Origin of the sequence: Polyangium sorediatum (genome assembly GCF_029946465.1) — a bacterium.
Taxonomy (GTDB): domain Bacteria; phylum Myxococcota_A; class Polyangia; order Polyangiales; family Polyangiaceae; genus Polyangium; species Polyangium fumosum.
Map to the genome: position 1 here is coordinate 229,729 of NZ_JARZHI010000005.1, position 57,237 is coordinate 286,965.

The following is a 57,237-nucleotide window of genomic DNA, read 5'->3' on the forward strand; positions in this document are numbered from 1 at the left end:
ACAGATCCTTGTTCTTGAACTGTTTGACGGAGCGCTCGAACAGGTCCACGAGTGTCTCGAATTTCGCCGACGACATGTCCACTCCTTAGCTCGGTCCCTTGAACCCGTCTTGTCGTGCACGTCCGCCGTGCCTGCAAGGGGCCACGCGCGGTCGGACGTCGGAAGAGCGCCTTTTCCCCGCGCTGGCCGCCATCATCGCGGCTCCTTTCGCCCACTGCAACAGCCTCGGCGTGAAGAAGCGCGTCCGCGCGCTGGCCGCCCCTCCGCCGTTTTGTTACATGAGCGGCGCCCATGCCTCGTTACGCCATCACGACGTTCGGATGCCAGATGAACGTCCACGACTCCGAGCGGATGCACGAGGTCCTCCGTCGCGCCGGTTATACGGAATCGGAAGACCCGAAGGCCGCGGACGTGGTCGTGCTGAACACCTGCAGCGTCCGGGAAAAGGCCGAGCAGAAGCTCCTCAGCGAGGTCGGCCGTCTCGCGAAGTGGAAGCAGACGCACCCCGAGATGGTCCTCGTGGTGGCCGGGTGCGTGGCCCAGCAGGAGGGCGAGCGGCTGCTCACGCGCAGCCAAGGCATCGATCTCGTCCTCGGCCCCGACAACATCCCCGAGCTGCCGCGCCTGCTCGACGACATCGGCCTCGGCGCGCCTCCGCTCGTGCGGACGGTCTTCGACCTCGAAGCCCCGCGTTTCCTGACCGCGCTCTCCGACGAGGGGGACGCCGCTCGAAACCCCACGGTCGACGCGCGTGCGCCCACGGCGTTCGTGACCACGATGAAGGGCTGCAACGAGCGTTGCTCCTTCTGCATCGTCCCGTACACGCGGGGGCCGGAGCGGTACCGGCCGAGCGCGGAGATCATCGCGGAAATCGCGGGGCTCGTCGCGGCGGGCGTCCGCGAGGTGACGTTGCTCGGGCAAACGGTGAACAGCTACCGGGACCCGAGCAGCGAGCTTTCGCGCGCGCCCGGCGCCTCGCCCGATGATCCGGACGAGAGCGAGTTCGCCGCGCTCCTGCGGCGAATCGCGGCCGACCTCCCCGGGCTCGCGCGGCTCCGGTACACGAGCCCGCACCCGCGGCACCTCACGCCCTCGCTGATCGAGGCACACGCGGATCTCCCGGTCCTCGCCCGCCACGTGCACATGCCCGTGCAGTCGGGCGCCGATCGCATCCTGAAGCGCATGATCCGGCGCTACACGCGGGCCGAGTACGTCGCGCGGGTGGGCTCGCTCGTGGCGCGGCTGCCCGATCTCTCGCTCTCGACCGACATCATCGTCGGGTTCCCGGGCGAGACCGAGGAGGATTTCGCCGCCACGCTCTCCCTCGTGCGGGAGGTGGGCTTCCGGGGACTGTTTGGGTTCAAATATTCGCAGCGCCCGTACACGCCGGCTCGCAAGCTCGCGGACGACGTGCCCGAGGCCGAGAAGAGCGAGCGGCTCGCGCGGCTCTTCGAGGTGAGCGAGGAGCTGCTCGGCGCGCATTTGCAGAGGCTCGTCGGCAGCCGCCAGCGCGTGCTCGTGGAGGGCGCGGGCAAGGAAGGCACGAACGCCTGGACGGGTCGCACGGAGCGCAACGAGATCGTGCACGTCGCCGGGGCCGAGCGGCTCGATCTGCGCGGATCGATCGTCGAGGTCGTGATCACGCGCGCCAACAAGCACTCGCTCCAGGCCGAGCTCTCGGACGAGGCGCGCGCAGCGGCCAAGCCGCTCCCCGCGGCGCCGGTGGAGGCGCCGAAGCCACGCGCGGCCGGCGAGCGGCGCTCGCTCCCGATCGTGGCCGCCGGGGGAGGGTAGGCGCTTGGCGCTCGTCCTTCCTTACGGAGACCATGCCCCGCGGCTCGGCCGGGACGTCTTCCTCGCGCCGAACGCGACGCTCGTCGGCGACGTCGAGCTCGGCGACGAGGCGAGCGTGTGGTTCGGCGCCGTCTTGCGCGGCGACATCGGCCCGATCCGCATCGGCCCTCGCACGAACGTGCAGGATCTCGCCTGCCTGCACCTCACGGACGGCATCTCGAAGACGACGATCGGCGCGGACGTCACGATCGGCCACGGGGCGATCCTGCACGGCTGCACGGTCGAGGACGGGTGCCTCATCGGCATGGGCAGCATCGTGCTCGACAACGCGGTGATCGGCGCGGGCTCGGTCATCGCGGCCGGCGCGCTCGTGCCGCCGCGGATGGTGATCCCGCCTCGATCCATGGTGAAAGGCAGCCCCGCGAAGGTCGTCCGCGAGGTGACCGACGAGGAGGCGCAGCTCGGCCTCGCCGGCGCGGTTCATTACGTGGTGAACGCGCAGAGGTACCGCGGGATCTGCGGGGATGGGGCAGGTTGAGCGGCGCTCGATGAGTACGCCGAAGCGGAGGAGCCGTGCGCATCCGGAAGATTTGGGTCGACAATTTCCGCCGGCTTGAGAACTTCGAGCTGAATCTGTGTGACGCGACAGGGAGGCCTCGTCCGCTCACGGTCGTCGTGGGCGCGAACATGAGCGGCAAGACGACGATCTTGGACGCGCTCCACCTCGTCTACGCCTGCATCGAGAACGCCAGGGAGCCTCGGCTGCGACCGGATTTCGATCCCGCGGACCCTGCCATTCGTCGCGATCCCAACCTCCCCATCGCGGTCGATGTCGAGTTTGAACTTCATCCCGGCGAGTGGGCGGCGATCGATCACGTCGAAAGGCTTCTAGGAACGAGCGGACTCGGCGTGCCCGAGAGCGCGCGTTACGTCGTGAGATTTCGCTGGCCTGCACCCGAGGGCAGCTTCTTCGGCGTCAAGGAAACGGAGCCGTACAAGGCGAACCTTGCTTTTCGGGGGCGCGCGACGGCAAAGGTGGCGCAGAGCCGTCGGCTCCTCAAGGAGGACGTGTTCGAGCAAATCGGCGGCATGATCTATCTCGATCAGCACAGGACGGTGGACCTTCGAGGTCCTACGTCGAGGGTAGGGCCCGAGCCTGAGCTGCGGGAGGAGGCAAGCAGCCGCGATGTGCTTCCATGGCTCGCGTTCATTTCCATTCTCGACCAGAAATGGGACCCTGCGAAGCAGGGAGAGAGCGCGTGGCGGCGAGTGAAGCGGCTCTACGGCGAGCTCGCGTTGCCCTCGACGATCGACGACATCGAAGCGTCCGACGAAGGGTTCGACCTCCGTTTGAGGCGTGGGGATGACGTGTATTACTCGGCAGGGATGAGCAGCGGCGAGCGGCAGCTCCTCAGGTTGGCAGCAAACTTTACATCTGCGCGCGCAAGTCGCTCTGTCATCCTCATCGACGAGATCGAGCTACACATGCACCCGGCCTGGCAGCGAAACCTGCTGCATTTCTGTCGTAGCGGTGGGGATTACGACAACCAGTTCATCGTCACGACGCACTCCGAGTCCCTGCTGCGATATGTGAGTCCAGCAGACGTTTTCTACGTCGGTGGCCTGGACACATGACGATCCACAACGAGATCGATCTGCTGTGCGAGGGGGTGCCTGAAGGTCTGGATGTCAGGTTCCTCGAAATGGCGCGATTCGCTGTCCAGAAGACGCTCCCGTTCGCCGCCCGCGTTGGGATTTTCGATGCGGGGTCCAAGCTCGACCTGGTTCCATCGGTCCGCGCACGCCGAACGCTGTTCAAGAAGGGTTACGTCTTCGCCGTGAGCGATCGGGACTTCTTGATCCGCCCGCTGCTCGAGGACAGGCGAGCCAAGGCCCTCGACCTGGCGATCGAGGGAGAGGGCCTGAAGAGGCTCACCGCCTACCCGCTTCGGCGTCACTGCATCGAGAGCTACTTGATCGAGCCTGCGTTCATCGAGCATGCGCTTGGGATCTCCGGTGTCAGCGACGTGCTCGCCCAGATGGCGGAGCGGCGCCGTTGGATCGACATCGTGAGAGCCGTCCTGGAGGACGTTGCCTACAAGGCGCGTCAGGCGCGACCCAGGCTCGGGGACGCTCTCCCTACCTGCGAAGGTGAGGCCGTGCGCATCGTCGCAGAGAAGATTCACGCATACCGCGACGCGATCCAGAGGCAGACGCAGCAGGAAGAGCCTTCGTCACTGGTGCGCATGTTCGCGGATGACTTCGACGACGACGGTTCGCTCTACACGCGCGTGGATGGCAAGGAGCTCCTGGGTGAGCTGAGGACCTGGCTCGATCAGCAGGGGTTGCTGCCTGGCGGTGATCTTCACACGGCGTTGCGTCATCACGCGGACCGACACGGTCCGCCGCTCCCGTTGATCGAGGAGGTCGCGGTGCTGGTAGAGAAGATCGCCGCCCTCCACGCTTAGGACGCGAAAGGCGGGCCCGCGAACACGGGCCCGGTCACGTCGCAGGGCAGCCCGTAGCTCGACGAAGTGAAGCGAACCCGAGGCGCGGGCGTTCTTGGTCACGCCATGCGTGATCTTCCTCCATCGCCGATCGAGAAACTTCCAAAGACGGAAAGGTCTCCGCTACGATCGCAGCGGTCTTCCGTGCAAAAGTCCACTCTCCTCCTCGTCCTGGGCATCGGCACCTCGGTCGCCGCAGGGCTCGGGCTCGGCGCCTATCGGTACGGGCCACGTTCGCCGGTCGTCGAAGGCTTGTTCCTCGGCGAGCAACGCGTGCCCGACGAGGGCTCGCCCGCCTCGTGGCTTGCCCGCCGTCAGCTCGACGCGCTCGGCTGGGAGGCGCGGTTCCATCACGACGGCGAGATCGTGGAGACCACGCTCGGCGCGGTCGGCGTCGAGATCGACGTGCAAGCCTCGCTCGATCGTGCCGGCGAGGTGGGGCATGTGGGCTCGCTCCTGCGTCGCATGCGGGAGGCGCGCCTCGCGCGGAGCAGCCAGGTCTTCGTGCCGCTCGCCTTCTGGATCGACGAGGCGAAGGCGCGTCGTTTCCTCGAGTCGATCGCGCCGCGCTTCTCCGTCGCGCCCGTCGACGCGGTGCTCGACCTCGAGAACAAGCGCAAGATCGAGGACGTCCCTGGCCGCGAGCTCGACATCGACGCCTCGCTCGCGGAGATGCGCGCGACGAGCTTCGAGGACGGCGCCGTGATCCGCCTCGTCACGAAGCGCGTGCCGGCGAACGTGACCGCGCTCGATCTCGCGCAGGTCGACGTGACGAAGGTCGTCGCCGCGTTCGAGACCTCGTTCTCGCTCTTCGGCTCGGGCGCGGGGCGCGCGGTCAACATCCGCAACGCCGCGCGCAAGATCGACGGCGTCGTCTTGCCGCCGGGCGCCGGGTTTTCCTTCAACGACCGCGTCGGGGCGCGCACGCGGGAGAACGGTTTTACCCTCGCGCCCGAGATCCAGGGCGACGAGCTCACGGACGGCATCGGCGGCGGCACCTGCCAGCTCTCCTCGACGTTGCACGGCGCGGCCGTCTACGGCGCGCTCGAGGTGCTGCATCGGCAGGGGCATTCGCGCGCGTCGAGCTACACGAAGCTCGGCCTCGACGCGACCGTGAGTTTTCCCATCGTCGACCTCAAGCTCAAGAACCCTCATCCGTTCCCGGTCATGATCCACGCCCATTTCCCGCAGCCGAACAAGGTGCGCGTGGAGATCCTCGGCGGCGAGCCGATCGCGAAGGTCGAGTACGGCTACGGGGTCGGGCAGTCGTATGATTTCGTCCGTCGGATCACGGTGAAATCGCACCTGCCGCCCGGGAAGCGCATTCATCGGCAGAAGGGCGTGCGCGGGTACGACGTCACCTCGACGCTCCGCATTTCGTATGTCGACGGCCGCGTCGAGGAGCGGCGCTGGTTCAGCGGCTATCGCCCTTCGCCCGAGGTCTACTGGGTCTCGCCCGGGTACGACGAGGCGAACCTGCCGCCGCTGCCCGAGCATGCGAAGGGCATCGAGGGCCGGCTCGCGGACGCCTCTACGGCGACGGCGTCGTTTCCGGTGTCGACGCCGGCGCAGGCTCCGGCGCCGTGACGGGCTCCTCGGGGTCCTTGCAGCAGCGGAAGCCAATCTCGTAATAACGAAACATCGGCCCGTGCGAGTCGTTCGTCCCGCGGCAATGGGCCCAGGGTTTGGCCCAAAATCCCCCCTTGAGCGACGAGCGGTAGCGCCACTCCTTGCGTGACGTCCGCACCCACTCCTCCACGTTGCCCACGAGGTCCTTCACGCCGAAGCTCGACGCGCAGCGCGGCCGGGATCCGCTCGCCTCGCCCTGGTAGAGGCGCCACGTCTCGATCTCGCGCACGCGCCGCTCGTCGGCGTTCAGCTTCCCCTCGTCGTACGGGATGAAATCCTTCGAGGCGTTGCAGGCGTTCGGGTCGAAGGTGTGGCCGTAGGGCCAGGGCGTCGTCTCGGGGCCCTCACACGCGAGCTCCCACTCGAATTCGGTGCAGAGGCGCTTGCCCACCGAGGCGCATTTCTTCTCCGCCTCGACGAACCGCATCATCACCTCGGGCCGCTTGCCCTCGCGGTTCGGCCACTCGTGCTCGTCCATGCACACGTGCACCGGCGTGGCCACGGGCTCCTGGGCCAGCATGCCCGGGAGGAACGAATAACAGTGCCCGAGGCGCCACGTCGTGCAGAGCCGCTGCACGTGCTCGTAATGCGTGCCCGAGACGAGCCGCGTGCCCGAAGGACAGACGTCGGCCGGAGGCATGACCTGGGTCGCGGCAGGCGTGGCCTGCGGCGCGGCGAAGAGCTGGGCGAGGAGCGTCGGAAGGAGCACCGAGGCGGGGCATCCTAGCGCAGAAAACGCGCCCTCGGGCGGCGCAACGCTGCGACGCGACGAACCCCCCCCGACGAGAGCGTGCCCGCCCTCCACGCTCTCGCCCGCCCCATCCGTCCGGGCTACGATGCGGTCATGCAGCGGACGATGCTTGGCTTCCTGGGGATCATGACGCTCGCGGTTGCGGGGGTCGGTGCTTGCGGCGGCAAGGTGGTGATCGACGCGGACGGCACGGGCGGCGCGGGCGGCGTCGGCGCCGCCGGAAGCGGGAGCGCCGGGACGAACACGACGACGAGCTCGAGCGGGACGGGGGGCGGCGGCCTGCAGAGCCTCTGCGAGGCGGCGTGCGCGAGCATGAGCAAGATCCCGGGGTGCGCGGAAGAGGACTGCGTCGACGATTGCGTGCAGGAGTTCGAGGACGAGGCCGGCCCGTGCTTGAACGAGGTCACCGCCTTGCTCGAGTGCGTCATCGAGAACGCGGGCTTGAACGGCGAGTGCTTCAGCTCGACCTGCTTTCCGTTCGTCGAGGCGCTCGATGCGTGCAAAGCCCCGAGCACCGGCTGCTCCAGCGTGCTTTGCTCCCAGGGCTCGGACGGGTCGTGCGACTGCTCGGGCCAGTGCAACGGGGCCTCGGTGACCACGCAGTGTTTCTCCCAGCCGGGCAGCACGCAGGTCTGCGTTTGCTCCATCAACGGGCAGGACGTCGGCAAGTGCGAGGCCAGCCTCGGCATCTTCGCCTGCAGCGTCGACCAGGGCTGCTGCGCGCAGTTCTTCCTCCCGTAATTAGAAGTCGAGGCTGTCGATCCCGGCCGCGAGGATCGAGGGGTCGTCGAGCAGATCCCGGCCCATGCGCAGCTCGTAGTGGCGCGCGCCGTTCGTGAGGCGGGTCAGCAGGGCGAGGTGCTCGGCCTTTCCGGGCACGTCGTCGATCACGAGGCCGCCGCTCGACGCGATCAGGTGGCCGAGGCCCTCGGCCTTCGCGATGGGGGCGAGCTGGGTCGGCTGATCCGGCTCGACGTGCGGGTAAAGCACGAGGGTCGGCGCGAGGCAGGTGGACCGGGCTTGGCCCGGGAAGGCGCGCTTCGGGTCGACGTCGCGTCTGTCGCCGTGGCTCTTCGTGGGGCCTGCAAAGGGCGCGAGGCGCGGGAAGGCCGAGAGCGTGGCCGGGCCGACGTGAAAGGGGCGCGGGAAGGCGCAGAGGCGCGGCCGCCCGACGGGGGCCTCTTCGAGGAGGAGCGCGTCGTCGCCGAGGAGGTCGTAGCCGGCGGACGCGAGCGTGATCGTGGTGGTCGTCTTGCCCGCGCCCGCGCCGCCGACGACGAGGATGGCCTCGCCGTGCGTGCGATGGACCAAGGCCGCGGCATGGAGGTGATAGAGGCCATGCGCGCGGAGGGCGAGCGAGAGCGCGATCTCGAGCGCGCCGCGGGCCGAGCCGGGGACGACCTCTTCGCCGGCGAGGAAGGCCTCGATGTGCGAGGTTCCCTCGGGGACGAGGATGCGGCTCTTCCGATCCCAGAGCAGGAAGGCCCGAGGCAAGCCCACGGGCTCGCGGTAGGCCTGCACGATGCCGTGGAAAAACGACGGACGATACCCCTCGACGAACGGATCCGTGTCGAGCGGAGCGACGCCGTGGCGGAGGGCGATCTCGATGCGGCCGCGGCTGCCGTCCGTCTGGCCGATGCCTTCGTCGAGGCCGAGCTCGCGCACGAGATCGGGCGCGCCGTCCTCGGTCGTCCAGGCGAGCGTCACGCCGTGCAGCGCCGCGGTTTGCATCACGCCTCAGGGCGGTAGCACGAGGCCGTCTTCGAGCATCTCGCGCAGCACGCTGTCGACGTCGCGCGCGGCGGTCTCGCGGTCGACGCGGAAGAGCGCGGTGATCCGCTCGGCGATCGCGCCTGGATCGGCGATCGACTCGGCGAGGGATTTCCACACGATCACGGCGGCCGCGTTCAGCGTGAAATAGAACTTCGTGTCGAGGTGGAGCAGGACGCCCGTGCCGTCGTCGAGCTCGGTGAAGAGCACCTGGGGGTTTGGCCTGGGAAGGTGCGGCTCGGTCACGCGGCGGGCTCCTTGAGGGATGAGGCGTAACAAGGGTAGGCGTACGTCACGACGAGGTCGGGGTCGAGCTCTTCGCCGTACGGCGCGCCGTCGAGCTCCACCCACGCGTGCCCCTCGATCTCGCCAGGACGCGAGAGGCCCATGACGAAACGCGCGGCGTGCCCGGCGCGGCGGAGCAGCGAGAAACGCGCGAGCGAGCGGTAGAGGCAGGTGTCGGGGACGAACGGCAGGTGATGGGTGATCACGTCCGCGCGCGCGAGCGCCTCGTCGATCACGTCGAGCGGCGCGGGCTCGATCGTGCCCCGCGCGAGCGCGTCGAGCAGCGCGGGCAGGCTCGACTGCGCGACCCGCAAGGGCAGCGAGAGGCGCAGGCCGACAGCGGTCGCGGAGAGCCGGAGGTGCTTGGGCCAGGCTGAAGGCATCCCGCGTTCCCCCGCGCCGCCTAGCGCACGACGGGCAGGGTGACCTTCTTCGCCCACGCGCCGCGCCACCGCTCCCGCTGCGCCGACGGGCCGCCTGCGCCTTCGTCGGTCCAGTGGGGCTTGTCGAAGTGCTTCATGCACCAGTTGCAGGGGAAGTGGTCCCACGTGCCGAGCGAGCCCCGGGCCATGGCGGCGAGCCGCGCGGCCTGGGTCTCGTGGATGATGCCGAGCAAGCGGCCGTGGGCTTCGCGCAGGCTCGTCGTGGCGAGGTCGGCGGCGACGTCGCGCGGCGGGCCCTCGCTCGGGACGCCCGCGTGCTGGCAGCAGAGGTTCAGCCGGCCCTCGACGTCGACGTGGAGCGACTCGCTCTTCATGGCCTCGCAGACGTGGAAGGTCTGCTCGCGGTAGAACCCCTCGGGCATCGTCACGGGCATGGTGAGCGCGGCGGAGAGGCGCTCGATGCGGTGCTGCGCGTCCTGCCAGGCGCGGGGCGGCAGGTACAGCGCCTCGTCGTGGTGCGTGCCGGTCGCCTGGAGCATGGAGAGCGACGCGCGCGCCGCGCCGAGCTGCGCGGCCATGAGGCCAAACGCCTCGATCTGATGCACGTTGCGCGCGTGGAGGACCATCTGGAGCGCGAACGGGAGGCCGTGCGCGGTGCAGAGGGTCACCGCCTTCATGACATCACGAAAGCTCCCCTTGCCGCGGATGCCGTCGTGCGTGATCTCGTCAGCGCCGTCGAGGCTCAGGTTGACGGCGGTGAGGCGCTCGCGCCGCGCGGGGCCGTCGCGCAGGAGCCCGAGGAGCTGCTCGAAGCGCCTGCCGTTCGTGACGATGTGCCACGTGAGATCGTGCTCCACGATCGCGTCGAGCACGCCTTCGAGCTCGGGGTGGAGCGTGGGTTCGCCGCCGGTGAGCGCGACTTGGCGGGTGCGGTAGAGCCGCTTGGCCTCGGCGAGGACCTTGCGGATCGTGGCGAGCGAGAGATCCTTCGGTTTCTGGCCGGGATCACGCAGGCAATGCTGGCAGTCGAGCTGGCAGCGATCCGTGAGGTGGAAGGCGATCCAGGTGACGGCCATGGCGGGTGGGGGCTCCGGGGCGGGCGCGCGGGGAGGGTGGCCGCTCAGCCCATGACGGTCATGCCCGTGGCGGGACCCATCGGCGTGAAGAGCGTCGCGCGGGCCACGGAGCGCTTCTTCGTGAGGCGCGGCGGCTCGTAGGGCTTGCGCGGATCCTCGACCGGCTCCCTCGCGTCGCCCTCCGAGCCTTCGAGCGTTGCGTTCCGGTCGTCGATGTCGGCCATGCGCGTCGTTCTCCTTCTGCCGCGCCGCGAAGGCGAGCGCCTCGAGGACACTCCGCGCAGCGTATCACCGGGGCGCAGAGGTCACAACGAGGGGCAGCCGTGGGTTCGTTGCGCACGCGCGGCGTGGCATTCATGCCTCACTCAGGCAGGCCGCGCGCGGGAAGGGGACGAGGAGCGCGTGCGGATAGGGGCCCTCCTCGAAGAGCGCGACCTCGTAGCCGGCCTCGAAGGCGACGCGCGGGATCTCGTCGGGCGAGAGGTACGAGAAGAATCCACCATCCGCGTAGAACTGATCGCCAGGCTCACTGCGGCCCGGCGCGCCCATCGCGGTGAAGGCGCGGCGAAGCGCGTCGCGCAGGCGTCCCTTGGTCTCGGTCTTCGCCTCGCTGTCATGGCGGAGCTGGAAGCTCGTGAGCACGACGGCGCGCGGCGCGAGCGTGCGGACGGCGCGAAGAAGGCCGAGCCGCGCGGCGCCGGGCAAGACGTGCGAGAGGCTGCCCCAGCCGAGGATCACGGCGTCGAAGGAGAGAGGATCGCCGAGCGAGGCGAGGGGGCCGCCGCGGCCCTGGGCAGCGGCGACGAGGTCGTCGTAGGAGCCGAGGAGGATGTCGGCGGGGCGGTCCTTGGCGAGCGCGCGAGCGCTCTCGACGAAGTCGTCGCAGGGGTCGAAGGCGGTGACCGTGTAGCCACGTTCGAGCAGCGCGACGACTTCCCGACCGGCGCCGGCCGCGCCGACGAGGACACGGCCCGCGCGGGGGAAGGCGGGGGCGTCGAGGGCGCGTTTTTCCCAGGTGAAGAGGCCGCTTTCGAAGCGATGGCCGCCGGGGAGGTAGGTCTTCTGGCGCGCGTAGAGCGCGGCGGTGAGGGCGGCGCGATCCGCTTCGGGGATCCAGGCGAGGAGGAGCTCGTCGCGCAGGCCTTCGCGTGCGGTGGCGATGCGGTGCACGAGGCGGTCGGCCGCGAGGAGGGCGCGGACCCAGGGGGGGATCCTGTACGTCACGGGCGGGCATCGTAGCGGGTGGATGCGGGAGCGGGAGCGGCAAGTGGGATCTGATTGTGTGCCGCTGTCGAGGAAGGGTTCCGCGCGAGGAAAGCAGCTCACCAAGGATCTCTACCCATTCCTGCAACGTCTGTTGTATCGGCGAAGCTGCATCTGGCCAGCACGTCGACAAACGCCTCGCGCCTGCGTCGTCGTTCGCGAGCGATTGACAAAGAACCGCTTTGGGACGTAACCCCACCTACTGGGAGCCTCCTCGACCGAACCCGAGGAGCATTCCATGACCTACGCATGTCCATCATGATCATGCTGGTCGTCGAGGCCAACGAGGCCAACCGGCGCGTCGGCGCTGGAGGCGATGACGCTGGTCGCGGTCCTACGCGAGTACGTCGCGATGAAGAGCAGCACCTGGCAGGCATCGTTCGTGCAAGACAGCAGCCTAAAGCTGCCGCCATCTGTGCGTGGCTGTGACGCTCGGGGATGCTAGCAGCAATTCGTTGGGGGGAACATCTCATGAGTACGAAGACGACGAGGGCCGTCCGGCGCGGCATGATGTTCGGCATTGTCGCAGTTTGCGCTTCCTGGGCCGGGCACGTTGGAGCGCAACAGGGGGAAATCCGGAGTGCCGTGGCCTCCTATATCTGTCTCGATGTCGAGAATGGCGACCCCACGCCTGGGACCCTGGTGCGGACCTGGGAGTGCAACGGATTCCCGGCCCAGCAATGGACTGTCGACGCGACGAACGGAGAGATTCGGAGCGCCGTGGCGCCTTACATGTGCCTCGACGTCGAAAACGGCAACCCTGCGCCCGGAACCCAGGTGCGGATCTGGGGGTGCAACGGATTCCCGGCCCAGAAATGGACTGTCCAGGAGAACGGAGAGATTCGGAGCGCCGTGGGGCCTTCCATGTGCCTCGACGTCGCGAACGGCAACCCTAACCCCGGAACCCAGGTGCGGATCTGGCGGTGCAACGGATTCCCGGCCCAGAAATGGTCTCGCCAATAGAATTCGGCGCGGCGTTCAGGGACGCGGGCATCATTGCAGACCTGCGTTCTTGAATCCGCCGCCTCGTCCGTCGCCGCCCAACGTACGCCGCGTCGAGGTCGACGCTCTGCTGCGGGAGGCGATGCGGCGATCCCGGAACTCCGGATCGAGCTGCAGACGAGTTTGTCGCTTGGAGACGTTGTGGAGGTGTTTGTCGCTGAAGCTATGGGAGCCGCAGGCGGGGAAGATGGTGCCGTTTCCGGAGGAGGGGACGCGGAGGGTGAAGCGGGAATAGGAACGGAAACGGAAGCGGAAGCGGAAGCGGGGGCGGCAAGCGAAATCTGATTGTGTACCGCTCGACGCAACCAGATTGACCAGGAACCAGCTCGAATCGACCAGTCTTGGAGACGGTTCCAGGTCAACCTGGTTCCGGCTCCCGCGTCGATCACGGCGGTGCTCCCGCCGGAGAGGACCACGAAGCTCGAGGTGCTCGCCAAAGATGTCGAAAAATGCGAGGTGCGCGAGACGCTCGCAAAAGCCTATCTTTGCGGCAGCATCGAGAATCGCAGCGGAGTTGGCGAATAATGGCGATCACAGGCTCGGCCTTGCAGCTCGTCATGACAGCCCCATGTGCTCCTCAAGCAGATGGAGGGAGGGGCGTTATGCGAAGGAACCGTTTTCTGCCCGTGGGCGCGTTTATCGGAAGTGTCGTGGCTGTCGTGCTTCCTTTGGTTACCAGCGTGTCCGATGCGCACGCAGCTACCAATAACCCGTACGATTATCGGGTCACACCGCTCTCCGAGGCTCCCATCGAGAACCCGAAGCACCTCGACCTGTTCATGACCGATAGGGACGGGACCGTCTTCAGCACCTTTTTTGTCGAGGCCGAGGGAGGATGGAGCGCCTGGTCCAAGATCCATTCCGAAACCAAAGCCAATCCCGGCGCGCCGGTCACGGCGGTTTGGGGCAACGCCAATCTCCTGGATCTCTTCACGACCGGCAGAGACGGCGCTGTCTTGAGCACTTTTTTTAGCGCGCCGCAGGGTTGGCGATCTTGGTTCACCATTCATCCCGAGGCCAAAGCGCGGCCCGGGACGCCTGTCACCGCGTTATGGAATGGCACGAGCCACGTGGACCTTTTCATCACCGGCACCGACGGCACGATCCTCAACGCCGTTTGGGAGCCCGAAGCGGGATGGCAAACCTGGGTCCCCATCGATAACGCGGTCAAAGCCAAGCCCGGAGCGGAGGTCACGGCGGTCTGGAGAGACTCCAATCACCTGGACCTTTTCATGACCGGCGCTGACGGCACGGTCTTCACCTCCTTTTGGGAGGCCAGGATCGGCTGGCAGCCGTGGTCTACCATTCATCCCGAGGTCAAGGCCAATCCAGGCGCGACGGTCACGGCATTATGGCGCAACCCCAGCCACCTGGACCTTTTCATGACCGCCGCTGACGGCACGGTCTTCAGCGCAGCTTGGGAGTTCGCGACAGGCTGGCAATCGTGGTTCGCCGTCTCTTCCGAGGTCAAGACACGACCGGGCGCGCCGGTGACGGCCGTCTGGTCCAACCCGAATCACCTCGACCTCTTCATGACCGGCGCCGATGGAACGGTCTGGAGCACCTTTTGGGAGAGCGCGAGAGGGTGGCAACATTGGTTCGCCATTCATCCCGAGGTCAAGGTGAACCCGGGCGCGCCGATCTCGGCGATATGGAGCACCGCCAGCCACCTGGATCTGTTCACGACCGGCACCGACGGGACGGTTTGGAGCACCGTCTGGCAGGGAGATTGGCTACGCTGGTTTACCATCGACCCCGCGGTCAAGGCGGCGCCCGGCGCGCGGATCACGGCTGTCTGGGCTCCTTACTAGGACAACGACCCAGCTCGGGCGGCCGGCGGCAGCCGCGAAGCGGTGGTCGAATCTCGCCGCGGTCCTCCCGCGCTCGCGGGTGGCGCCGGATGTGGCGATCCGTCGCGGGAGACGCCCGAGGCCGAGGTCCGCACGAGGACATACTGAAGGAGCCCAGAGGACAGCCTTCCGCCCAGTGCACTCAATCGCGGCAGCGGTAGCGGGAGCGGAGGCGGGAGCGGGAGCGGGAGCGGAAGCGGGAGCGGGAGCGGAAGCGGGAGCGGGAGCGGAAGCGGGAGCGGGAGCGGAAGCGGGAGCGGGAGCGGAAGCGGGAGCGGGAGCGGCAAGCGGGATCTTTTGTGTACCGCTGTTGAGGAGGGGGATAGGTCCAGTGCCGGATAGGCCATGGGCCTTGCGAGGTGTGGCGGGCCGTCAGGGATGATCGATGAAGAGCTCGGCAATGACGGTGTTCGGGCGCGAGGGCAAATGGGCGGGTTGTTCACCCTATGCGCTCGGGGAGGTAGAGCGAGTCGAAGCCGCGCGTTTCTACGGCGCGCGCCAGCCTTCAGGGCGCTCTAAGCCCCAGGCATCTTGAGGCCGCGCTCGGCCATTACGGATTTGTTGCGCGCCTCGCTCTTCGCGTACGCCGGGCGGGCTTTGACCCGCTCGGCATATCCGGTGAAGCTCGGGCGCGGCTCGAGCATCTTGAAGTCGAGCATGTACGCGATGGTGCCGCCGAAGATGACGTCGGCCATCGAGAATTCCTTGCCGAGGACGAAGTCACGGCCAGAGATGGCCGATTCCATCGTCGCAATCATGTCGTCGTAGTTGCCCCAACCGGCGGAGCCGGCGCGGAACTCCCAGTTGCCGGCCTTGGCCATCGAGCCGGGCTCGATGACCGAGGGGGCGAAGAGCGACCAGCGAAAATAAGTGCCGCGCGCCGCGTCGTCGAGCTTCGGCGCGAGGCGGCCCGGGGCATAACGATCCGCGAGATAGAGGCCGATCGCCGCGGATTCGGTGACGACGGTGTCGCCGTCGACGAGCAAGGGCAGCTTGCCCATCGGATTGAGCTTCGTGACCTCCTCCTTCTTCTGGCCGCCGGCCATGATGTCGACGAACTTGAGCTCGTACTCGACGCCGACTTCCTCGAGCATCCACACAGTGTTGGCAGCACGCGAAAACGGGTGGTGGTAAAGAACGATGGCCATGGTGGTGTCTCTTTCTCCGTTCGTTTCCGCCGGTCGGTCGGCGGCGCGGCGGAGGCTACCAGAGGCCGGTCCCGTTGGGCGCGGCGCCAGGTGCGGCAGATTTGAATTCCTCTGCCCGCCGCGTTCATGGCGCCCGTCTCGGCGCGTGGCGACCTCGACCGCTACCCGGCGATGATCACCGGCTCGAGCCGCGGCCACACGAACGAGAGCGCGCAGGCGCCGCGTCGGCGCCTCCAAAGCTCGTCCAGCGGGCCGAGCACGCGGGCCTGCGCCGCAGGCTGTGGAGTGAGGGCGGCCCCCTGGATGGGATGAGGCAGCCCAGGCGGCGCCGGATCCGCCGTTTGGGCTTGACGCGCGGGACGGGGACGTACCCAATCCCGAGCGATTTCGATGAAGAGCTACCTTCACAGGCCGGGCACGAAGCTCACCGGCCATTCCACGAGTATCCTCGCCGCGGACTTCAACGCAGACGGGTCCCGGCTCGTCTCGACGGCATGGAAGGACCGCACCGTTCGCGTATGGGACGTCGAAGCCGCGCGGACCGTATCGACGCTCGAGATCGCGAAAGACGTCAACAAAGCACGCCTCTTCCCGACCGGGGACCGGCTGGCTGCCACGTTCGACGACCAGGTCGTTCGTATCTACGAGCTCGAAAGCGGCAAGGAGCTCTCGCGCGCGCGCCAGAGGCTCCATCCCCGGGCGCTTTGCGTGTCTCCGGGCGGCAGGGTGTACTGGGCGGGCTGGGGCAGCGACGACACCGTCGTCTGGTCGTGGCTCCCCGACGAAGCCCCGAAGCCGCTCCTTCGGGAGATTCAATCCTTCGAGCCCGAATGCAGCTTATCGCTCGCCCGGGACGGCGAGGAGCTGTGGTGCTTCTTCGCGTGGGATCTCGTGGGATTCGACACGCGGACGGGCGCGGAGATCGCGCGGTTTCACGGCGACAGGGACGTGGCCCTCGGGGAAGGCTTCGTGCTCTCTCCCGAGCGATGCGCCGTGGCCGTGAAAGCAATGCTCAACCGTGATGACGATCCGGTCCGGCCGCGCATCTACAAGTGGAACCTCGATTCCGACATGCATGAATGGGGCACGGAGATCTTGGGACATCCCTATGGCGACAAACCGCTGCTGACGATGGCCCGGAGCCAGCGCTGGGTCGCGAGCGTCGGCAAGGGGGGCGTGATGTTTCATTCGCTTCGCAGCGGACGAGCGCTCGGGCTGCTGCCCTTCGAGGCGCCCGAGGCGACGCTTTCTTGCCTGAGCGTGTCACCGGACGATGACCTCCTCGCGGTAGGAGCTTCGAATGGCGACCTGGTCGTTTATGCCCTCGGCGATTCCTTGGTCGAACCGAGCGTGGCGACGCCGCAGATCGCCACGCGCTCTCGCCAAGGAAGCCAGCTCCTCTTGCGATTGCAGAAACGACCAGGGCTCTGGTTACGGGTGCACCAGGACGGCTCTCTCGAGCAGGCCGAAGGTGATGCCCGCGCCGATTCGAACATCACGACGCTGGCCATCCGGGCGGACCATGGGAAAAATGTGTCCGTTTCTCCTCCCCGCCTTCGATGGGACCTTTGCAGGCGCCTCTGGCAGCACGATCTCACGAAGCCGTCGCCCTTTCGCACGTCTCATCCCGTGCAGGTCTTCCTCAAAGCCGATCTGGTCGTCGAGGGTTACCTCGGCGTCGGAAATGACCCGGGAGCGGGGCAAACCCTTCTCGGCGTCGACCATGATCCCGACGGCGTGGGAGAGAGGGTCGCCGGGGAGCTCAGCGCCCGGACGATCCTCGCCGGCATCGACGAGCTGCTGGCATTGCTACCGGATTGAGACGCGAGGGGCCTCCCGCGCGAGCCGGCGCTTTCGGTGCTCATCTCTCCTCTTCTTCCGGCACTCATACATCTCGAAGACGGACATCTTGAGCGACCGCTCCACGCTGCCCCGGACCCCGCGGGGGGCTGTCCGCCCCCTCGACCCCGGACCAGCGAGGCGCTGGACCCAGGGTTGAAAAACTGCGCGGTGCGCAGTTTTTCAAACAGGCCGACGAAGAAGCCGGGGGGACAGCAGAAGCCGTAGCGCGGCTGTCTTGGTGGGGAACGCCGCCGCCGGTCAAAGACCAATGGTGATCTTATCTACCAAAGGCCGCAGCGCGGACAGGTCGGCGGCCAACGCCTCGTCGCATGACGTCGTGGCGTGACGCGATGGCCTCACGCTCCAAACAGCACGGCTCCGTCCCTCCACGTGATGGGGCCGTAGGTGTTCGGGCGATGAGCCGATGGTCTCCTGCATCGTGCCCATCTCTCGACGCCACGAGCCCGTCGCTCCTTCCATCGCCCCCGTTCCTCCAAGGCACGGCCTCGTACCTCCGGAGGCTCGACCACACGCCCCAGAGACTCGTCCCCGTCCCTCCAAGGCACGGCCTCGTACCTCCGGAGACTCGACGTCGTCTCTTCGGACACATGCCCCCATCTCTCGCACACACGTGCCCGTCGCTTTTGGGCTCGGCCCCCAAGCTTGAAGACACGGCCTCATCGATGAACTGCGTATCGCGCAGCTCATCGAACCGACGCCAGCGAACCCCCCCGGTCTTGCCACCGACCCGCTGGAAGGCCGCGCGCCTGCCTCGGTTGGCAACGTCGCTGCCGGTCTTGACCGGGCCTGTTCGATGAACTGCGCATCGCGCAGTTCATCGACCTCGGGTCCAGCCCCTGGCTGGTCCGGGTGCAGGGGCGGATAGCCCCTGCTGGGGCCTGGGGCAAAGCCCCAGCGAAGCGGCTTCACGAGGAGACCCATGCTCACCGCCGAGCCCATGGCCGTATGCCAATCAGCAGCCGAGCCAACCGCAGAACCAGTCCGCGGCGTCAGCGACGGTGGAAGAGATCCAGCCCTCCACCGTGTCGAAGCCCGATTCCACGACCGATCCCGCCGACTTCGACCAGATCACGAGCTCGGCGGCGGCGTTTCCGGTCGGGGAGATCATCTCGTCGCTGATCTGATGGACGGCGGTGTTGATCGCTCCGCCCACGACCGGCTGCGTTCCCTGCAGCCAGATCAACGTCTCACGACTGGCGTCCACTGCCCGTATGTAGGTGTTGCCTGCCATATGGTTGACGACGAGCGCGGAGTCGTCGAACGCATTCATGGCGACCAAACTCCCCTGGTGGGTCCAGTCGATCCCCCACTGGGTCACGTGCCTCGACGCCTCGAACGTGCCGCCGCCCGACCAGCCGCGCACGGCGTTCCACGCATCCACCGCGTCTTCGCCCTTCACGTACACGGACACGCCGACGGGAATGACGACGAGCGGCACGTTGAATCCGTATTGCCCATTTTGGCCATACTTCAGCTCGCCATAAAGGCCGACGCCGGCCCCGATGTTCACCGCCCCCGTCGTCCCATCCGGATCACCTACGCCCCTCGTCAAGACGACCAGGTTCGCTTCGGCGCCGAAGGCCACGCCGGTATCCGTGAAACTCACGGCCGCGGCGCCGGAGACGAGCTGCACCTCCGTGTTGTAAGGGATACCGCCGAGCGCGTTCCACGAGCAGCCCGCCGTGAGAACCGACCCCGATACCTTGATGTTACCCCGCGACGTCTCGAAATCGCCGTCGAACCAGCTCACCTCGTACGTGCGCCCGGCCGTGGGCAGCATCGCGCGCCCAGAAAGGAGCTCGTTCACCTCGATCGCCGTGCCCAGCTCTTGGGAGGGCAAGATCTCGGAGACCGTCGTGTGCAGGCTCTTTTGCTGGATGGGGCTCAGCGAATCCCAGAAATCCCTGCCCGTGCCGAGGCTGTAACCCAGGTGGGGCAGCGCCTCGGCGATCACGAAAGGATCACTCACGGCGTACCCACCGCCCCCGGGGTTCTCCACGACGAGCAAGAGCTCCCGCGTGCCGTCGTCGTCCACGTCCTCGTTGGCGAGCCTCATCTTCGGCACAGGAGCCGGGTCGACGAACGGCTGCACGAGCCACTCGCCCGTACCCGCGTCCGCATTCCCCGTGGTGATGCCCGGCGACGTGGCGGCGCGTTTCAGGAAATCGCCTTTCCAGGACCGAAGACGGACGGTCTCCGTCCAGAGGCTTTCGACCTTCCACCCGCCCTGGTCCCAGGTGGTGACGCCCTCCGGGCCGTCGGGGCGGTGCAGGTAGTCGCCCTTCCACGACCGGAGCTGGATCGTCCCGTTGTCCGTGCACTCGATGACCCAGGCGCTGCCGACGCCAGCAGGGGCGGCGGCGACGCCGTACGGGGTGTCGGGGCGGGTCAGATAATCGCCCTGCGACGACCGGAGGCGCACCACGTCATTGCAGGCGGCAGCGCCCATCGCGATGACCTCCGCCGTCCACTCGTCGTGACCCGAGGAGGCGAGGAGCAGCCCGTCGTTCTGGTTGGTCCGGGACAGATAGTCGTTCTGCGACGACCGCAGCTTGAAACGCCCGTTGGCGGTCGGGACGACGGTCCACTCGCCTTGCTGGGAATGGGTGGTGATGGGCGGATAGGCGCCTGCGCCGGCGCGGTGCAGGTAGTCGCCCAGCCGCGACCGGAGCTGGATGTTCCCATTGTTCATGCACTCGACGGTCCAGACATTGCCGATGCCGCTCCCCCACGTGGTGGCGCGTTCCGGGCCCTCGGGGCGGTGCAGGTAGTCGCCCATCTTCGACCGGAGGCGCACCCGATCGCCGCAGCGCGCCGGGCCTAGCACCTGGGCGCTGTCCCCGCTGGCCGCCATGCTGACGACCCCGTAAGCCTCGCCGACATAGGACCAGTCGTTGCCCGTTTCGTGGCCGATTTTGCCACGCTTCCAGATCCCGTTGTTGGCGGCCGCGTATAACGACCCGTTGTAGCTCGTCAGGCCGGTGGCCCCGGAAACGTCGCCGACATAGGTCCACTCGGTGCCCGGGGTGGCGCCGATGGCGTTGCGCCTCCAGAGCTTGTTGTTGGAGGCCACGATCAGCGACCCGTCGTGGGCCGCCATGCCAGTGACCCCGTAGGCGGAGCCGACGTAGGTCCAGTCGTTGCCCGTCTCGGGGCCGGTGGCGCCGCGCCGAAAGAGCCCGGTGTCGGTGGTCATGTAAAGCGAGCCGTTGTAAGAAGCCATCGCGGTGGCGCCCCAGGCCGGGCCGACGTGGATCCAATTTCCAGAATGGAGAGCGTCGCGTTTGTAGAGCTCGTTGCCGGCGACGACGTAGAGCTCGCCATGGTGAATGGCCATTGCCGTGACCCCGTGGACGGTGAGCTGGGCGTACCAGTCGTTGCCCGTCGCGGGGCCGAGGGCGCCACGCTTGTGGATCGCGTCGTTGGCGACGACGTAGAGCCCTCGAGGCATTTGGAGTTCTTGCCGAGCCTCGGAGAGCTCCTCTTCTTCCAGAGGCGCGCCGACGTCGGCTGCGCACCCGACGGGCGAAAGCGCGGCAATGAGGAGCGAGAGCGAAAGGGGGAGCACGCGGCGTGAAGGTTTCTGTTTCATACGAAGCTTGTGTTGTGGCTGGTGTCGAAGGTGCGGCCGGCCCGTCCGGCGTCGCGGTCGGCCTCTCAGCAAGCCTCGTACCGACCAGGTGGAGCCACGTTTGCGCGCGATTTCCCGCGAGGCGCGCCCCCGCGCGCGGCCGCGAGGCGCCTTCGGCCATTGGCCGGCCACTGGCCGGCCAGCCCTCATGAGCCGCTTCATGCTGAATGCAACGAATCCCTCGCAGCCGGCGCGTATCTGATCTCCTCCACCGGCCTGTTCTTCGCGATTACGCAGGCGACGCGCTGGGAAGGAAGGAAGTAGACTGGCGCGCCATGCGCACCCTCCCTGCCGAAGCTTCCTCCGCCGGCGAGCCGCGAGAGCAGACGAACAACGACGCGACCATCGGCTACACGTCGGAGCAGTCGCTTTGGCGCGCGGCGACGGTCGTGGCCGAACACGTCGAGCCGCTCGGCACGGTCTCGGAGCACGACGGCGACGTTTCGACCTTCCTGGGGCCCGGGAAGCGGTACCAGATCCGTGAAATGCTCGGGGTCGGCGGCATGGGAGAGGTGCACCTCTGCCGCGACGAGGCCATCGGGCGCGACGTCGCGCAAAAGACGCTCCTCACGGGAGTCGCCGGGAAAGGGCGCGAGGAACGGCGGTTCTTGCGGGAGGTGCGGGTGCAGGGCCAGCTCGAGCACCCGTCGGTCGTGCCGGTCTACGACATGGGTATCGGCGCCGACGGCAAGCCGTACTTCACGATGCGAAGGGTCCAGGGGCATACACTCGCGGAGGTGCTGCGAGGGCTCGCCCGAGGTGATGCGTCGATCCAGGCGGGCCACACGAGGCGCCGGCTGCTCGAGGCCTTCGTCCGGGTCTGCCTCGCCGTGGACTATGCGCATACCCGCGGCGTGCTGCACCGTGACTTGAAGCCGTCCAACATCATGCTCGGCGCCTTCGGCGAGGTGTACGTGCTCGACTGGGGCGTCGCGAAGCTCGTCGCCGATCGAGCGACGGGCACGCCCATCACGATGGGGGAGCCCCCCAAACCCCCGGCCCAGCCGGTGACGGTCCCAGGGGCCGAGCTCGCGCGTCAGGAGGGCATGGTGGGCACGCTCGCGTACATGTCCCCCGAACAGATGCTCGGCGTGGAAAACAGCCAGGACGCGCGCACCGACGTGTATTCCCTCGGCGCGATCCTCTACGAGATCCTGACGCTCCGCCCGCTGCACCGGGGCACGCGCGAGGAGATCACCGAGTCCACGCTGCGCGGCGCCGACGCTCGCGCGTCCGCCGTGGCGCCCGACGTTCCGCCGGAGCTCGATGCGATCTGCGTCCGCGCGACCTCCATCGAGCGGGCTCGGCGATTCACGAGCGCACGCGAGCTCTGCGACACCGTGGAGCGTTACCTCGACGGCGATCGGGACCTCGAGCGCCGCCGCGAGCTCGCCGCGCACCACGTGCAGCGCGCCCGAGAGGTATTCGAGCGCGCGCGGCGGCCAGAGAATGCCGGCGCGGCCGCGGCCACGCGCGCCGAGGCGATGCGCGAGGTGATCCAGGCGCTCGCGCTCGATCCCGAGGAGGCCGACGCCCGCGCGCTGCTCGTGAAACTGCTGCTCGAGCCCCCCGAGCACCTGCCGCCGAGCGTCGAGGCCGAAATGGCCGAGTCGGCACGCACGAGCCGGCTCTACACCGCGCGTTTCGGCATCTACGCCCTGGTGGGCTGGACCGCGACGATCCCCGTCGTCGCGTGGATGGGTATCCTCGACGTGTGGTCGTGCGCCGCGGCGTCGGTGCTCTGCGTGCTCTCCGCGCTCTACGCCGTCTGGATCTGGCGGAGCCGCGGCGCCACGTCGAGGCAACTGATCGTGCTCGCCACGGGGGTCGCCGCGACGTGCGGGGCGCTGAGCTGCTGGCTCGGTCCGTTCGTCCTCACGCCCACCGCGGCGGCGACGACGACCATCTGGTTCACGCTCCACGCGGAGCGACGCGAGCGCTGGCTCGTAGGGCTCCTCGGAGGGCTCGCGATCGTCGTTCCCTTCCTCCTCGAGCTCGTGGGGTGGATCCCTCGCTCCTTCAGCCTCGAGGCGGGCCGCTTCGTCCTCCACGCGCGAGGCGTACACCTCGCGCATCCGCACACCACGCTCGCGCTCCTCTACTCGAGCGTGACGTTCACCGTGCTCCAGCCGGTGCTACTCGGGGGGCTCCGCGACGCGTTGAGCGCCGCGGAGCGCAAGCTCTTCCTCCAGGCCTGGCACCTTCGGCAGCTCGCCCCCACCGCGGGCAGCTCCTCCCACGCGCGTCGCTGACCATGCCGTCCGGCGGGTATCGGCGTACACTGCCCACGTTGAAGACCGAGACGCTCGACGACGCGCTGGAGTTCGCCCCGGACACGATGGGGACGACCCACCCAGGGCTTTTGGTGGTGCATTCCGGCGAGCAGCCCAAGCACCACGTGCTCGCGTGCGGTGAGGGCGAGCACACGCTCGAGGTGGGCCGCGACGAGCTCGCGGCGGCGGGGATCCTGGACGGTCGCGTGTCGCGGCGGCACGTCCGCATCGAGCTCGACGACGCTCGCTGGACGGTGCGCGATCTCGGCAGCCGAAACGGGACGTTCGTCGATGGGCGGCGGGTGCAGAGCGCGCGCAGCCTGAGCGCGCCCGTGGTGCGAATCGGACACACCGTGATGCTCCCCGTCGGCGACCGCCGGCCGTACGAGGCCCGCGGGCTCGTGGTCCGCGACGGCGTGGTGATGGGGAGCTCGCTGCTGATGTTACGCGACCGCATCGCGCTCATTGCGCTGAGCGGCGCGAGTGTCCTCATCCTCGGCGAGACGGGCGCCGGCAAGGAGCTCTGCGCCGAGGCCTTCCACACCGCGTCGGGGCAAAGCTTGAGCCGCCCGTTCGTCGCGGTCAACTGCGCCACGATCCAGAAGGAGCTCGCCGAGGGCATCCTTTTCGGCGCCCGCCGCGGCGCGTACACCGGCGCCGTGACGGATACGCTGGGCCTCGTCCAGGCGGCCAACGGCGGGACGTTGTTCCTCGACGAGGTCGCCGAGCTCGATCTGGGCGTGCAGGCCAAGCTGCTGCGCGTCCTCGAGACGAAGCGGGTCATGCCGCTCGGCGGCGTCACCCCGATCGAGGTCAACGTGCGTGTGTGCGCGGCGACGCACAAGGACCTGCGGGTCGAGGTGACCGAGGGGCGATTCCGTGGGGATCTGTACTTCCGCATCGGCCGCCCCGAGGTGCGGCTTCCGGCTCTCCGCGAGCGCCGCGAGGAGATCCCGTGGCTCATCGAGCGTGCGCTCGCGTCCTCGACGACGACCCGCGCGAAGGTCACGGCGGGCGCCGAATTCGTCGAGGCCTGCATGCTCCGGCCCTGGCCCGGCAATGTGCGCGAACTCCTGGCCGAGTCGAAAATTGCGGCGCTCTCGGCGATGGCCGCTCACCACGGAAGCATCCTCGCGACGGATCTCGACGAGGAAGCCGGGCGCGCGCTCGCTTCCGCAGACGAGTCCGAAGTCGACGCGCGGCCCGAGGCGCCGGCGCCCGAGCCCGAGGCGATCGAGGCGGCGCTCCGCGCGGAGCACGGCAACGTCGCGCGCGCCGCGGCCCGCCTCGGCGTCACGCGCGGCCGGGTGCGGCGCTACGTCGAGCGGCAGGGGATCGACGTGCGGACGCTGCGCTGAAATCGGCCCCCGAACGCCCCGCAGGACGCAGGGCGAGCGGAGCCGAGCGTATACGAGCGCCGTCGGGCTTGGCCCTGATCGGCGGGAGAGTTACCCACAATTCCCCAGCGGGCGGTGCCTTACTTCGCGCATGCCCACCTGCCCAACCTGCTGTTGGTAACGGTTATCATCCATAGCCCGGTATTGACGCTGGGAGCCGTTATCACGATGCCTTCACTCGCGTTGTTCAAATTGAACGCGCCATTGATCTCGGTGAGGGCGCATCCCTTGACGACGGGGGAGCCCAAGGACCCCCCGATGGGTACACTCGTGGTCCCGTCCTCGGTGGCATACGCCATGCCCGACGCGAACTCCGTTCCTGTCGGGAAGTCCGCGCAATCGGCCGAGATGGTAGCGTGCGAGCCGCTGACATCGTCAATGAGGTTGCCTTCGATATACCATCCGGTCGACGAGTGGGTGGCATCCGTCGTCGTTATCTTGACGACGCGCGCGAATCTGGTGGAGCTGTTCCACGAGCCATCGACGCCGGTCACGCCGGTGAGGAAGCATTGCCGCAGGCTGGTGCCCAGAGCGGCGACCCAGACGGGAGGGGAAGTACCACCACTATTGCTCGACCACAAGCCGCTTGCAACGTAGCTGCTGGGGAGGCACGCCGTGCTGGCTTTGACGAGATTGTTGTACGGGACCCGTGCGTTGTGCTGATCCGTGAATGCGCCTCCGTGTGCAAAGAGCGTGCTCCCACTCACGCGGGCCGCCGCTTTCATGCTGATAGAACCGCCGACCCAGAGGCCTTGGTTGAGATTGCCTGCCACCCCGCTGAGGAAGCATCTCTCCGAGGGGTCGGGCGAAATCGTGGTGCCGGTAAAATTGGTCGTGCTCTGCGCCGTGAAGGCGCTGAAACCGGTGAGCGCCTCCTCGGCCTCGTCGACGATCTCCTCCGCGTTGAAGCCATCGGGATCTGCGGCCGCACAGCCCAGCGTCATGCAGAGGCCTCCGCCAAACACCGCCACGATCGACGCGGAGATGAGCGAGGATAGATGCTTACGGGGCATGGTTTCAATCATCCTTTCGGCAACCCATCGAGTTGCCATTGCTGTGGGGGCTTCGAAAGCTGAATCGAGCGTCATGCGCCAAGCGCGGCGCGTGACGTTGGAGGTAGAGCCACGCACCCTCGCGTCGTGACCGTCGAAATCCTGCTGGGGACAAAAAAGGGCGTCGAGGACGGGAATTGCGCCGCGCAAGCTGCCCAAGACCCCGGCGCTGTCTCGAAGATGGGCCGAGCAAGACGCGAACGACCCAGGCGCCCTCTCGCTGATCACCCTTCCACGACGATGACGTGCACCTGCTGACCAAGCCCTTCGACGCGAAGGACTCCCGCGCCGGCTACCCCGGGCCGCACCGCAACGCGTAGGCGTCAGCATTCGCCTTCCTGCCACTCGAATCCTGTCGCCTGATACCGCCGCGGCGATTTCGGCAGGACGCCGGAAGGCGGCGGCGTCGTCCGGCATGCCGCGCCGCACCCCAGCGGGATTCGGCGCCGATCCGCGTGCTCTTGGCACTGCGGGGACCGGCTTGCGTCCAGAGCGTCCGGCTGCATGGACTCCGCAGGTGAGATTCAGACGCTGAACGACGCTCGATGGGGAGGGCTATCATGATCAGGAGCATCCTTCTTGCCGCATCCGTCGCCGCCGGGTTCTTGGTGACCGCAAGGGACGTAGCCGCCAACGCGAAGCTATTGTCGATTTACGCCGCGCAAGGCAATGGGGGCAATCTCCAGGTGATCGGCATTGGCAGGGCCGACGCCTTGCCCAACCTCGCGGACTGGCAGTACAGCGGCGATGGCAGTTGGCACGCCGGCTTCGCCTTGCCGAGCCCCGGTGTGCGCCTCTTGCCGTCGCTCGCCGTCGCCCCGGGCAATGGCGGCAACCTCCAGGTGGTCGGCCTCGGCTCCTTGGATAACTTGCCCTACCTCGCGTCGTGGCAGAACAGTTCCGACGGCTCGTGGCACGCCGGCTTCGCCCTGCCGAGCGCCACGGCGCCAGGCGCCCCACCGGGAGCCCCTCCCGTCGCCCTCTCGTCGATCGCGATGGCCAACGGCAACAATGGCAACCTCCAGGTGGTCGGCATTCGCGCCGTCGACTCCTTGCCCTACCTCGCGTCGTGGCAGAACAATTCCGACGGCTCGTGGCACGCCGGCTTCGCCCTGCCGAGCCCCAACGTGGCCCTCTCGTCGTCGATCGCGATGGCCAACGGCAACAATGGCAACCTCCAGGTGGTCGGTATCGGCGGTGCGGATCGCTTGCCCTACCTCGCGTCGTGGCAGAACAGCTCCGACGGCTCGTGGCACCCCGGCTTCGTCCTGCCGGGCCCCGGCGTGCGCCTCTCGTCGATCGCCGTCGCCCCGGGCAACAGCGGCAACCTCCAGGTGGTCGGCCTCGGCGCGAACGACGGCTTGCCCTACCTCTCGTCGTGGCAGCACAGCAGCAACGGCACGTGGGAGCCCGGCTTCCTCCTGCCGAGCCAGGGCACGCCGCTCTCGTCGATCGCCGTCGCCCAGGGCAACAGCGGCAACCTCCAGGTGATCGGCCTCGGCAAGAACGACGGCTTGCCCTACCTCGCGTCGTGGCAGAACTCCGACGGCACGTGGCACGCCGGCTTCGCCCTGCCGAGTACCGGCGTGCGCCTCTCGTCGATGACCGTCGCCCCGGGCAACGGGGGCAACCTCCAGGTGATCGGCATCGACGCCATAAGCAACTTGGCCTATCTCGCGTCGTGGCAGAGCAGCTCCGACGGCTCGTGGCACGCCGGCTTCCCGTTGCCGTGAGGCGGGAGCGGCAAGAGGGATCTGATTGTGTACCGCTCGGGCGGCTAGAAGCAGGATCAAACGAGCGATCCAACAGGATATATTTGCATGGGGTCCTCCAGGAGGGGGCGCAGCCTTCGGGGCCCCCTGCGTCAATATCCCTGTTGACGTGCGTCCCAGCACAGTCTTTGATGTCCCCGACCGGACCCCAAGGACGAAGCATGACCGTCACCAAACGCGATCTCCTCCCAACGCTGATTTAGGCCTCACGCCCAATTCCGAAACTCACACCCGGAGGACCGAACGATGACGAAGTACCTTATCTCCTTCCCCGGATCGGCGATGGACGTCGCCGACGAAGACATGGCTGCCGTCGGCGAAGCGTCACACGCGGTCATACGCGAGGCGAAGGATGCCGGCGTCTATGTGTTCGGCGGTGGTATCAAGGAGGACGTCGCGCCGCTGATGGTCGCCGCCGACGGCACCGTCACGAACGAGACCTACCCGCAGACCAAGGAGTTCGACGGCGGCTTCTGTGTCCTGGAACTCCCGTCGCGCGAAGCCGCCGTCCAATGGGCCGCGAAGATCGCCAAAGCCTGCCGCTGCTCGCAGGAACTCCGCGAGTTCGGGTACGACCCCGAGAGCTGACCGGCGAGGTCGCAGCCCGATGCGAACGCCATGAACTTCGGACAGGCAACACGCCCAAGCGCCTCGCTACATCCGTGAGGCCTACCCCTTCGTTGCACCCGACTCGCTACAGCGGGCTTCGCCCGCGAGCGGGTGAACGCAAACGTTCGGCGGCGGAGGCGTGGGGCGGGTGAACCTGTAAGGGACTGTCGAGGAACGGTGCAGGGGGCCAGCTACTGCGCGGAGTCGTTATCTGGCAAGCAGAGGGGTGACAGATAAAATGGCTTTATCGGCTAGAGCAAAGAAACTTGTCGCTGAGATCACGAACGGAAACCTGAAGCTGGGCGACCTAAAAAAGCGTGGCAACGAGATCAAGAAGGACCACGGTCTGGCAATGGAGCTTTGGTCAACGGGTCAATACTACCCTCGACTTCTCTCGACCCTCATCTTCGATAAGAAGCTCCTCGCAGAAAATGTCATCGATCAGCTTGCATCGGATGTGCTTCGGCATGACGCGGAAGAACGCAACCAATTGGCGGACTGGCTGTTGGCGAACCAGCTAGCCAAAGACAAGAAACTTGTCTCCCTTGTCGCGACATGGGAGAAGAATCCTTCCCCTATTCTGCGTCGCTTGTTCTGGTATCACCAAGCTCGCTTGCGCTGGACAGGGCAAGTTCCTCCCGACAATAGTGCAGGCCTGCTTGATTCCCTGGAAAGCGATATGGCTCATGCTGAACCCGAAGTTCAGTGGGCAATGAATTTCTGCGCTGGCCAAATTGGTGTTCACGAGCCTCAGTTTCGATCCAGATGTATCAAACTTGGGGAAACATTAGGGCTCTACAAGGACGAGCGTGTTGCCAAAAACTGCACACCGTCGTACCTTCCAGAGTTTATCAGGATCGAAGTCGCCAAGCGTGAATGACACCGAATGGGGCAAATCTGATCATGGGCCGCCGAACGCACCGAACCGCTGCGGGCGGTGCCGTATGTGGCCCGCGACGGAAAGTGGGCGGAGCGAATGCGGAGCGCCTTTCCGCATTTTGCACATTTCCCCCCGGAGAAGAGACCGATCCCAGCGTTACGCGCCGTGTGCAGATGGGTCGGCGCTACCGCGGAAGATGGCCGCCAGCAGCGGCAGCATGACCACGAGCAGCGTTGCCGACGTCGTGATCCAATAGGGAGTCATCTCCCCGAACACGCCGTTGACGTGCAGCAGCACCTTGCCAGCCACGCGCACCTGGTAGGCCTCGAATGCAACCAGCACCGCCAGCGCTGCCGTCGTGATCCACGTCAGGATCGGGGCCCAGGACCGCAGCCTGTAGGTGCCCATGGCGCCCAGCCCGAGCACGGCGAGGCAAGCGAGATCGAACACCACGCGCCGCGTGTGCCCCCCACCGGCGTCGTACATCGCCACGAAGGAGAGCAAGAGCATCTGGACGAGCGCGGCGACGAGGGAGACGAGCAGCGTGCGGCGGAAGGCCACGGGGGCGAAGAGGCGCTCGGGCCGCGTGCGCAGCCCTGCTCCGCCGAGCGCGAGCAAGGCGCAGCCCGCCGCGACGACCCCGAAGCTCTTGTTCGCCAGGTGGCTATGCAGGTGGAAGCCCGCGTGCCATGGAAAATGGGCGACGCCGACGAACACCGACGCCCCTAACACCGCGCGCACCGTGAGCTGCGCGGCCGGGTGCGCCAGATGAAGCAGCAGCGCGGCCATCCCCAGCAAGAAGACGGGGGCCGAGCGGAGATAGACACCGTTCCACGCGGCCAACGCGAAGGTGATGCTCACCAGCGCGAGCAGGCGACGCGACCAGGGCAGCTCGTCTCGGGACAGCCACATAGGCATGGCGAGTTATCACGCGAAGGTCGTGAGCGCACCAGGAGCGAGTCCACATGCGACGAGCTACGCTTCTCGGACCGGCGATGCGCTTCAAAATGGAGCGCAGGGTGCTCCAAAATGGAGCGGGGAGGCCCCAGAGTGAGGTCCGGGCGCTCGGGAACGGTCATGGGGGGGCCCCAGAGTGAGGTCCGGGCGCTCGGGAACGGTCATGGGGAGGCCCCCAAGCGAGGTCCGGGCGTCCGGGAGGGTCTTTGGGGAGGCCCCAAAGCGAGGTCCGGGTGTTCGGGAACGGTCATGGGGAGGCCCCAAAGCGAGGTCCAGGCCGTCGGGAGGGTCTTTGGGGAAGCCCCATCGCGAGGTCCCGGGGGTTGGTAATGGGCAGTTTTCCCATTCAGTGGGCGGTTTCGGTGTAATGCCGTAGCGCGCCTCATTCGCGGGGCGTAGGGTCCGCGTTGCCTGAACAAGGCGCCGCCCCGATGGTGCTGCTAACGCCACCGGGGCGACTCGACCGCAACCTCTCGCAGGAGGTCACGATCGTGACGCTCACCCTAGTTCGTCCCTCGTCCGAGGGCCAAGACGGCGGACGTCCGCCCCGTCGTCGGTACGTTCTTTCCCGCTTCTCCCAGGCTCAGCGCGCCCGCATCCGGGCGACCCTCCGGAATCTCCGCGCCGCGTACGGCTCCTGGTCGTGCCTCGCCGCGGTGACCGGGTTCCGGCCGTCGACGCTCTCGTCGGCCGCTTCTGACCCTCGCCAGGCTTCGCTCTCGATGGTCCACCGTCTGGCGCGCGTCGCCGGCACGACGGTCGAGGCCATTCTGTCCCCGGGGCTGGTCCCCGTGGTCGACGTCTGCCCGACGTGCGGGCGGAAGGGAGGCGCGTCGTGATGATCGCTCCCCTCTACCCGGGCGGCTTGCTGGAGATCCAGCGGGCGAACCTCCGCGCCTTGCTGCGCCACCTCTACCGCGAGCACGGGACCTGGATCGCCGTGGCTCACCTCGTGAGCTTCCGCCGCTCCTTTGTGCTCGCGTTCTGCGACGGGACGGAGCCGGGCAACATGGCGCTTGCCCGGAGCATCGCCCGCGCCGCGGGGCTCTCGCTCGACGATGCCCTTGCGGGCAAGGCTCCGCCGAGGAAGGCGCTGTCCCTTGTGCTGGTCGCGCCGCGCCGGAAAGGCGGTGCCTCATGACCGCCGAGCACGACCAGGACCGTGAGCCGCCGAGCATTCCAGCGGTGCTGACGGACGAGCAAACCGCACGCGTTCGCGCGAGGCTCGATCGGTTCGCCAAGGGGACGAGCGTCCGCGGCTGCGCCAAGGCCCTCGGCTACGCGCGGAAGTACGTGCGCGCCGTGCGAGACGGCGTGATCCGCCCGTCGGTCCACTTCGCCGCCCGCGTGGCGCACGTCGTCGGGATGGATCTGGCTTCCCTGCTCGGGCTCTCCGGAGGTGCGCCGTGATCCGGTACCGCCACGATCCGGAGCGCCCCAACGAGCCGATCGTCGAGGCCGCGCCGCGAGACATTGACGCCTACCGCGGGTTCGCCCGCTCCTACCTTCACGCGAAGTGGCCCGTGCTCGGCGAAGCGGACGTTGACGAGGTCACGCAGGACTCGCTGTTCGTGCTCTGGCGTATGGTGAACGAGGGGCGCGTCCGCGGCGTGTACGTCGACCCGCCCGACGTCGTGATCCGCAGCTTGCTCGTCACGATCGCCTGGCGCGTGGCCGGCAACCACGCTGCGGGGCTGCGTCGGAAGGACGCCCGTCACATCCCGATCGGCGAGGAGCACGGGCGCGACCTCCCCGACCTCGCGGCGCGTCCGGAGGACATCGCAGAAGCTCGGCGCGTGCTCCGTCACCTCGCGCGATCGAAGGCGCGGCCGATGCGCGTCCTCCTGCTCGTTGTCCAGGGAGAAAGCGCGGAGGACATCGCCGCGCAGTTTGGAATCGACCTCCGCACGGTCTACAAGGCGACCGCGACCGCCAGACGGCAGCTAGCCGCGCGGTACGGTCGGCCCCGCTGGTCACGGAAACGGAAGCGCTGAACACCCGCCTCCCCTGACCGAACGCTCCCGATGTACGGCAACATGCCGCGGCAAGTAACGTCGTCGGCATGAAACTGCACGTGAATTTCGTACACACTCCCGACGGTACGAGCAAGGCGGAGAAGGAACTCGTCATCGCTCTCGCCGGAACGCGCGCCGACTACGACTTGGCGAACGCATACTTGGAACGGTACAGGGAGGCGCAGAGACGCGGGATCGTTCCGACACCCGCCGACGTATCCGTCGATGTGATCGCGGTGCTCCGGCGCGCGGAGGCCTACGTGGGCGAGGAAGCTCCCGGCTTTACCGTTGCCTTGTCCTGGGAACCCGAGTCCTCGGACCTCGGGTAGACGGCTCGAATCACGCGAAAGTCCGGGCTCGCCTCCGAGACGTAGACAAGGCGCCCGTCGATGTACCCCTCGATCCTCGGAAACCCAACGATCCATAGCTCGGTTGGCTGGGGATGCTTCTTCAACTCGTCGTTGGCCATGTCGTACATGATGGCGCGGCGTTTCAGGACGTACACGCTCGTGCGATGAGGCCGGCCACGAAGAGCAAGACGCCGAGCATGAACACGAACGCGCAGCCCTTGGCACAGCCCGTCCCCTCGCTCGGCTGAACGTTCACCACCTGCGAGACGATGACGGGCGGCGAGGCCGCCGGAATCCTCCCCGCCCCCGCGCTCGCCGCCCGAGCAAGCGCCTGCGCGAACGGCTCGTGCGCCCCGACCGGGAGCCACTTCTCCTCGCCCACGCGCCGCGCCTTCATGGTCGCCGGCATCCCCCGTTCGATCGTCTGCACGAGCGCGCTTTCCGAGAACGGGCCGTGAATAGTCGTCCCGTCGTAGAGCTCCCACTGGTCGTTCGCCATGTCCTCCGCCTCCGTCGTCGCGACGGATCACGGTAGAGCGGTGGGTTCGTCGAGGTCAACGAAACACGGCCTATCGACCGTTATTCCGCCGAGGACGAAGGCGTAGACCCGCGAGGGTGACAGACCGTCCCGCCCGCGTCGTCGAGATTCTCGGCTACATTGGGGCGAACGTGCGCCGTCTGCGGCTGTCTCGCGGGCTCACGCAAGAACGGCTCGCCGAGGCCGCGGGACTCGACCTTCGTTTCCTTCAGCGGGTCGAGCGCGGGCAGACGAACGTCGGCGTCGCCGTGGTCGTGGCGCTCGCGGACGCCCTCAACGTGCCTCCCGCGAGGCTTTTCCGAAAGGCGGCGCTCCCCGAGGCCAAGCCGGGGAGACCGCGGAAGCCGAAGCAGAACCGAGGCTAGCCTACTCGTCGTCCTCGGGATCGTCGAAGAACGCGAGACGTCGCTCCTTCTGTTTCCAAAGGAACAGATCCATCTGCTGCCAGTGGGCCTCGTAGTCGTCCACGCGCGGAGTCGGATACCGAACCGGGACCGGAGGCGGTGGAGGCTTCGGCGCCTCGCTCGGCTTGGCCTTGCCGCCGTCGATCACGCGGAGCCACCCCTTGCCGTCCGGGAGTTTCCTCGCCGCGCCCTGCTTCTCTCCCGGGGTGGGAGCCGGCGGGGCAAGATCCCGAGGTTTGGGAGGGTCGCAAGGAGCCGCCGCGAGGGCGCGCTCGACGAGCTCTTCGACCGTCCACACTTGCGAGGTGATGCCAGCCTCCATGGCGGGCGTGACGCGCAACGCCTCGTGCACGCGGACGAAGTTGTAGAACGCGACGTGGAGCGAGATCGCCGCGCGATGGTTCTCGATCTTGCGGCTGAACCCATTACAAAGCCGGGTGAAGCGGCGAATGTGCATCCTCACGGTGAGGTTCGCGCGTTCCACGTGCGACGTGCTCGCGCGGTCGAGATCGGGCGCCCCGTGCTCGGCTCGCTTCGTGATGAACGGATCCCGGGGCGGTTCGTAGCGGTGGTCATGGCGCTGCCCGTCCGCGCGCCTCTTCTTCGAGTAGTTCTTCTGGATCACGGCATGGTCGACCGAACCCCCGAAGGACTGCCCGATCGCCGTCGGATACGATTGCCAGCCGTCCGTGGAGACCTCGGGGATCGTCACGAGCCGAGCACGGAGATCGGCGACGAAAGCCTTGGTCGTGGCCTCGTCACGCTTGCCCACGCGGTAGGACACGATGAGCTTCTTCGTCCTGGCGAGCGCGAGGTAGGCGTAGGCGTCGCCGTACTCCGGCGGATCCTCGGGCTTCACCCGGGCCTGCTTCGTGTGAACAAAACTCCAAATCTCGTCGCACTGGATCTCGCGAATGTCGAGATTGTGGACGAGTTGATTGTGCAATCGGTCGCACCCCTCGCCGATCCGCACGAGGAGGGACAAGATCGCCTCTTTGCAGGTCCCCGTGAGCCTGGACGTCGAGCGCACGCTGGCGCCCTCTACGAGGTGAGAAACGACGGCGACACGCTCGGCAAGCGAAAGGTGATTGCCCACGGCGAAGCCCCGACGAGCGCCGTCTCCCGGGGATCCCGACGCGCCCTTCTGCGCGCCATCCTCACCCGTCCGACCGGCCGACTCGACGGATTGAATCTATCACGATTTTGCTTCGATTCGTCGTTAATACGAAATTGCATAGGACACGTAATGTCCTAGGTCCGACGGGGTGTCGGATCGCGGCGGTTCACAGGCCGATCGTGGTGGGTCACGATTGACCCATAAATGCCGTAGCAAGATGCCGTAGCATTTAAATGTTCTTGTGTCGGCGATCGTTCGGCGCTACCACGTTCAAACCCTCCGACGAGGGAACCGGCGACAGAACGACCACAAAAGCAATCGAGCGAGCCGCGAGGCTGCCGCCTCATGACCCGCCCGACGCCCCCAACCAAGGTGTCGGAGAGGGTATGGGAACGCAGGCCATTCGTCAAGGTGATGTTCTGTTCTTCGCGCGCTCGCTTGTGTGGAGGATCACGGCAATGCGGTACGAAGAAATCAAGAACATGCCCGAGCACGAACGGATGCGCGTCTTCTTCGAGCTATGGGAGACGTACAAGCGCGCGAAGGACTTCGAGGTCACGCAGGAGGCGGCCGATCGGCTCGCCGCGATGTGCAACGTCACCGCGCCCCGCGTGAAGGTGCGCGACGGCTACGGCTTCACTCCGCGTGGCGGGGGCTACGAGGTCTACTAACGTCGGGACCGGCGCGGGGTCGAGAGGTCTCGCGCCGGTTGTTCATCCGAAGGCGTCAAGGGGACGAGGGGGTCATTGGGCAGAACTGCCCACTACCCGGGGGTTGGGGAACGGTCATGGGGAGGCCCCATCGCCAGGTCCCGGCGTTGGGGAACGGTCATGGGGAAGCCCCGTCGCGGGGGCCCGGTGGTCGGGAGGGTCTTTGGGGAGGCCCCATAGCAGACCTCCCGCTACGCGAACGGAATCAGGGCGTTCCCCTCGTCGTCACACCGTGGGCGTGGCCCCTCCATCGATACGAAACGTCGTGCCCGTCATGAAGTCCGTCAGCGGACTCGCGAGGAAACACACGGCCTCCGCGATATCGGCCGGCAGGCCGAGGCGATCCACCGTCTGATGCACCGCGTTCTTCAGCACCCACGCACGTCCTTCGGCGGGATCGGTCAAGCCTTGCTTGGCGGCGATCTCGCGGAACCACCCGTCGAGGGCGGGCGTGTAGATGAGACCGGGCATGATGCCATTCGACGTCACGCCGGTGCCGGCCAGGGCCTTCGACAAGCTCAACGTGAAATTGTTGAGCGCCGCCTTCGATGCGCCGTAGGCACCGAGTTGCGCGTGCGGGGAAATCGCATTGCGCGACGAGATCTGAATGACGCGGCCCCACCGGCGCTCCCGCATGCCCGGCACGAAGGCCTGCACGAGCCGCACGGCAGGGAGCGTGTTGCTCTTGTACTCGTCGAGCCATTCTTCGAGCGGCGCGTCGAACCAGGACGCGTGCGCCACATTCGTCGCGCCGCCCGCATTGTTGACCAGGATGTCGATGCCGCCAAACGCGCGCGCGGCGGCATCGATGACGTGGTCCAGACCCTCGGCGGTCGACAGGTCCCCGAGGGCAATGGCTGCGCGCCCTCCCCTCGTGGTGATCTCGTCCGCGACGGCCTGCGCGCGCTCGGCATTGCGACCGTGCACGACGACCGCGACGCCCTCGCGGGCCAAAAACCGCGCCACCTCCGCGCCAATGCCCGAGCTCGATCCCGTCACGAGCGCGCGCTTGTCTTTCAGGTGCAGGTCCATGGTGTCCTCTCTTGGGGGCTCTTCAAGGGCGGGGCAGCTTCAGCATCGCCCGGCCCACATCGGTGTCGGCGAAATCAGGGAAGCCGTCGGCGTCGGTGCTCGCGCTGAGGGCCCGGTGGGCCTCGTCGTTTTCGCCCAGCTCTCGCAGCGTCAGCTTGGCGAGCACGTACGCGTCGCTCCCCAGGAGCAGGCGTCGCGGCTGCTTCTCCATCGACGCGAGCGCGAGCAGCACCTTCGCCGCTTTCTCGGGCACGCCGCGCGCCGCAGCGGGGTTGCCCCGAATCTGCCTGTTGAGCGCGCCCACGGAGGCTTCGTAATCGGGCTGAGTCGTGTAGATCTTCATCGAGCTGCCCGCCCAATCGGTGCCGAAGCCGCCCGGCTCGACGATGGTGACCTGAATGCCGAGGTGCGCGACCTCATTGAGGACGACCTCGCTGAAGCCCGCGACGGCGAACTTCGCCGCCTGGTACGCGCTCAGGCCCGGCGTGCCCCCGCGCCGTCCGCCAATGGAGCTGATCTGCAAGATGCGCCCGCTGCGTTGCTTGCGCATGACGGGCAGCACGGCGCGCGTGACGTGCACGACGCCATAGAAGTTGGTGTCGATCTGCGCGCGGAAATCGTCGAGCGGGATGTCTTCGGCCGAATCGATGTTGGCGTAGCCCGCATTGTTGACGAGCACGTCGATGCGGCCAAAGGCGTCGACCGCTTGCTGGACCGCGCGCACGGCCTGCTCGGGCTGCGTGACGTCGAGTGCGACCGTCTTCACGCGGTCGCCGTATTGCTTGACGAGGTCCTCCAGATCGGCGGGCTTGCGCGCCGTGGCGACGACGTGGTGCCCAGCCGCGAGGACGGCAAGGGCGAGGGCGCGGCCGAGGCCACGCGAGCTTCCGGTGATGAACCAGACCTGCGAGTCGTTTTCACTCATGCACGAAGTATCGTGCCCGGAGCGCCCGTCCTCAAATCCGATCGCGCCACAATGAAATCGAATCACGCCAACGGTGCGGCGTGGTCCCCTCCCAGGCGCGGAACGCCCGCGTGAAGGAGTTGACCTCGTCGAAGCCGAGCAGGAAGGCGATCTCGTTGACGTCGACGTCCTCCTTGCGCAGGAGGCGCAGCGCCGTGTGGTGCCGGACGTCGTCGAGCACGTGCTGATAGCTGACCCCGAGCTCGCCGAGCCGCCGCTGCAAGGTGCGCGTGCTGAGGGAGAGCTCGCGCGCCACCTTCGCGAGGCTCGGCCGCTCGCCCGACATGCGGCGCGCGACGACCGCGCGGACCTGCTCGACGAGCGAGCCCTGTTCGAGCGGCGCGAGCTTCTGGTCGAGGCTGGGGAGGAGCACCTGCAAAAGATCGGCGTTGTGCGTGACGAACGGCGTCGAAAGGAGGCGCTCGTCGAGGACGAGCGCGTCGCGCTCCGCGCGAAACCGCAGCGGGCAGCCGAAGAAGCGCATCAACATCGGCTCGTCGCTGCGCGCGCGCGTGAGCTCGACGCGCTTCGGCGCGAGCGCGAGCCCGCTGCCTCGTTGCAAGAGCACGAGGAGCGAGGCGAGCGAGGCATCCACCAGGCGCGGGGGCATGGGGCCGGGCGCGTGGTGGTAGGTCGTGTGAATCGCGACCTCTTTCCCCTTCGTGTCGATGGCCATGTCCTTCAGCCCGCAAAGCCGCTTGTAGCGGGCGAGCTTGGCCAAGGCGGTGCCGAGGTCGGGGGAGTGCAGCGCCGCGAGCGACGCGATGTCGTACTCGTGCACCTGCGTCTCCGTCGCCAACCGGAGGCCGACGTCGGGGGGCGACGACGCGCCGAGCGCTTCCCAGAAGGTGAAGAACTGCTCGGTGCTGAGCTCGTCGCTCGGCGGCACACGCGCGGCGGCGGCCGCATGGGCCGTGTTCGCTCCGAGTCGCGCGAGCCGAGCGCGCACCGCCGAGGGGAGGTGGACGAGGTCACGGTTCATCGCAGGGAACATACCGAACCGAGTCGCCAGGACCAATCCGATCGCGCCAATCGTGCTCTCGGCTGCACCGTACTTTTCGGACGGGTGCGCGATGGTTTACGTTCGAGGAATCAGCATGGACTCGAACCAAACGAAGCTTTCTTTCACGGCCCTCGCCTTCGCGTTCGCCCTTCCCTTCGCCGCTTGTTCGTCCGAGAGCGGCAGCGGGACCACGACCGGCAGCGGCGGCGGATCCTCGTCGTCGTCGTCGTCGTCCTCGTCGTCGTCCTCGTCGTCCGGGGCCGGAGGCGGCGGGGCGATGCATACCGACCTGTTTGCGTGTGGCGTGACGCCCGACTGCCCGCGGATGAGCATTCACATCTATCCCGAGCCGGAGGGTGCCCTGATCTGCGCCGCGAAGCTCATCACGTCGAACCAGCCGGGCGTACTCAGCGCCATCGAGGTGCCCGGTGGCAAATTTTTCGAGACCGAGCGGCTCATCCTCGTGCAGGGCGACGGCAAGGCCCTGGTGCAATCGCGCCATCGGGAGTGCGACATCGAGAGCTGCCCCAATCCGGTTCCGTGGGAGCCCCTCTCGGCGCATCAAATCTGCGACCTCGTCCTCAGCGACGACGCCGCGGCAGGCTGCGCGGCCATGGACGACACAACGTGTCGGTGGTCGCCGTGGGGCCCCGGGAAGCTCGAGAACTGCATGGAGGTCGACGACTGGAGCTGCGACGACGTCGCAGCGGTCCTTTGATGGCCCCGTCCCTCGGGGTCAAACGAAGGCCGTCTCCCGTGGCCTCCCTCGCGCGCGGGCGCGATTGAATATGCGCTCACCCGCGTAAGCGCCGCCCCCGCTCCCGCCTACGCCCTCGCCCCGTTTTTTCCTGCGCAGCTACGCGGGTTTCCCGTATAGTGACAACGTGTCCGGGGAAATGCGCGTTCCACCGAGCGAACGATGGGAGCCCTTTGGTACGCACCTGCACAGGTTCGAGGCGCCCGACCTGTACATCGTCCGTATCCGAGGGAACGTGATGGGCGAGGACATGCGCACGCAAATCGAAGCGCTCCGCGCGCTCGCCGAGCGCACCGGGGGCGGCATCTTTTGGATCGCGGACGTCTCGGCGATGGCCACCCTCACGCCGCAGGCGCGGCGCGCGGCGGCGGCCCATGAATTCGCAGACGTGCGTGATGTCCTTCGCGGCTCGGCGGTCGTCGGCGCCTCGTTCACGACGCGGGTCGTGGCGACCCTCTTGATACGCGCCGTCCGCTCCCTGGAGCCGCACAAGATTCGCCCCGTGGCATTCGTCGAAACGGAAGCCGAGGCGCGTGTATTTCTAAAGGCGTACCGGAGGCACGGGGCCGGCGTCTCTGCCGCGCCGTAGGCGATTCACGCGGCCATCGGAGCGCATCCCCCCCCTCGAACGCGAACGACGAAATCACGGATAGAGCGAGCCGAGCAACCAGTGGGCGGGAGAGTCGGGCGATTCGTCGAAATAATAACCGCGAATGCTCTCGACGAGCTCACGGGCGGTGATGAGGCCGTCGTTGTCCTTGTCGATGCGGTGGAACGCCTCGCGCACCACGGGCTCGGGCACGTGCATCAACGAGCCCATCCAGCGGACCTGCTCGGAGAGGGTGAGCTTGCCGTCGCCATCCTGATCGGCGACGGCCATGACCGCATTGATGTAGGGGACGTAGCCCGCATCGAATGATTCGGCGGTCTCGAGCAGGCCCGCCGCGAACGCGGCCTTGTACTCGGCGAGGCTGATGCGCCCGTCCGTATCGAGGTCGGCGACCTTCCGCAGGTGCTCCCACAAGCCCAAGCTGATCTCGACGAGCTTTTGCCGGGCAGGAGATTCGGGCCCGTGGCCGAACTCTTCGGCCATACGCACGGCCGAGATATCGAAATCACGGCGCTCCAGGTAGCCATTTTGATTGGTGTCGTGGGCGCGAAAGCGTCGAGCCAGCCTGCGATCGAGGAAATCGGTCATTTGGGACATGCCGTAGCCCGTATCATGGTGGCGCGAAAAATGTCAACGCTGGGGAAAGGAGCCCGCTGGGGCTTTGCCCCAGGCCCCAGCAGGGGCTATCCGCCCCTGCACCCGGACCAGCGAGGCGCTGGACCCAGGCTCGATGACCTGCGCTCCGCGCAGCTCATCGAACAGGCCCGGTCAAGACCGGCAGCGGCGTTGCCCGCCAAGACCGCCGCGCTGCGGGTTCGGCTGGCCCCCCGGCTTCTTCGTCGGCCTGTTTAAAAAACTGCGCGGAGCGCAGTTTTTTAACCCTGGGTCCAGCGCCTCGCTGGTCCGGGGTCGAGGGGGCGGACGGCCCCCCGCGGGGTCCGGGGCAGCGCCCCGGCGCTTTGTCGCGGGTGAGGTCCCTATGGGACGACGGGCAGCCCTCGACCTTCGCTACGGCGGCAGAAATGCTGCCGGAACGTGAGCTTGGGGCGGACCACGCGCCGTCGGGAGGAGGCGGACACACTGCGGAATTCGTGCGTACTTCCGTCCGGGACCGAGTAGGATGCTCCTTGGAGAACTAGCTGATGATCGAGCGCGCGACCCTGGGCGGCTTGGAATTCGAATACGATACCGAGCAGAAGACGATACGCATGGGGGGGAATCCCGCCATTTTTATCTGGACCGAGAGCACCCTGGCGGGGCTGCTCTCGGGGCAGCACCGCATGGTGGGCACCGAGCGGCTCCGGCTCTCGCTCCACGGCGGCGGGCGCGACGGCGTCGAGCAGGATTGGGCGTACATCTGCCAGTATCCCACGTTCGAGGAGGGCTTCGCCGAGCTCATCAAGGTGGCCGCGGCCGCAGGCTGGGGCCGCTGGGAGCTCGTCTCGCTCGACCCGAAGGCCAAGGAGGCGCGCGTGCGCTCCTGGAACCACTGGGAGTCCATCTGCCAGAACGTGCTCGGGGTGAGCTGGGGGGCGAGTTACCTCGGCGGCAAGTTCGCGGGGATCTTCCAGCGGTTCTTCAAGGTCTCCCAATGCTGGTCCGAGCAGGTCGCGTTCGCGACGAAGGGGGATGGATACGACGAATTCGTCATCCGGCCCTCGGACGCGAGCCTGGAGGACCGCGTCGAGCGCCTGCTCGGCACCGACGACGCGACGAAGGCCGACCTGGCCGTGGCCCTCGAGCGTGTGCGCAAGGAGGTCGAGGAGCGCACCGCGACCGAAAAAGACCTGCGGGACAAGCTCGACCTCATCGCGCGCCAGGAGGAGGCCATTCGCGCCCTGTCCACCCCGATCATCGAGGTATGGGACGGCGTGATCACCCTGCCGCTGATGGGCGTCGTCGATAGCCAGCGCGCCGCCGAGACCATGACGCGCCTGCTCGACGCGATCGTGCAGAAGAACGCGCGGGACGCCATCATCGATTTGACGGGCGTGGACGTGATCGACACGTCCACCGCCGATCACATCCTGCGGCTCGTCCGCGCCGCCGAGCTGCTCGGCGCGCGCTGTATGATCACCGGCATCCGCCCCGCCGTCGCGCAGACGATGGTGTCGATTGGCATCGATCTGTCGAAGCTCGTGACGCTCGCCAGCCTGCGCGACGGCCTCGTGCGCTGCATGGGCCACGTGCGCAAGGGCGGCTGAGAGCGCCTCCCCGTCAGCGCGCCACGATCCGATCCGCCACCCGCGCCGCCGCATACCGCGCGAGCCCGCGCGCCCACGCGCCGAGATCGTCCCGCAGCGGGGTTTGCCCGAGCACCCACGGCACGCCGAGCTCGGCCTTCCCGCGCGCGATAGGAAACGCGCCCACGTCGTAGAACGGCACGAGCGCCGCGCGCCGCAGCCTGCCCGGCTCGAACGCCCGCAAAAGCTCCGCGTCGACGCTCGCGGCCCCGAGCGCGCGCAACGTCGACAGCATGACGAACATCACCGTCCCGAGCCGGAAGGCCCGCGCCCGCTCCACCAGCACCTGCCGGTCGATTCTACTGCGCAAGAGCAGCTCCAGATCGAGCCACGCAGCCTCGTGCCGAAACTCGTGCCCCGCGGCGTGCAGCGCCACGAGCAGCGCATGATCCTCCACCGACGGCACGAAGAGCCCCGGGAGCCCCGGCGCCGCGCTCGCGCGGGTTTCCACGGCCGCCACGTCGATCGGCCGCGGCACGATCTTGTCGAGCGTCCCGTGCACCTCCACGAGCAAACGCATCTCCCCGGCGCGCGCGACGAGCTGCGTCTCGCCCAGCATCTCGCGACTCCTGGGGCGAAAGCGATTCTCGTGCAGCGCGAGCCCCGCCGCCGCGAGCACCTCGATCACCGCCCGCTCCCGCCGCGGCGGGACGAGCAGATCCACGTCGCACATCGGCCGCGCGGCAGGCGACGGATACACCGTGAGCGCGAGCGCCGCGCCTTTCACGAGCATGGCGTGTTCCCCTCGCGCGACGAGGGCGCGCGAGATCTGCCCGAGCACGTGGGCCCGCAGCATCGCCTCGGCGTGCGCCTCGGGCGTCGGCGCGGGCATTTCGGCGCGCGGATCACGCAGCAGGTCGAGGAGAAGCGTCGAGGGTGGCGTCATGCGGAGAGCCGGAGCACGTGCTTGGCGAAGCCGAGCACGGCGGGATCGTGGATCGCGGCGATGACACGGCGGCGCTCGGCGAGGCGGCGAAGCAGCCCGGCGAGCTCGGCGACGCTCGCCGCATCGAGGTGGGCCTCGGGCTCGTCGAGCACCACGAGATCCGCCTCGCGCACGAGCGCCCGCGCGAGCATCACGCGCCGCGCCTGCCCGCGCGAGAGCGAGCCGAGGCGAAGCGCGAGGGCCGCCGCATCGGAGCCGGCGCGCGCCCGGAGCGAGGCCCAGAGGCCGACCTCGTCGAGCGCGGCGGCGAGGCGTTCGTCGGGCGCATCCGCGTCGAACGCGCGCAGGGACGCGGCGATCGTCGCGTCGGGGGGTTCGAACGGTTCTTGCGAGACGAACGCGACCCGATCGCCGAACCGCGCGGTTCCCGGCCCCGGAGGCGCCTCGCCGTCGAGGAGGACCCGCCCCGCGTCCGGACGAACGAGCCCGAGCAGGAGGTAGAGCAGCGTCGTTTTCCCCGCGCCGTTCGGGCCGAGCACGGCGAGGCTTTCGCCGGCCGGGAGCACGAGCGAGACGTCCCGGAGCGCGTGGGTCTTCGAGGCTCCGTCTGCACCTCCCCGCGGCGGATACGCGTACCCGACGCCGTCGAGCCGGATCTCCGCGCGGGGATCGAGCGCACGAGCGGACGCATCCACCGGCGCAACAAGGCCCTCCGCCGCGCCCCGCGCGAGCATGCCCCCGAGCGACACGAGCTCCCCCCGTGCGTGGACGAAATTCCCGAGGCCCGCGATCGTCATCTGCAACGTCGGGATCGCGGCGAGCACGAGGAGGAGCGATCGGTGCACGTCGCGCCCCTCGCCGGCCTCGAACGCCTTCACGCCGAAGATCTCCGCCGCGCCGAGCGCCGCCGCGATCGTCGCGAGCAGCGCGCCCCAGCCCGTGATCGCGCTCGTGGCGCGGGCGCGGAGCTCCGCCGAGGACCACGCCGACACCTCGGCCCGGAGCTCCGCGGCGAAGGCCCGCGCGCGTCCGTGCGCCACGAGCTCGGCCGCGCCGGCAAACCCCGCGGACGCCCGCGCGAGCAGCACGCGCGACCGCTCGAACACCACGTCCCACGCGGCCTCGACGTGCGACGCGCCGAGCATCGTGACGAGCCCGCCCGTCAAGCCCGCGGCGACGAGCGGCGCGAGCGCCGACGCCCCGAGCGCCGAGACGAGCAGCGCAGTGACGGCGGGCACGGCGATCGCGCTGGCGAACAGGACGGCCACGCCCTCCACGGCCCAGCTCACGAGCACGGGCAACGCCGTGGAGAGCCGCGCGGACGTGACCGCCGCCGGCGGCATCGCGACGACCGCGCCGTGTTCGAGGGGCGCGACGAAGAGGTCGACGACGCGGAGGCGCACCTGCCGCGCGAGGGCGTCGGCGGCCCGGGCGCGGACGAAGCTCAGGGCGGCCGCGACCGCGAGCAGGACGAGCGCGTCGCGGGGGCCGCGGTCGCCGAGCCAGAGGGCCGCGAGCGGCAGGGCGACGCGTTGCGCGCACGCGGCGGCCGCCACGACGACGAGGCTCGGCCCGGCCCCGCGCAGCAGCACGCGCGCGGGGGCGAGGGAGGTTCGTGGGGAGGTCAGGGCCTGCTCGGACACGGGGCGCGAGGACGTTCGCGGGCGAGCTCGGCCATGAACTTCACCCGGGGGCGTCCCGGCTTGATAGCATCGGCACGGCCGCCGCGGGGATGCCGGGGCGAGCCTTCACGTGAGTACCCCGATGTCGACCTTCCCCTCCGCTCCCCGCGCGTCTCGGTTCCGTGGCCCCGCGCGGACGCTCTCGTTCCTCTCGGCCTTCGCGTTCGCGGGCCTCTCCTTCGCGGCGTGCAGCCGGACCGGCATCGGCACACCCCCGGAGGAGTCGATCTCGGGGCCGGGCGGCGCGGGCGGTCAAGGCGGCGTGGGGGGCGCGACCTCGACGTCCAGCATCGGCGGCGGCGGGCAGGGCGGCGTGGGCGGCGCGCCCCCGTGTATCGTGGCCCAGGACTGCACCGACGCGGACCCCTGCACGACGGACGCCTGCGTGGACGGCCTCTGTCAACACGGCCCGCGCGACGACGACGGGGATGGGTTTCCTCCGCTCGCGTGTAGCGGCACGGACTGCAATGATTTGAACCCGAAGGTCTTTCCGGGCAGCCCCGAGAACTGCACGGACGGGGCGGACAACGACTGCAACGGCGTGGCCGACTGCTCGGATCCCGCCTGCAAGGTCGCGCCCACCTGCGGCTGCGTGCCGAAGCCGGGCGGCGAGTCTTGCGCGAACGGCGAGGACGACGACTGCGACACCATCGTCGACTGCTTCGACAGCGATTGCGTGGGCACGCCGGCGTGCGGCTGCAAGCCGAGCGAGTCGCTCGATTGCGACAACGGGTTCGACGACGATTGCGACGGGAGCATCGACTGCAACGACCCCGACTGCTTCGGCTCCGCCGCCTGCTCCTGCCAGGCGAAGTCCGAGGTTTGCAGCAACGGGACCGACGAGGACTGTGATCTGCTCGTCGACTGCGCCGACCCCGATTGTTTCGGCATCTTCCCGTGCGCCTGCCAGCCGCCGGGCACGCCCGAGGTCTGCGTGGGCGGGCTCGACGAGGATTGCGACAAGCTCATCGATTGCGCCGACCCGAACTGCATCGTCTCGCCGGCCTGCCAGAGCTGCACGGCCGAGGTCTGCAACGACGGCAAGGACAACAACTGCGACAACAAGATCGACTGCGCCGACCCGGCGTGTTTCTTCGCGCCGAACTGCGCGCCCAAGCCCGAGGTTTGCAACAACGGGCTCGACGACGACAACGACACGCTCGTCGACTGCCAGGATCCCGACTGCGCGAACAACCCGATCTGCATCCTCCAGCAGGCGAACTGCCTGTCGCCGAAGCTCATCCCCGGCACGGGACAGTACACGGGCGACACCACGGGCAACGTGAGCGAGACGAAGGGCTTCTGCGGCGGCGACGCCGGCGAGGCGGTCTTTTATTTCGTGCTGAACCAGCCCTCGCGGGTCCACCTCGACTCCATCGGGACGAGCTTCGACTCGACGCTCTACGTGCGCACGGGCAAGTGCAACTCCGGCAAGGAGATCGGCTGCGACGACGACAGCGCGGGCGTCTCCTGGTCGGCGCGGCTCGACTTCACGCTGCTCTATCCGGGCACGTATTACGTGTTCCTCGACGGGTACACCGTCGACCCGGAGCAAGGCGCGAACGAGGGGCCCTTCGTGCTCAACGTCGAGATCGAGCCGAACCCGAAGGAGAAGTGCGACGACGGCAAGGACAACGACGGCGACGTCTACGTCGACTGCGCCGATCCGGATTGCGTGAGCTTCGGCGCCTGCGCGACGTGCCTCAATGGCGGCCCCGGCAAGCCCGAGTTCGGCACGTCGGCCTGCAAGAACGGCCTCGACGACGACTGCGACGGCGCCGCCGACTGCGCGGACGACGACTGCAGCGCGAGCGATTATTACGTCACGGAGTGCTGCGACGGCCTCGACGAGAACGGCAACCAGATCCCCGACGACTTCAACTGCCGCTGCGCCTCGAACGCCGACTGCTCGGGCGGACAGATCTGCTACACCCACACCGCGTTCGCCTGCGGCATCCCCTGCACGCAGTACTTCGGCGACGTCTGCCCGTTCGTCGCGGCAGGATCGTATTGTAATCCTGCGACGAACCAATGCGAGTTCTGAGCTGGGCCCGGCCGGGCACCGGCGACGGCGCGCGCTCGCGCCGGCTTGGCCCCGAGACATGATGTTCCTGCTCGCTCGGCTGCCCGCGGGCGCGGCGCGTGATACCTTTGCCCGCGGAGGATCGGGGGGGGACGAGGAGACCGGGGGCGGATGACCCTTCGTATCGTCTACGTGCCCATCGCTTGCAGCATGCCGCTCCTTTATGCGGCGGCGCGCGGCTTTTTCGAGCAGAAGGGGCTCTCCGTCGAGCTCCGCCGGGCCCCGAGCTGGGACGCCGTGCGGCGTCTGCTCACGCACGACAAGGTCGACGCGGCGCACCTCCTCGCGCCCCTCGCCCTCGCCACCGGCCTCGGGATCGACGGCCGCGCCGCCCCCATCCGCGTGCGCGCCCTGCAAAACCAGAACGGCAGCACGCTCGTCGTGGCCAAGGCCCTCGGCCGGATCACCACGCCGCGCGAGCTCGCCGGCAAGGTGCTCGGCGTGCCGCATCGCTTCTCGATGCAGTATTACCTGCTCTGCGACTGGCTCGCGCGTGGAGGCGTGAATCCGCTCAAGGACGTGGCGATCCGCGAGGTGCCGCCGCCGCGCATGCCGCGCTGGCTTGCGCTCGGGCGCATCGACGGCGCGATGTTCCCCGAGCCGTTCGCGCAGCTCGTCGTGGATCGAGGCGGCGGCGTGGACTGCATGCAGAGCCGCGAGGTTTGGCAGGGCCATCCCTGCTGCACGCTCTCGTTCGGGCCGAGGCTCTGGCGCGAGAGGCCCGAGCGCGCCGGCGCGCTGCTCGAAGCCGTCGTCGAGGCCCAGGCCGAGCTCGAGCGGATGGAGCCCGAAGGCCGCCGCGCCGCCGCGGGCCTCGTCGTCGCCCGAGGTTACTTGCCCGCGGAGGTGTGCGGCGCCCTGGAAAAAGGCCTCGCCGGCGATCCCATGAGCCCGAGCGACCCCCTCGGCCCCGAGCGCCTCGGCTTCACGCCCACGCCGTTCGTCGAATACGGCGTGTGGATCCTCGCGCAAATGCAGCGCTGGGGGCAGCTCGCGGGGGACGTCGAGCACCTCGCTTCCGCGCGCGCGATCTTCGAAGCCGAGCCGGCGCGCGGGCTCGCGGCGCGCCTCGGCATGAACGACGCCGCCCCGCGCCTCGACGACGTGCGCGGCTTCTCCTTCGACGATCCGCTCGGCGCCGTGCGCGCCGCGCCGTTCTGCGCCCATCGCGCCGAGCGCCGTCCGCCGCCGCCGTGCAGCAGCCTTCCCGCGCCTGCCCGGGAACGCATCCAGCGGATCCTCGACCGGCTCGCCGACATGGCGTGGGGCGCGCCCGAGGTCGGGCTCTCGACCTTCGAGGACGACGAGCTCGGCGAGCTCGAGCGCGCGCTCGACGAGTCCATCCGGGCCCGCGCGTTCGCCGAGGAGGCGCTCGTCGAGCACATGGAGCTCGAGGAGGCGCACGCGCGGCAGGAGGCGCGGATCGAGGCGCAACACGCGCTCATCCGCGAGCTCGGCGCGCCCCTCGCGCCCGTGCTCCCGGGCGTCCTGCTCCTGCCGCTCGTGGGCCGCATCGATCGGGCGCGCGCGGCGGACATCGAGGAGCGCGCGCTCCGCGCGGCCTGGGAACGATCGGCGCGCCGCGTGATCGTGGACGTGACCGGCGCGCGCCTGATCGACGACGAGGCCCTCGCGTTCATCCTGCGCCTCTCGCGCGCACTCCGCCTGGTCGGGGCCGAGTGCCTGCTCGTTGGGGTCTCACCCGAGGCCGCACGTGCGCTCGCGGCGAGCCCCGATCCGGCCGCCTTGCCGCGCTGCGTGCGGGATCTCTCGGCCGCCCTCGAGGCGCCGAAGGACGCAATTCCCCGGTGATTTCGCGCAGGAACGAGCCCATCCCGCTGCGGAATTCCCCGACGGAGGATCAGGATCTTCACGGGTTTCGCGGTTCGGCCCAAGCGGGGAAGATTTCCTACAAATCATGGATCGTGCTGGACATTGGGAGGGGGATACGGGGAGCGATCTCTTCTTCACCTCGGACGCTCGATCCTCAGTGGTACGGGAGGTACGGGAGGAAAGCGGAGCTGCCGCGCGGGCGGGCGAGACGCACCCTTGTGGCGCTCTCCGGCGGCTCGTTTGCCTCGAAGAGATCACGATCGCGCTCCTCACGGCGATGAGCGAAGACGCCGTCGCGAAGGTGATCCTCGACCTCGGCGCGGCTGCACTCGGCGCGAGCGCGGCGGTCGTCGCGATGGTCGAGGGCGACGAGTTCGTGATCCTCGACGCGAAGGGCATGCCCGACGAGGTGCTCGCGCAGTGGCGAAGGCACGCGCGGAGCGCATCGACCCCGATCGCGATGGCCGTGCAACGACGAGCGCCCGTGTTCATCGAGACCGAAGCGGAGTGGGCGGCCACCTGTCCAGACGCCGCGCGTGCCACGGTCGGGCCGCGTGGACCCCGCATCGCGCTCCCGCTCCTCGTGGGCGATCGTGTCCTCGGCGGGATGGGCTTCAGCTTCCCGACGAGCGTGCGCTTCACCGACGAGGACCGCGCGCTCGCCGTCACGCTCGGGCGCCAGTGCGCGCTCGCCCTCGATCGCGCGCGTCTCTTCGACGCCGAGCGGAAGGCCCGCGCCGAGCTCGCGCGCGTCGCCCAGCGGATCGATCGCCTCCAGCACACGACCGCCGCGCTCGCCGCGGCCACGACGCCGCTCGAGGTCGCGCGCGCCGTCGTGGTCGACGCCCGCGCGGCCCTCACGGCCGATCGCGCAGTCCTCGCGATCCCCACGCCGGACGGGCAAAGGCTCGTGGTGCTGGAGCACGAGGGCGCGGCGCCGTGGACGAGCCGCACGCCGAGCCCGTCGTTCCCCGTCGACGCGAACAGCCCGCTCGCGCTCACCTTTCGCACGGGCGAGCGCCTGCGGCTCTCGTCGAAGGCCGCGATCGAGGCGCGCTTCCCGCCTGCGAGCGGGGAGGGCGTGGTCACGCCGGGCTCGCTGCTCTGCCACCCGCTCGTGGCTCGCGGCCGCACGATCGGCGTGCTCCTCTTCGGCTGGGGCGCCGAGGGCGCGCTCGACGCGGACGGCGCTTCGATCGCCGAGGAGCTCGTGCACAGGAGCGCGGTCGCGCTCGACCGGGCCATGCTGCACGCCGCCTTCGAGCACGAGAACCGCACGCTCACCGCGTTCATCGCGGCGTGCCCCGTGGCGGCCATGATCCTCGACACCGACGCCACCGTGCGCGTGTGGAACCCCGCGGCCGAGCGCATGTTCGGCTGGTCCGCGGCCGAGGCCGTGGGGCGCTTCTTGCCCATCACGGACAAACCTCACGAGACCGAGGCGTTCCTCGCGCGGGTCGCGCAGGGCGAGGTGCTCTCGGACATCGAGGTCGAGCGCAAGCACAAGCTCGGCCACAGCATCGACATGTCCCTTTACTCGGCGCCCGTCGTGCATGGAGACGGCAGCGTCCAGTGCCTGTCCATCTGCATGGACATCGGGGATCGCAAGCAGGCCGAGGCGGAGCTGCGCCGCGCGTACGAGATCGCGCGCGACGCCGATCGGCGCAAGGACGAGTTCCTCGCGCTCCTCGGGCACGAGCTTCGAAACCCCCTCTCCCCGATCCTCACGGCGCTCTACCTGATGCGCCTCAAGGGGCGCACGGACGGCCTCGAGCGCGAGCGTGACGTCATCGAGCGCCAGGTCCAGCACCTCGTCTCGCTCGTCGACGACCTGCTCGACGTCTCGCGCATCATGCGCGGCAAGATCCAGCTCAGCACGCGGCCCATCGAGATCGCCCGTGTCTTCTCGCAGGCCATCGAGATCGCGAGCCCGCTCTTCGAGCAGAAGCGGCACGAGCTCCGCGTGGACGTGCCGGCCGAGGGGCTCGTCGTCGAGGTGGACGAGACCCGCATGGCGCAAGTCCTCGCGAATTTGCTCACGAATGCGGCCCGGTACACGGACGCGGGCGGGCACATCGCGGTCGCCGCGCGGCGCGAGGGGGACGAGGTCGTGGTCACCGTGCGTGACGACGGCAGCGGCATCCCCTCCGAGATGCTGCCCGTGATCTTCGACCTCTTCGTGCAGGGCGCGCGTGGCGCCGATCGTGCGGGTGGTGGGCTCGGGCTTGGCCTCGGGCTCGTGCGGAGCCTCGTCAAGCTGCACGGGGGCGCGGTGAGCGCGCGCAGCGAGGGCCCGGGCAGGGGCAGCGAGTTCGAGGTGCGCCTCCCTGCGCTCTCACCACGCCGCGCGTCTTCGCCGGACCTCCCTGCGCCCGTCTCTCCGCGGCTCAGCAAGGTGCGGCGCGTGCTCGTCGTCGACGACAACCGCGACGCGGCGCAGATGCTCGCCGAGGTGCTCACGAGCCACGGCCACGAGGTCGTGGTCGCGCACGACGGCCCGCAGGCGCTCGCCCTCGCGGCGACGTTCCGGCCCGAGATCGGCATCCTCGACATCGGCTTGCCGGTCATGGACGGCTACGAGCTCGCGCTCGAGCTTCGCACGACCTACGGCGAGCGCATCACGCTCGTCGCGGTGACCGGCTACGGCCAGGAGCATGACAAACGCCGCGCCTTCGAGGCGGGTTTTTCCCGGCATTACGTCAAGCCGGTCGCGGCCGACGCGCTCCTCAGCGAAGTGTTTCCTTGACGGCGGGTTGACGGCGCGCTCGGGCGAGCGCGGAGGCGCGGGCGAGGCAGATGTCCTGCCTCGCCGGGGGGACGAGCGCTCAGAAGTGGATGTGGACCTTGGCGCCCTTCTTGTGGCCCTTCCAGTGCCACTTGCCCTTGCCCTTGCCCTTGCCGACGACCACGACGCCGGGGGTGGGGACGACGACGACCGGGGCCCAGTTCGCCACGACGAACAGGCCCACCACGGGCGCGCTCGGGCCCACGACGACGACCGCGCCGGGGTGCCAGCCGCAGAGCACGACGACCGGCGCCGGCGCGTCCTCCGGGTAGACCATGACCGTCAGCTTGTGGGGGTTCGTCTTCACGACGAGCTTGCCGGTGAAGTAGAGGCCCTTCGGCTCTGCGTCGAGCTCGACGAACTCGGGCCCGCTCGCCACGACGCCGAGCTTCACCTTCCGCTTGCCGACGGGGATCGGCTTGAGATCGTCGTCGAGCACGAAGACGCGCGTCTCGCCCGTCTTCACGTCGGCCACGACCTCGATGAGATCGTCGCCCGCGACCTGGAGGATGCCGCCGTTCGGGCCTTTTTTGCCCTCGGGGATCTTCACGTCGGCGTTGACCTTCGCGGTCGCGACGAGCTCGTGCGTGCCGCCCTTGGGCACGTAGAGCGTGCTCTTCAGCGGTTTGCCCTTCACCTGGACGTCGTAGCTGACCTCGGTGAGGTCGTCTTCGAGCTTGGGGATGTCGGCCGTGTGGACGCCGGCTTTCGCGTCGAAGACGAGCTTCGCGCTCACGGGCTCCGCGCCCTTGCGCGTGGGCTTCACGAGGACCGTGCCGGTCACGTCGTTGTCGAGCGGCGCCCCGTCGGGCGCCTTGAAGCGGGCCTTCACCTTGCCTTCCGGCGCGACGGCCCACGTCACGGTGGCAGCTTCGTGTTGCTCCGTGATCGCGTCTTCGGCCGCGATGTTCTCGGCCGTCACCTCGGCCTCGGCCTTGGCTTCTGTCTTCGAGCACGCGGGCAGCGCCGCGACCGCGGCGAGCGAGAGCGCGACGAGCGTGGAGTGCAGGAGCTTTTCGAGTCGCATCCCGGCCATCTTACCCAGAATCGTTCCGCTCCGCGATATCCATCCCGACGAATCCTTGCCTTTTCAGGCCTCCGGAGCGCGTGCGGGGTGGGAATGCCCCCTGGTCACTGGAATGGGCAGGGGCCTTTCGACGTGCGGATGCGTCATATTTGTCGTTTGCGGACGGACCAAACGAAACCGTCGTAGAAAAAATGCATCAGGGCGACGGTCTGGACGAGGCTCCAGAGCGCGCGGCTGCCGTCGGAGGTGATTTCGGCGACGGCGCCGTACGCGAGGGTCACGCAGGCGAACACGGCGGCGGCGAGGGGCGCGCCGCGCCGGAATTGTTGGAGCCGCAACCTTTGGACGAGCACGCGCCGCTCGGACCACCAGACGAGGCCGAAGTACTGCACCGCGTGAAAGAGGTTCATGATGAGAAAGGCTTGCCCGAACGGGTTCCACCCCCACGCCCAGATCGAGCAGAGGCCCGTCGTGGCGAGCAAAAACACCTTGGGAAAGCTGACCACGTGGCCGCGTCGCGCGAGGCGAACGTAGGTGACCACGTAATGCACGAGGAAGAGGCCTCCGCCGACGATCACGGCCCAGGCGATGGGGCGCTGGTGGGCCGACATCGCGGTCGGGATCTCGGTGAGGAAGAGGGCGCCGACGTCCTCGAAGAGCTCGAACTTCTGGAAATGCGCCAGCATCGTGGCGCCCGAGACGATGGGGCCAGCGTAGAGCAAGAGGTTCAGGCCGAGATCGAGCCTGCGGAGCGTCGTGGGATCGTTGCCCTGGTTCCGCTCGTAAATGCGTCCGAGGCCGAAGGTTTGGAGCGCCGAATGATAGACGTCCCAGAACGTGACGAGCACCGTGGCGATCACCACGGCCCACATCGAGGTCATCATCGCGGCGAATGCGGCGATCGGGACGACGACGAACCGGATCTTGTGGCGCGAAAAGACGTCCGGATTGAGGTGGCTGCGGACGAACACCGCGACGAGGTGGGCGTTGACGACGATCCCGAGCAGCAGCGTGCTCCAGGTGACCCGCTTGCCCGCGAGCCAGAATCGGTCCGTGGCGATCCACGTGCCCGAGACGAGCGCGCCGACGAGCACGGAGACGATCGGCGGCAGCAGGAAAAACACCCAATCGTAGACGGGGCCCGCGATGTAGACGGAGCGGGCCTGCTTGGCGCTCTCGGCGGGCCTCGTCGCATCGAGCGTGGTCATGGCGCGTCCGCGGCTTCGGCCTCGGGCGCGGGCTCGGCCGGCGCTTCGGGCGCCGGGGTCGCGAAGCGCAGGGTGACGCCCTTCTCCGCGAGGTGATCGACGAGCCAGAGCACGAACAGGTTGATGCCGAGCATTTCGAGCGACTCTTCGACCGCGTCGAGGAGCCCGTAGCCGAGGTTGTGCATGCCCTTCTTCTCGGTCCAGTATCCGAGCGGCAGCTCCATCCCGACGGCGCCGCCCACGTAAATCGCGCCCGCGACGAGGAACCGGATCCTCGTCCGCAGCGGCAGATGCCGCAGGAACGGGACGTACACGAGGCCCACGAGGAGCACCACGACCGCGGCCGGAATCACCCAACTGAAGTAGAGGACGCCCGAGAGCTCCACGAACGTGCCTGCCATTTCGTGAAACTCGAAGACCTCGTCCACCGCGATGTAGGCGAAGCCCGCCGAGAGCCCCCACCAGTGCGCGACGAACCGCTCACCCGCCCGCCGCGTCGCTGCGGCGGCAAGCGCGAGCAGGAGCGACGTGAGCCCGAGGAGCGCCGCCGTGTAGAACGTCGGCACGTTGCCCTCGTAACTCATCGACAGGAAAGGCACGATCCCGCTTCGGCTCGGCAGCTCGTAGAGTGGCTTCAGCACCTCGACGAGCACGCCCGCGAGGACCACGAGGCCCATGGGCACGAAAAGGAGGGGCCGGAGCCACGATTTCGACAGGACGACGTCCATCTCGGTGTCTCTACACGCGCCCTTCGATCGAGCCCATCATGCACCCGCGCGGAGGCCACGCGCAAGGCTCACGTTCGTGGTATCAAGGGTCCGTGCACGACGGTCGTCCCAGCTTGACATCCATGGCCGTGGCCACGATCCGGGCGGTTTACACCGATCTTCCGGCTCCTTTCGAGGGCGCGCACGATCCCATCGCGGGCGCGCTCGTCCCGCGGCCGCTTTCGCTCGTGGCGCGCATCGCGGCCCGCGCGGCGGTCTCGGAGCGCGCGACCGGGCTCGTGCACCGCGGGCTCGGCCTCGCGTCGCTCGGCATGACGTACCACGTCGCGCTGCGGACGCGGGCGATCGACGACGCGCTCCGCGAGAGCCTCGCCGCGGGCGTGCGGCAGCTCGTCGTGCTCGGCGCGGGCCTCGACGGGCGCGCATATCGGATGGACGAGCTCGGAGACGCGGCCGTCTTCGAGGTGGATCACCCGAGCACACAACGCGACAAACGGGCGCGCCTGCGGGCCGCGCGGATCGAGCCCAAGGCGCGCGAGGTGCGGCTCGTGCCCGTCGATTTCGAGCGTGACGACCTCGGCGCCTCGCTCGCGCGGGAGGGTTTTTCCGTGGACGCGCCCTCGTTCTGGATATGGGAGGGCGTCACCGTGTATCTCACGCGCGCGGCCATTGCGGGCACGCTCCACGCCGTCGGCGCGGCGAGCGCGCCGGGCAGCCGGCTCGCGCTCACGTACGTGCCTCCACGCGAGCCCCGGATCGAGCGGATCTTGCTCGTGGGCGGGCGCGTGGCCGCGCGGGTGCTCGGCGAGCCCATTCGTGGGTTCGTCACGCCCGCGGAGCTCGCCGCGCTCGGGCGGGACGCGGGGCTCGACGTCCTTCGCGACGAGGGCGCGGACGCCTGGGCCCCGCGGTACTGGTCGACCGAATACGAGGGCATTTTTGAATGGGAGCGCCTCGCGATCCTGGAGCGGCGCGCGGGGTAATCGTGCTCGACGCGGGATTCGCGTGACGGTGCGTGGGGCTTGTGGAATCGTCGCTCGCGCGGACTTCCTTTCCCCACTTCCGGGAGGCCTCATGCGAAGGACGTTGCTCATCATCCCGCTTTTGGTGCTCGCGATCGCCTGTGGAGACGAAGGCCCCACGAAGCCCCCCGCGTGTGGTGACGGCGAGTTGAGCGAGGGCGAGATCTGCGACGACGGCAACACCGAGGACGGCGACGGATGCAGCGCCGGCTGCGTGCCCGAGCAGGGAGGCGAGGCGTGCGGCAACGGCGTCGTGGATCCGCTCGAACATTGCGACGACGGCAATAAGCTGAACGGCGATGGGTGCAGCGCGACCTGCGATCTGGAGAGCTGCGGCAATGGCGTGGTCGATCCGGGCGAGGATTGCGACGACGGGAACGGCATCAACCTCGACGGGTGTCCCAACGACTGCACGCTCGCGAAATGTGGCAACGGCGTGATCGAGGCGCCGTACGAGACCTGCGATCCGCCGGACACGGCCGTCTGCGACAGCCAGTGCCAGGGGCTCCCGTTCTGCGGTGACGGCGAACTCGAAGGCAACGAGGAATGCGACGACGGCAATTTCTTCGGCGGTGACGGCTGCAATTCTGCCTGCAAGATCGAGTTTTGCGGGGACGGCATCACCAACGACACCGGGCAGGAGCAGTGCGACGACGGTAACGACGAGGATGGCGACGGCTGCAATGCCCTCTGCGTGTACGAGACGTGCGGCGACGGCATCCTGCATACCGGAATCGGCGAGGCGTGCGACGACGGCAATACCCTCGGCGGCGACGGCTGCCGGTCGAACTGCACCCTGGAGGTCTGCGGGGACGGCGTCCTGGATCCAACCGAGGCTTGCGACGACGGCAATGGGGTCGATAACGACGGCTGCGGGAACGATTGCACGTCGGATGGATGCCACGACGGCGTGACGAACCCCGACGAGCGCTGCTACACGAGCTTCTCCTCGTTCCCAGGGCCCTCGGACCTGATGATCGTGGGCAAGGCGGATCTCGACGGCGATGGGCGGGTCGATGTCGTCGCCTGGAGCAGCGAGAACCTCGTGTGGTTCCGGAACTTCGGCGACGGGAGCCTCGGCGCGAGGCCAATCTTCTCGGGGGCCCCGATCCGCGCGGTGGCGCTCGGAGATGTGGACGTGGATGGAGACACGGACGTCGTGATGACGTTCGGCCAGGACATGGCGAGCGCGCTCGTCATTTGGACAAATGATGGTGCGGGCCATTTCACCAAAATACAGACGCCCGACGCGCCGATCGGCGCCTTCACGCTTGCTGATTTCGACGGCGACGGGGACCCGGATCTCGCCATGATGCTCGAGGCCCTCGGCGGCCTGATCGTGCGCGAGAACATGGGCGGCACCTTCGGGCCGCCGAAGACGATCTCCACGAACCCGGAAGGGTATGTCATCGTGGCCGGGGATCTCGACGGGGATCTCGATCCGGATCTCGCCTCGTTCGCGCCGACGACCAACGCGCTGCGATTCTACCAGAACCTGGGGAATTTTTCGTTCGCCGCGCCCATCGAAGTCCCGATTCCGACGGGCGCCGGATCGTTCAGCGTGAACGTGCTGCTCGACGACATCGACGGCGATGGCTTGCTCGACGCGCTCACGACGGATGGATTGCAGGACGAGATCGTGATCGCCCGGAACACGGGCGAGTTCACATTTGCCCTGCAGGAAGTGCCCGTCGGAAAGGACGCGTCCCCGGTCCTCGTGATCGACGCCGATGCCGACGGCGACAAGGATATTTTCCTTTCGGCAGACGTCCAGGCCGGCGATCCGCAGGGGCTCAGCGTGCTGACGAACGATGGCACGGGCACGTTCGCGCTCGGCGCGGATCTATGGGTCCCCGAAGGCGTCTGGACCGGGCCCATGGTGTCGCTCGATCTGGAGCAGGACGGCGACGAGGACGTCGTCCTCAACACGCTGTATGGCCTGAACGCGCTCGTGTCCAACGGACCCCAAGGGTTTGTTCCGCGCCAGGTCGTGGTGGCGAACGGTTCTGCCAAAACGATCCAGCTCGGCGACGTGGACGGCGATGGCGACGACGACGCCGTGCTCGCAGGCGGCGGCGTTTGGATCGCGCAGAATGATGGAACGGGGCACCTCCTCCCGCCGGTGCAGGTGCCGAATACCCAGTCGACGTCGCGGGTCGCGCTCGGGGACATGAACGGCGACGGCTCGCTCGACCTCGTCCTCGCCTTTTCGCTCGGCACGCAGGTGGTGCACGTTCTCCACAATGACGGCGCCGGCCATTTCGGCGCGCCCGTGCCGGTGCCGGGCGTCCTCGACGCGACACACGAGCTTTTCGTCGAGGATCTCGACGCCGACGGCGACAACGACG

General features: G+C 68.2%; 52 protein-coding genes (2 of these 52 cut by a window edge). 29 read left to right on the forward strand and 23 right to left on the reverse strand.

The features are described from left to right. Positions 1–76, reverse strand: partial view of an AMP-dependent synthetase/ligase gene (locus QHF89_RS08780; protein ID WP_136967653.1) — the start only. It extends 1,745 nt beyond the left edge of the window; only the first 76 of its 1,821 coding nucleotides appear in the window; the start codon lies at positions 74–76; its stop codon lies off the left edge, out of view. A 215-nt stretch (positions 77–291) separates the two neighbouring features. Between QHF89_RS08780 and miaB the strand changes: the two genes are divergently transcribed. The 5 genes from miaB to QHF89_RS08805 all read left to right on the forward strand — a co-directional run bounded on the left by miaB (position 292) and on the right by QHF89_RS08805 (position 5,888). Next, complete coding sequence (gene miaB, locus QHF89_RS08785; RefSeq protein ID WP_136967654.1) at positions 292–1,794, forward strand: tRNA (N6-isopentenyl adenosine(37)-C2)-methylthiotransferase MiaB; 1,503 nt, start codon at positions 292–294, stop codon at positions 1,792–1,794. A gap of 4 nt (positions 1,795–1,798) precedes the next feature. Then, complete coding sequence (locus QHF89_RS08790; RefSeq protein ID WP_136967655.1) at positions 1,799–2,332, forward strand: gamma carbonic anhydrase family protein; 534 nt, start codon at positions 1,799–1,801, stop codon at positions 2,330–2,332. Positions 2,333–2,367: 35 nt separating this feature from the next. Next, a complete protein-coding gene (locus QHF89_RS08795; protein ID WP_136967656.1) occupies positions 2,368–3,429 on the forward strand; it encodes an AAA family ATPase in 1,062 nt (353 codons plus the stop codon). After that, entirely contained in the window at positions 3,426–4,262 is an 837-nt protein-coding gene (locus QHF89_RS08800) for a hypothetical protein (protein WP_136967657.1), read from the forward strand. Before QHF89_RS08795 ends, QHF89_RS08800 begins: the two co-directional genes overlap by 4 nt. A gap of 183 nt (positions 4,263–4,445) precedes the next feature. Continuing rightward, positions 4,446–5,888 (forward strand): VanW family protein, encoded by a 1,443-nt coding sequence (locus QHF89_RS08805; protein ID WP_284720253.1) that lies wholly within the window; start codon positions 4,446–4,448, stop codon positions 5,886–5,888. On the opposite strand, the gene QHF89_RS08810 is transcribed toward QHF89_RS08805, so the two are convergent. Beyond that, a complete protein-coding gene (locus tag QHF89_RS08810; RefSeq protein WP_284720254.1) occupies positions 5,833–6,639 on the reverse strand; it encodes a formylglycine-generating enzyme family protein in 807 nt (268 codons plus the stop codon). The two genes, QHF89_RS08805 and QHF89_RS08810, sit on opposite strands and share 56 nt — an antisense overlap. A gap of 135 nt (positions 6,640–6,774) precedes the next feature. On the opposite strand from QHF89_RS08810, the gene QHF89_RS08815 reads away from it, so the two are divergent. Further along, on the forward strand, positions 6,775–7,422 hold the full coding sequence (locus tag QHF89_RS08815) for a hypothetical protein (protein WP_136967659.1): 648 nt from the start codon (positions 6,775–6,777) through the stop codon (positions 7,420–7,422). Here QHF89_RS08815 and QHF89_RS08820 read toward each other — a convergent pair whose 3' ends face one another. From QHF89_RS08820 to QHF89_RS08845, 6 genes are all read right to left on the reverse strand, one after another. Continuing rightward, the gene (locus tag QHF89_RS08820) at positions 7,423–8,415 is read right to left on the reverse strand and encodes a hypothetical protein (RefSeq protein ID WP_136967660.1); all 993 of its coding nucleotides are present in this window, start codon (positions 8,413–8,415) and stop codon (positions 7,423–7,425) included. It lies immediately after the preceding gene. Between the two features lie 3 nt (positions 8,416–8,418). Further along, positions 8,419–8,697, reverse strand: a complete 279-nt coding sequence (locus QHF89_RS08825) for a PqqD family protein (RefSeq protein ID WP_170229288.1) — start codon at positions 8,695–8,697, stop codon at positions 8,419–8,421. Continuing rightward, the gene (locus QHF89_RS08830) at positions 8,694–9,119 is read right to left on the reverse strand and encodes a lasso peptide biosynthesis B2 protein (RefSeq protein ID WP_136967661.1); all 426 of its coding nucleotides are present in this window, start codon (positions 9,117–9,119) and stop codon (positions 8,694–8,696) included. The genes QHF89_RS08825 and QHF89_RS08830 overlap by 4 nt, the downstream gene beginning before the upstream one ends. Positions 9,120–9,139: 20 nt before the next feature. Next, a complete protein-coding gene (locus QHF89_RS08835) occupies positions 9,140–10,195 on the reverse strand; it encodes a radical SAM protein (RefSeq protein ID WP_136967662.1) in 1,056 nt (351 codons plus the stop codon). A 44-nt stretch (positions 10,196–10,239) separates the two neighbouring features. Continuing rightward, complete coding sequence (locus QHF89_RS08840; protein ID WP_136931057.1) at positions 10,240–10,419, reverse strand: hypothetical protein; 180 nt, start codon at positions 10,417–10,419, stop codon at positions 10,240–10,242. 130 nt (positions 10,420–10,549) lie between these two features. Further along, positions 10,550–11,419, reverse strand: coding sequence for a class I SAM-dependent methyltransferase (locus QHF89_RS08845; RefSeq protein WP_136967663.1), 870 nt, complete (start codon positions 11,417–11,419; stop codon positions 10,550–10,552). Between the two features lie 288 nt (positions 11,420–11,707). Here QHF89_RS08845 and QHF89_RS08850 point away from each other — a divergent pair, with 288 nt between their 5' ends. From QHF89_RS08850 to QHF89_RS08855, 3 genes are all read left to right on the forward strand, one after another. Next, a complete protein-coding gene (locus QHF89_RS08850; protein ID WP_136967664.1) occupies positions 11,708–11,887 on the forward strand; it encodes a hypothetical protein in 180 nt (59 codons plus the stop codon). Positions 11,888–11,968: 81 nt separating this feature from the next. After that, positions 11,969–12,421 carry an RICIN domain-containing protein gene (locus QHF89_RS50140; RefSeq protein WP_425440838.1) on the forward strand — a complete coding sequence of 151 codons (453 nt, stop codon included), beginning with the start codon at positions 11,969–11,971 and terminating at the stop codon, positions 12,419–12,421. 641 nt (positions 12,422–13,062) lie between these two features. Further along, entirely contained in the window at positions 13,063–14,271 is a 1,209-nt protein-coding gene (locus tag QHF89_RS08855) for a PLL family lectin (RefSeq protein ID WP_284720255.1), read from the forward strand. Positions 14,272–14,825: 554 nt separating this feature from the next. Here QHF89_RS08855 and QHF89_RS08860 read toward each other — a convergent pair. Continuing rightward, positions 14,826–15,458, reverse strand: coding sequence for a glutathione S-transferase family protein (locus QHF89_RS08860; protein WP_136967667.1), 633 nt, complete (start codon positions 15,456–15,458; stop codon positions 14,826–14,828). 390 nt (positions 15,459–15,848) lie between these two features. Here QHF89_RS08860 and QHF89_RS08865 point away from each other — a divergent pair, with 390 nt between their 5' ends. After that, a complete protein-coding gene (locus tag QHF89_RS08865; protein WP_136967668.1) occupies positions 15,849–17,279 on the forward strand; it encodes a WD40 repeat domain-containing protein in 1,431 nt (476 codons plus the stop codon). A 994-nt stretch (positions 17,280–18,273) separates the two neighbouring features. Here QHF89_RS08865 and QHF89_RS08870 read toward each other — a convergent pair. Continuing rightward, complete coding sequence (locus QHF89_RS08870; protein WP_136970915.1) at positions 18,274–20,913, reverse strand: fascin domain-containing protein; 2,640 nt, start codon at positions 20,911–20,913, stop codon at positions 18,274–18,276. A 314-nt stretch (positions 20,914–21,227) separates the two neighbouring features. On the opposite strand from QHF89_RS08870, the gene QHF89_RS08875 reads away from it, so the two are divergent. Continuing rightward, positions 21,228–23,204, forward strand: coding sequence for a serine/threonine-protein kinase (locus tag QHF89_RS08875; protein ID WP_284720256.1), 1,977 nt, complete (start codon positions 21,228–21,230; stop codon positions 23,202–23,204). 38 nt (positions 23,205–23,242) lie between these two features. Continuing rightward, a complete protein-coding gene (locus QHF89_RS08880; protein WP_284720257.1) occupies positions 23,243–24,583 on the forward strand; it encodes an FHA and sigma-54 interaction domain-containing protein in 1,341 nt (446 codons plus the stop codon). A gap of 119 nt (positions 24,584–24,702) precedes the next feature. On the opposite strand, the gene QHF89_RS08885 is transcribed toward QHF89_RS08880, so the two are convergent. After that, positions 24,703–25,833: a hypothetical protein gene (locus QHF89_RS08885; protein WP_136970918.1), complete on the reverse strand. Its 1,131-nt coding sequence runs from the start codon at positions 25,831–25,833 to the stop codon at positions 24,703–24,705. 401 nt (positions 25,834–26,234) lie between these two features. Here QHF89_RS08885 and QHF89_RS08890 point away from each other — a divergent pair, with 401 nt between their 5' ends. From QHF89_RS08890 to QHF89_RS08900, 3 genes are all read left to right on the forward strand, one after another. Next, complete coding sequence (locus QHF89_RS08890; RefSeq protein WP_136970919.1) at positions 26,235–27,407, forward strand: CV39L family lectin; 1,173 nt, start codon at positions 26,235–26,237, stop codon at positions 27,405–27,407. Positions 27,408–27,692: 285 nt separating this feature from the next. Beyond that, a complete protein-coding gene (locus QHF89_RS08895) occupies positions 27,693–28,034 on the forward strand; it encodes a YciI family protein (RefSeq protein ID WP_136970920.1) in 342 nt (113 codons plus the stop codon). A gap of 247 nt (positions 28,035–28,281) precedes the next feature. After that, the gene (locus QHF89_RS08900; protein ID WP_284720258.1) at positions 28,282–28,935 is read left to right on the forward strand and encodes a DNA alkylation repair protein; all 654 of its coding nucleotides are present in this window, start codon (positions 28,282–28,284) and stop codon (positions 28,933–28,935) included. 156 nt (positions 28,936–29,091) lie between these two features. Here QHF89_RS08900 and QHF89_RS08905 read toward each other — a convergent pair whose 3' ends face one another. Next, positions 29,092–29,847, reverse strand: a complete 756-nt coding sequence (locus QHF89_RS08905) for a hypothetical protein (protein ID WP_136970921.1) — start codon at positions 29,845–29,847, stop codon at positions 29,092–29,094. An 880-nt stretch (positions 29,848–30,727) separates the two neighbouring features. Between QHF89_RS08905 and QHF89_RS08910 the strand changes: the two genes are divergently transcribed. The 4 genes from QHF89_RS08910 to QHF89_RS08925 all read left to right on the forward strand — a co-directional run bounded on the left by QHF89_RS08910 (position 30,728) and on the right by QHF89_RS08925 (position 32,236). Next, positions 30,728–31,033: a hypothetical protein gene (locus tag QHF89_RS08910; protein WP_136970922.1), complete on the forward strand. Its 306-nt coding sequence runs from the start codon at positions 30,728–30,730 to the stop codon at positions 31,031–31,033. After that, positions 31,030–31,302 (forward strand): hypothetical protein, encoded by a 273-nt coding sequence (locus QHF89_RS08915; RefSeq protein ID WP_136970923.1) that lies wholly within the window; start codon positions 31,030–31,032, stop codon positions 31,300–31,302. Before QHF89_RS08910 ends, QHF89_RS08915 begins: the two co-directional genes overlap by 4 nt. Then, complete coding sequence (locus tag QHF89_RS08920; RefSeq protein ID WP_136970924.1) at positions 31,299–31,886, forward strand: RNA polymerase sigma factor; 588 nt, start codon at positions 31,299–31,301, stop codon at positions 31,884–31,886. Before QHF89_RS08915 ends, QHF89_RS08920 begins: the two co-directional genes overlap by 4 nt. Positions 31,887–31,954: 68 nt before the next feature. Then, on the forward strand, positions 31,955–32,236 hold the full coding sequence (locus tag QHF89_RS08925; RefSeq protein WP_136970925.1) for a hypothetical protein: 282 nt from the start codon (positions 31,955–31,957) through the stop codon (positions 32,234–32,236). A gap of 163 nt (positions 32,237–32,399) precedes the next feature. Here QHF89_RS08925 and QHF89_RS08930 read toward each other — a convergent pair whose 3' ends face one another. Beyond that, the gene (locus QHF89_RS08930; protein ID WP_136970926.1) at positions 32,400–32,756 is read right to left on the reverse strand and encodes a hypothetical protein; all 357 of its coding nucleotides are present in this window, start codon (positions 32,754–32,756) and stop codon (positions 32,400–32,402) included. Between the two features lie 116 nt (positions 32,757–32,872). Here QHF89_RS08930 and QHF89_RS08935 point away from each other — a divergent pair, with 116 nt between their 5' ends. After that, complete coding sequence (locus QHF89_RS08935) at positions 32,873–33,160, forward strand: helix-turn-helix domain-containing protein (protein ID WP_136970927.1); 288 nt, start codon at positions 32,873–32,875, stop codon at positions 33,158–33,160. 1 nt (position 33,161) lies between these two features. Here QHF89_RS08935 and QHF89_RS08940 read toward each other — a convergent pair whose 3' ends face one another. After that, complete coding sequence (locus tag QHF89_RS08940; protein WP_136970928.1) at positions 33,162–34,295, reverse strand: IS1 family transposase; 1,134 nt, start codon at positions 34,293–34,295, stop codon at positions 33,162–33,164. A gap of 479 nt (positions 34,296–34,774) precedes the next feature. Here QHF89_RS08940 and QHF89_RS08945 point away from each other — a divergent pair, with 479 nt between their 5' ends. Next, a complete protein-coding gene (locus QHF89_RS08945) occupies positions 34,775–34,987 on the forward strand; it encodes a hypothetical protein (protein ID WP_136970929.1) in 213 nt (70 codons plus the stop codon). Positions 34,988–35,251: 264 nt separating this feature from the next. Here the strand turns inward: QHF89_RS08945 and QHF89_RS08950 are convergent, their stop codons facing one another. From QHF89_RS08950 to QHF89_RS08960, 3 genes are read right to left on the reverse strand one after another with little or no spacing between them, the layout of a single operon-like run. After that, entirely contained in the window at positions 35,252–36,058 is an 807-nt protein-coding gene (locus QHF89_RS08950) for an SDR family NAD(P)-dependent oxidoreductase (RefSeq protein WP_136970930.1), read from the reverse strand. A 22-nt stretch (positions 36,059–36,080) separates the two neighbouring features. After that, a complete protein-coding gene (locus tag QHF89_RS08955; protein ID WP_136970931.1) occupies positions 36,081–36,983 on the reverse strand; it encodes an SDR family NAD(P)-dependent oxidoreductase in 903 nt (300 codons plus the stop codon). A gap of 31 nt (positions 36,984–37,014) precedes the next feature. Continuing rightward, complete coding sequence (locus tag QHF89_RS08960) at positions 37,015–38,004, reverse strand: AraC family transcriptional regulator ligand-binding domain-containing protein (RefSeq protein ID WP_284720260.1); 990 nt, start codon at positions 38,002–38,004, stop codon at positions 37,015–37,017. A 115-nt stretch (positions 38,005–38,119) separates the two neighbouring features. Here QHF89_RS08960 and QHF89_RS08965 point away from each other — a divergent pair, with 115 nt between their 5' ends. Together QHF89_RS08965 and QHF89_RS08970 are read left to right on the forward strand one after the other, a co-directional pair. Continuing rightward, on the forward strand, positions 38,120–38,743 hold the full coding sequence (locus tag QHF89_RS08965) for a hypothetical protein (protein ID WP_284720261.1): 624 nt from the start codon (positions 38,120–38,122) through the stop codon (positions 38,741–38,743). 277 nt (positions 38,744–39,020) lie between these two features. Continuing rightward, a complete protein-coding gene (locus tag QHF89_RS08970; RefSeq protein ID WP_136970933.1) occupies positions 39,021–39,371 on the forward strand; it encodes a hypothetical protein in 351 nt (116 codons plus the stop codon). A 54-nt stretch (positions 39,372–39,425) separates the two neighbouring features. On the opposite strand, the gene QHF89_RS08975 is transcribed toward QHF89_RS08970, so the two are convergent. Then, positions 39,426–39,989 carry an EF-hand domain-containing protein gene (locus QHF89_RS08975; protein ID WP_136970934.1) on the reverse strand — a complete coding sequence of 188 codons (564 nt, stop codon included), beginning with the start codon at positions 39,987–39,989 and terminating at the stop codon, positions 39,426–39,428. Between the two features lie 545 nt (positions 39,990–40,534). On the opposite strand from QHF89_RS08975, the gene QHF89_RS08980 reads away from it, so the two are divergent. Beyond that, a complete protein-coding gene (locus QHF89_RS08980) occupies positions 40,535–41,596 on the forward strand; it encodes an STAS domain-containing protein (RefSeq protein WP_136970935.1) in 1,062 nt (353 codons plus the stop codon). Positions 41,597–41,609: 13 nt separating this feature from the next. Here QHF89_RS08980 and QHF89_RS08985 read toward each other — a convergent pair whose 3' ends face one another. Then, positions 41,610–42,521, reverse strand: a complete 912-nt coding sequence (locus QHF89_RS08985) for a nucleotidyltransferase family protein (RefSeq protein WP_136970936.1) — start codon at positions 42,519–42,521, stop codon at positions 41,610–41,612. Beyond that, positions 42,518–44,164, reverse strand: coding sequence for an ATP-binding cassette domain-containing protein (locus tag QHF89_RS08990; RefSeq protein ID WP_136970937.1), 1,647 nt, complete (start codon positions 44,162–44,164; stop codon positions 42,518–42,520). The genes QHF89_RS08985 and QHF89_RS08990 overlap by 4 nt, the downstream gene beginning before the upstream one ends. Before the next feature lie 121 nt (positions 44,165–44,285). On the opposite strand from QHF89_RS08990, the gene QHF89_RS08995 reads away from it, so the two are divergent. The 3 genes from QHF89_RS08995 (at position 44,286) to QHF89_RS09005 (ending at position 50,865) form a co-directional block, all read left to right on the forward strand. Then, the gene (locus QHF89_RS08995) at positions 44,286–46,247 is read left to right on the forward strand and encodes a MopE-related protein (protein ID WP_136970938.1); all 1,962 of its coding nucleotides are present in this window, start codon (positions 44,286–44,288) and stop codon (positions 46,245–46,247) included. Between the two features lie 150 nt (positions 46,248–46,397). Then, positions 46,398–48,098, forward strand: a complete 1,701-nt coding sequence (locus QHF89_RS09000) for an ABC transporter substrate-binding protein (RefSeq protein ID WP_136970939.1) — start codon at positions 46,398–46,400, stop codon at positions 48,096–48,098. A 106-nt stretch (positions 48,099–48,204) separates the two neighbouring features. Next, positions 48,205–50,865 (forward strand): hybrid sensor histidine kinase/response regulator, encoded by a 2,661-nt coding sequence (locus QHF89_RS09005; protein WP_136970940.1) that lies wholly within the window; start codon positions 48,205–48,207, stop codon positions 50,863–50,865. 79 nt (positions 50,866–50,944) lie between these two features. Here QHF89_RS09005 and QHF89_RS09010 read toward each other — a convergent pair whose 3' ends face one another. From QHF89_RS09010 to QHF89_RS09020, 3 genes are all read right to left on the reverse strand, one after another. Continuing rightward, complete coding sequence (locus QHF89_RS09010; protein WP_136970941.1) at positions 50,945–51,931, reverse strand: hypothetical protein; 987 nt, start codon at positions 51,929–51,931, stop codon at positions 50,945–50,947. A 143-nt stretch (positions 51,932–52,074) separates the two neighbouring features. After that, a complete protein-coding gene (locus QHF89_RS09015) occupies positions 52,075–53,139 on the reverse strand; it encodes a hypothetical protein (RefSeq protein ID WP_136970942.1) in 1,065 nt (354 codons plus the stop codon). After that, positions 53,136–53,867, reverse strand: a complete 732-nt coding sequence (locus QHF89_RS09020; RefSeq protein WP_136970943.1) for a hypothetical protein — start codon at positions 53,865–53,867, stop codon at positions 53,136–53,138. The genes QHF89_RS09015 and QHF89_RS09020 overlap by 4 nt, the downstream gene beginning before the upstream one ends. A gap of 92 nt (positions 53,868–53,959) precedes the next feature. Here QHF89_RS09020 and QHF89_RS09025 point away from each other — a divergent pair, with 92 nt between their 5' ends. Next, on the forward strand, positions 53,960–54,850 hold the full coding sequence (locus QHF89_RS09025; RefSeq protein WP_284720262.1) for a class I SAM-dependent methyltransferase: 891 nt from the start codon (positions 53,960–53,962) through the stop codon (positions 54,848–54,850). A gap of 91 nt (positions 54,851–54,941) precedes the next feature. Then, positions 54,942–57,237, forward strand: partial view of an FG-GAP-like repeat-containing protein gene (locus QHF89_RS09030; protein WP_136970945.1) — the 5' portion only. 647 nt of this gene lie beyond the right edge of the window; 2,296 of the gene's 2,943 nt are visible here — the first part of the coding sequence; the start codon lies at positions 54,942–54,944; its stop codon lies off the right edge, out of view.

Coding starts and splice junctions, on each gene's coding strand:
- QHF89_RS09010 (WP_136970941.1), bottom strand. CDS start 51,931: ATGCGACTCGAAAAGCTCCTGCACTCCACGCTCGTCGCGCTCTCGCTC.
- QHF89_RS08815 (WP_136967659.1), top strand. CDS start 6,775: ATGCAGCGGACGATGCTTGGCTTCCTGGGGATCATGACGCTCGCGGTT.
- QHF89_RS08890 (WP_136970919.1), top strand. CDS start 26,235: ATGATCAGGAGCATCCTTCTTGCCGCATCCGTCGCCGCCGGGTTCTTG.
- QHF89_RS50140 (WP_425440838.1), top strand. CDS start 11,969: ATGTTCGGCATTGTCGCAGTTTGCGCTTCCTGGGCCGGGCACGTTGGA.
- QHF89_RS08955 (WP_136970931.1), bottom strand. CDS start 36,983: ATGAGTGAAAACGACTCGCAGGTCTGGTTCATCACCGGAAGCTCGCGT.
- QHF89_RS08850 (WP_136967664.1), top strand. CDS start 11,708: ATGTCCATCATGATCATGCTGGTCGTCGAGGCCAACGAGGCCAACCGG.
- QHF89_RS08870 (WP_136970915.1), bottom strand. CDS start 20,913: ATGAAACAGAAACCTTCACGCCGCGTGCTCCCCCTTTCGCTCTCGCTC.
- QHF89_RS08985 (WP_136970936.1), bottom strand. CDS start 42,521: ATGACGCCACCCTCGACGCTTCTCCTCGACCTGCTGCGTGATCCGCGC.
- QHF89_RS08925 (WP_136970925.1), top strand. CDS start 31,955: ATGAAACTGCACGTGAATTTCGTACACACTCCCGACGGTACGAGCAAG.
- QHF89_RS08865 (WP_136967668.1), top strand. CDS start 15,849: ATGAAGAGCTACCTTCACAGGCCGGGCACGAAGCTCACCGGCCATTCC.
- QHF89_RS08960 (WP_284720260.1), bottom strand. CDS start 38,004: ATGAACCGTGACCTCGTCCACCTCCCCTCGGCGGTGCGCGCTCGGCTC.
- QHF89_RS08995 (WP_136970938.1), top strand. CDS start 44,286: ATGTCGACCTTCCCCTCCGCTCCCCGCGCGTCTCGGTTCCGTGGCCCC.
- QHF89_RS08800 (WP_136967657.1), top strand. CDS start 3,426: ATGACGATCCACAACGAGATCGATCTGCTGTGCGAGGGGGTGCCTGAA.
- QHF89_RS08970 (WP_136970933.1), top strand. CDS start 39,021: ATGGGCGAGGACATGCGCACGCAAATCGAAGCGCTCCGCGCGCTCGCC.
- QHF89_RS08950 (WP_136970930.1), bottom strand. CDS start 36,058: ATGGACCTGCACCTGAAAGACAAGCGCGCGCTCGTGACGGGATCGAGC.
- QHF89_RS08975 (WP_136970934.1), bottom strand. CDS start 39,989: ATGTCCCAAATGACCGATTTCCTCGATCGCAGGCTGGCTCGACGCTTT.
- QHF89_RS08930 (WP_136970926.1), bottom strand. CDS start 32,756: ATGGCGAACGACCAGTGGGAGCTCTACGACGGGACGACTATTCACGGC.
- QHF89_RS09000 (WP_136970939.1), top strand. CDS start 46,398: ATGACCCTTCGTATCGTCTACGTGCCCATCGCTTGCAGCATGCCGCTC.
- QHF89_RS08965 (WP_284720261.1), top strand. CDS start 38,120: ATGGACTCGAACCAAACGAAGCTTTCTTTCACGGCCCTCGCCTTCGCG.
- QHF89_RS08830 (WP_136967661.1), bottom strand. CDS start 9,119: ATGCCTTCAGCCTGGCCCAAGCACCTCCGGCTCTCCGCGACCGCTGTC.
- QHF89_RS08895 (WP_136970920.1), top strand. CDS start 27,693: ATGACGAAGTACCTTATCTCCTTCCCCGGATCGGCGATGGACGTCGCC.
- QHF89_RS08915 (WP_136970923.1), top strand. CDS start 31,030: ATGACCGCCGAGCACGACCAGGACCGTGAGCCGCCGAGCATTCCAGCG.
- QHF89_RS09005 (WP_136970940.1), top strand. CDS start 48,205: ATGGATCGTGCTGGACATTGGGAGGGGGATACGGGGAGCGATCTCTTC.
- QHF89_RS08840 (WP_136931057.1), bottom strand. CDS start 10,419: ATGGCCGACATCGACGACCGGAACGCAACGCTCGAAGGCTCGGAGGGC.
- QHF89_RS08860 (WP_136967667.1), bottom strand. CDS start 15,458: ATGGCCATCGTTCTTTACCACCACCCGTTTTCGCGTGCTGCCAACACT.
- QHF89_RS08905 (WP_136970921.1), bottom strand. CDS start 29,847: ATGTGGCTGTCCCGAGACGAGCTGCCCTGGTCGCGTCGCCTGCTCGCG.
- QHF89_RS08980 (WP_136970935.1), top strand. CDS start 40,535: ATGATCGAGCGCGCGACCCTGGGCGGCTTGGAATTCGAATACGATACC.
- QHF89_RS09015 (WP_136970942.1), bottom strand. CDS start 53,139: ATGACCACGCTCGATGCGACGAGGCCCGCCGAGAGCGCCAAGCAGGCC.
- QHF89_RS08835 (WP_136967662.1), bottom strand. CDS start 10,195: ATGGCCGTCACCTGGATCGCCTTCCACCTCACGGATCGCTGCCAGCTC.
- miaB (WP_136967654.1), top strand. CDS start 292: ATGCCTCGTTACGCCATCACGACGTTCGGATGCCAGATGAACGTCCAC.
- QHF89_RS08945 (WP_136970929.1), top strand. CDS start 34,775: ATGCGGTACGAAGAAATCAAGAACATGCCCGAGCACGAACGGATGCGC.
- QHF89_RS09020 (WP_136970943.1), bottom strand. CDS start 53,867: ATGGACGTCGTCCTGTCGAAATCGTGGCTCCGGCCCCTCCTTTTCGTG.
- QHF89_RS08855 (WP_284720255.1), top strand. CDS start 13,063: ATGCGAAGGAACCGTTTTCTGCCCGTGGGCGCGTTTATCGGAAGTGTC.
- QHF89_RS08875 (WP_284720256.1), top strand. CDS start 21,228: ATGCGCACCCTCCCTGCCGAAGCTTCCTCCGCCGGCGAGCCGCGAGAG.